Annotated in this window: 46 protein-coding genes (1 of these 46 running past the window's edge); 26 read left to right on the top strand and 20 right to left on the bottom strand. The window is 52.8% G+C overall.

What is annotated here, in order from left to right; translation table 11 throughout:
- The 6 genes from AB8809_RS15750 to AB8809_RS15725 all read left to right on the top strand — a co-directional run.
- Positions 1-979, top strand: the 3' portion of a protein-coding gene (locus AB8809_RS15750; RefSeq protein ID WP_181829485.1) for an AraC family transcriptional regulator ligand-binding domain-containing protein. 47 nt of this gene lie to the left of the window's left edge; the window shows 979 of its 1,026 coding nt (coding positions 48-1,026); its start codon lies beyond the left edge, outside the window; the stop codon is at positions 977-979.
- A gap of 121 nt (positions 980-1,100) precedes the next feature.
- On the top strand, positions 1,101-1,397 hold the full coding sequence (locus AB8809_RS15745; RefSeq protein WP_015839646.1) for a hypothetical protein: 297 nt from the start codon (positions 1,101-1,103) through the stop codon (positions 1,395-1,397).
- Positions 1,398-1,466: 69 nt separating this feature from the next.
- On the top strand, positions 1,467-1,781 hold the full coding sequence (locus AB8809_RS15740; RefSeq protein ID WP_349854888.1) for a hypothetical protein: 315 nt from the start codon (positions 1,467-1,469) through the stop codon (positions 1,779-1,781).
- Positions 1,782-1,927: 146 nt separating this feature from the next.
- A complete protein-coding gene (locus AB8809_RS15735) occupies positions 1,928-3,133 on the top strand; it encodes an efflux RND transporter periplasmic adaptor subunit (protein ID WP_349854887.1) in 1,206 nt (401 codons plus the stop codon).
- Complete coding sequence (locus AB8809_RS15730; protein WP_349854885.1) at positions 3,127-5,058, top strand: ABC transporter permease; 1,932 nt, start codon at positions 3,127-3,129, stop codon at positions 5,056-5,058. The genes AB8809_RS15735 and AB8809_RS15730 overlap by 7 nt, the downstream gene beginning before the upstream one ends.
- Complete coding sequence (locus AB8809_RS15725; RefSeq protein ID WP_349854883.1) at positions 5,055-6,425, top strand: efflux transporter outer membrane subunit; 1,371 nt, start codon at positions 5,055-5,057, stop codon at positions 6,423-6,425. Before AB8809_RS15730 ends, AB8809_RS15725 begins: the two co-directional genes overlap by 4 nt.
- Before the next feature lie 16 nt (positions 6,426-6,441).
- On the opposite strand, the gene AB8809_RS15720 is transcribed toward AB8809_RS15725, so the two are convergent.
- The gene (locus AB8809_RS15720) at positions 6,442-7,158 is read right to left on the bottom strand and encodes an amino acid racemase (RefSeq protein ID WP_349854881.1); all 717 of its coding nucleotides are present in this window, start codon (positions 7,156-7,158) and stop codon (positions 6,442-6,444) included.
- A gap of 239 nt (positions 7,159-7,397) precedes the next feature.
- Between AB8809_RS15720 and hypT the strand changes: the two genes are divergently transcribed.
- Entirely contained in the window at positions 7,398-8,297 is a 900-nt protein-coding gene (gene hypT, locus AB8809_RS15715; RefSeq protein ID WP_015839652.1) for a hypochlorite stress DNA-binding transcriptional regulator HypT, read from the top strand.
- Positions 8,298-8,374: 77 nt separating this feature from the next.
- Here the strand turns inward: hypT and AB8809_RS15710 are convergent, their stop codons facing one another.
- The 4 genes from AB8809_RS15710 to fdhF form a co-directional block, all read right to left on the bottom strand.
- Positions 8,375-9,685, bottom strand: a complete 1,311-nt coding sequence (locus AB8809_RS15710; protein WP_015839653.1) for a dicarboxylate/amino acid:cation symporter — start codon at positions 9,683-9,685, stop codon at positions 8,375-8,377.
- A 661-nt stretch (positions 9,686-10,346) separates the two neighbouring features.
- Positions 10,347-11,240 carry a GntR family transcriptional regulator gene (locus tag AB8809_RS15705; protein ID WP_349854878.1) on the bottom strand — a complete coding sequence of 298 codons (894 nt, stop codon included), beginning with the start codon at positions 11,238-11,240 and terminating at the stop codon, positions 10,347-10,349.
- A 108-nt stretch (positions 11,241-11,348) separates the two neighbouring features.
- Positions 11,349-12,662: a CitMHS family transporter gene (locus tag AB8809_RS15700; protein ID WP_180777191.1), complete on the bottom strand. Its 1,314-nt coding sequence runs from the start codon at positions 12,660-12,662 to the stop codon at positions 11,349-11,351.
- A gap of 705 nt (positions 12,663-13,367) precedes the next feature.
- Positions 13,368-15,518, bottom strand: a complete 2,151-nt coding sequence (gene fdhF / locus AB8809_RS15695) for a formate dehydrogenase subunit alpha (RefSeq protein WP_349854876.1) — start codon at positions 15,516-15,518, stop codon at positions 13,368-13,370.
- A gap of 534 nt (positions 15,519-16,052) precedes the next feature.
- Here fdhF and AB8809_RS15690 point away from each other — a divergent pair.
- The 8 genes from AB8809_RS15690 to AB8809_RS15655 all read left to right on the top strand — a co-directional run bounded on the left by AB8809_RS15690 (position 16,053) and on the right by AB8809_RS15655 (position 26,030).
- Positions 16,053-17,732 carry a methyl-accepting chemotaxis protein gene (locus tag AB8809_RS15690; protein WP_332408515.1) on the top strand — a complete coding sequence of 560 codons (1,680 nt, stop codon included), beginning with the start codon at positions 16,053-16,055 and terminating at the stop codon, positions 17,730-17,732.
- A 561-nt stretch (positions 17,733-18,293) separates the two neighbouring features.
- Complete coding sequence (locus AB8809_RS15685; RefSeq protein ID WP_349854873.1) at positions 18,294-20,198, top strand: FTR1 family protein; 1,905 nt, start codon at positions 18,294-18,296, stop codon at positions 20,196-20,198.
- A gap of 120 nt (positions 20,199-20,318) precedes the next feature.
- Positions 20,319-20,846, top strand: a complete 528-nt coding sequence (locus AB8809_RS15680) for an iron transporter (RefSeq protein WP_010285198.1) — start codon at positions 20,319-20,321, stop codon at positions 20,844-20,846.
- 157 nt (positions 20,847-21,003) lie between these two features.
- Positions 21,004-22,404 (top strand): Fe-S-containing protein, encoded by a 1,401-nt coding sequence (locus tag AB8809_RS15675; RefSeq protein ID WP_256553590.1) that lies wholly within the window; start codon positions 21,004-21,006, stop codon positions 22,402-22,404.
- Positions 22,405-22,406: 2 nt separating this feature from the next.
- The gene (locus AB8809_RS15670; protein WP_349854871.1) at positions 22,407-23,696 is read left to right on the top strand and encodes an ABC transporter permease; all 1,290 of its coding nucleotides are present in this window, start codon (positions 22,407-22,409) and stop codon (positions 23,694-23,696) included.
- Positions 23,686-24,825 (top strand): FtsX-like permease family protein, encoded by a 1,140-nt coding sequence (locus AB8809_RS15665; RefSeq protein ID WP_308415876.1) that lies wholly within the window; start codon positions 23,686-23,688, stop codon positions 24,823-24,825. Before AB8809_RS15670 ends, AB8809_RS15665 begins: the two co-directional genes overlap by 11 nt.
- Before the next feature lie 4 nt (positions 24,826-24,829).
- Complete coding sequence (locus AB8809_RS15660; protein ID WP_349854868.1) at positions 24,830-25,546, top strand: ABC transporter ATP-binding protein; 717 nt, start codon at positions 24,830-24,832, stop codon at positions 25,544-25,546.
- On the top strand, positions 25,533-26,030 hold the full coding sequence (locus AB8809_RS15655) for a TlpA disulfide reductase family protein (RefSeq protein ID WP_015839663.1): 498 nt from the start codon (positions 25,533-25,535) through the stop codon (positions 26,028-26,030). Before AB8809_RS15660 ends, AB8809_RS15655 begins: the two co-directional genes overlap by 14 nt.
- A gap of 35 nt (positions 26,031-26,065) precedes the next feature.
- Here AB8809_RS15655 and AB8809_RS15650 read toward each other — a convergent pair whose 3' ends face one another.
- The gene (locus tag AB8809_RS15650; RefSeq protein WP_180777183.1) at positions 26,066-27,043 is read right to left on the bottom strand and encodes a DMT family transporter; all 978 of its coding nucleotides are present in this window, start codon (positions 27,041-27,043) and stop codon (positions 26,066-26,068) included.
- Between the two features lie 99 nt (positions 27,044-27,142).
- Positions 27,143-27,976, bottom strand: coding sequence for an AraC family transcriptional regulator (locus tag AB8809_RS15645; RefSeq protein ID WP_349854865.1), 834 nt, complete (start codon positions 27,974-27,976; stop codon positions 27,143-27,145).
- Between the two features lie 360 nt (positions 27,977-28,336).
- On the opposite strand from AB8809_RS15645, the gene cbl reads away from it, so the two are divergent.
- The gene (gene cbl, locus AB8809_RS15640; protein WP_015839666.1) at positions 28,337-29,290 is read left to right on the top strand and encodes an HTH-type transcriptional regulator Cbl; all 954 of its coding nucleotides are present in this window, start codon (positions 28,337-28,339) and stop codon (positions 29,288-29,290) included.
- Here the strand turns inward: cbl and AB8809_RS15635 are convergent.
- Positions 29,278-29,418 carry a hypothetical protein gene (locus AB8809_RS15635; protein ID WP_155116469.1) on the bottom strand — a complete coding sequence of 47 codons (141 nt, stop codon included), beginning with the start codon at positions 29,416-29,418 and terminating at the stop codon, positions 29,278-29,280. The two genes, cbl and AB8809_RS15635, sit on opposite strands and share 13 nt — an antisense overlap.
- Before the next feature lie 366 nt (positions 29,419-29,784).
- Here AB8809_RS15635 and gltP point away from each other — a divergent pair, with 366 nt between their 5' ends.
- Positions 29,785-31,101, top strand: coding sequence for a glutamate/aspartate:proton symporter GltP (gltP, locus tag AB8809_RS15630; RefSeq protein ID WP_181847507.1), 1,317 nt, complete (start codon positions 29,785-29,787; stop codon positions 31,099-31,101).
- 75 nt (positions 31,102-31,176) lie between these two features.
- Here gltP and AB8809_RS15625 read toward each other — a convergent pair whose 3' ends face one another.
- From AB8809_RS15625 to AB8809_RS15610, 4 genes are all read right to left on the bottom strand, one after another.
- Positions 31,177-32,280 carry an iron-containing alcohol dehydrogenase family protein gene (locus tag AB8809_RS15625; RefSeq protein ID WP_349854863.1) on the bottom strand — a complete coding sequence of 368 codons (1,104 nt, stop codon included), beginning with the start codon at positions 32,278-32,280 and terminating at the stop codon, positions 31,177-31,179.
- Between the two features lie 117 nt (positions 32,281-32,397).
- Positions 32,398-33,264, bottom strand: coding sequence for an ABC transporter permease (locus AB8809_RS15620; protein WP_349854861.1), 867 nt, complete (start codon positions 33,262-33,264; stop codon positions 32,398-32,400).
- Positions 33,224-34,090, bottom strand: a complete 867-nt coding sequence (locus tag AB8809_RS15615) for an ABC transporter ATP-binding protein (protein ID WP_015839670.1) — start codon at positions 34,088-34,090, stop codon at positions 33,224-33,226. The genes AB8809_RS15620 and AB8809_RS15615 overlap by 41 nt, the downstream gene beginning before the upstream one ends.
- Positions 34,091-34,144: 54 nt before the next feature.
- Entirely contained in the window at positions 34,145-35,167 is a 1,023-nt protein-coding gene (locus AB8809_RS15610) for an ABC transporter substrate-binding protein (RefSeq protein ID WP_043881904.1), read from the bottom strand.
- A gap of 319 nt (positions 35,168-35,486) precedes the next feature.
- Between AB8809_RS15610 and AB8809_RS15605 the strand changes: the two genes are divergently transcribed.
- The 6 genes from AB8809_RS15605 to AB8809_RS15580 all read left to right on the top strand — a co-directional run bounded on the left by AB8809_RS15605 (position 35,487) and on the right by AB8809_RS15580 (position 40,916).
- Positions 35,487-36,509: a malate/lactate/ureidoglycolate dehydrogenase gene (locus tag AB8809_RS15605; RefSeq protein WP_349855481.1), complete on the top strand. Its 1,023-nt coding sequence runs from the start codon at positions 35,487-35,489 to the stop codon at positions 36,507-36,509.
- A 65-nt stretch (positions 36,510-36,574) separates the two neighbouring features.
- The gene (locus tag AB8809_RS15600) at positions 36,575-37,588 is read left to right on the top strand and encodes a glycine betaine ABC transporter substrate-binding protein (RefSeq protein ID WP_349854860.1); all 1,014 of its coding nucleotides are present in this window, start codon (positions 36,575-36,577) and stop codon (positions 37,586-37,588) included.
- Between the two features lie 6 nt (positions 37,589-37,594).
- Positions 37,595-38,368 (top strand): ABC transporter permease, encoded by a 774-nt coding sequence (locus AB8809_RS15595; protein WP_180777179.1) that lies wholly within the window; start codon positions 37,595-37,597, stop codon positions 38,366-38,368.
- A complete protein-coding gene (locus AB8809_RS15590) occupies positions 38,365-39,168 on the top strand; it encodes an ABC transporter ATP-binding protein (RefSeq protein ID WP_015839675.1) in 804 nt (267 codons plus the stop codon). Before AB8809_RS15595 ends, AB8809_RS15590 begins: the two co-directional genes overlap by 4 nt.
- A gap of 21 nt (positions 39,169-39,189) precedes the next feature.
- Positions 39,190-40,203 carry a D-cysteine desulfhydrase gene (locus AB8809_RS15585; protein ID WP_180777177.1) on the top strand — a complete coding sequence of 338 codons (1,014 nt, stop codon included), beginning with the start codon at positions 39,190-39,192 and terminating at the stop codon, positions 40,201-40,203.
- Positions 40,200-40,916 (top strand): amino acid racemase, encoded by a 717-nt coding sequence (locus AB8809_RS15580; RefSeq protein ID WP_349854857.1) that lies wholly within the window; start codon positions 40,200-40,202, stop codon positions 40,914-40,916. Before AB8809_RS15585 ends, AB8809_RS15580 begins: the two co-directional genes overlap by 4 nt.
- 118 nt (positions 40,917-41,034) lie before the next feature.
- On the opposite strand, the gene AB8809_RS15575 is transcribed toward AB8809_RS15580, so the two are convergent.
- The 8 genes from AB8809_RS15575 to AB8809_RS15540 form a co-directional block, all read right to left on the bottom strand.
- Entirely contained in the window at positions 41,035-42,375 is a 1,341-nt protein-coding gene (locus AB8809_RS15575) for an anaerobic C4-dicarboxylate transporter (RefSeq protein WP_015839678.1), read from the bottom strand.
- Between the two features lie 776 nt (positions 42,376-43,151).
- Positions 43,152-44,507, bottom strand: a complete 1,356-nt coding sequence (locus AB8809_RS15570) for a TolC family outer membrane protein (RefSeq protein ID WP_349854855.1) — start codon at positions 44,505-44,507, stop codon at positions 43,152-43,154.
- Between the two features lie 2 nt (positions 44,508-44,509).
- Positions 44,510-45,868 carry an HlyD family type I secretion periplasmic adaptor subunit gene (locus tag AB8809_RS15565; protein ID WP_181829504.1) on the bottom strand — a complete coding sequence of 453 codons (1,359 nt, stop codon included), beginning with the start codon at positions 45,866-45,868 and terminating at the stop codon, positions 44,510-44,512.
- 64 nt (positions 45,869-45,932) lie between these two features.
- Positions 45,933-47,792 (bottom strand): type I secretion system permease/ATPase, encoded by a 1,860-nt coding sequence (locus tag AB8809_RS15560; protein WP_349854853.1) that lies wholly within the window; start codon positions 47,790-47,792, stop codon positions 45,933-45,935.
- A 257-nt stretch (positions 47,793-48,049) separates the two neighbouring features.
- Positions 48,050-48,667, bottom strand: a complete 618-nt coding sequence (locus AB8809_RS15555) for a heme acquisition protein HasA (RefSeq protein WP_015839682.1) — start codon at positions 48,665-48,667, stop codon at positions 48,050-48,052.
- 117 nt (positions 48,668-48,784) lie between these two features.
- Positions 48,785-51,463, bottom strand: a complete 2,679-nt coding sequence (locus tag AB8809_RS15550; RefSeq protein ID WP_349854850.1) for a TonB-dependent hemoglobin/transferrin/lactoferrin family receptor — start codon at positions 51,461-51,463, stop codon at positions 48,785-48,787.
- A 260-nt stretch (positions 51,464-51,723) separates the two neighbouring features.
- Complete coding sequence (locus tag AB8809_RS15545) at positions 51,724-52,677, bottom strand: FecR family protein (protein WP_181847526.1); 954 nt, start codon at positions 52,675-52,677, stop codon at positions 51,724-51,726.
- Between the two features lie 99 nt (positions 52,678-52,776).
- The gene (locus tag AB8809_RS15540; RefSeq protein ID WP_015839685.1) at positions 52,777-53,286 is read right to left on the bottom strand and encodes an RNA polymerase sigma factor; all 510 of its coding nucleotides are present in this window, start codon (positions 53,284-53,286) and stop codon (positions 52,777-52,779) included.
- Between the two features lie 259 nt (positions 53,287-53,545).
- Between AB8809_RS15540 and AB8809_RS15535 the strand changes: the two genes are divergently transcribed.
- The 3 genes from AB8809_RS15535 (at position 53,546) to ygjG (ending at position 57,007) form a co-directional block, all read left to right on the top strand.
- Complete coding sequence (locus AB8809_RS15535; protein ID WP_180777169.1) at positions 53,546-53,716, top strand: hypothetical protein; 171 nt, start codon at positions 53,546-53,548, stop codon at positions 53,714-53,716.
- 120 nt (positions 53,717-53,836) lie between these two features.
- The gene (gene patD, locus AB8809_RS15530; protein WP_015839687.1) at positions 53,837-55,261 is read left to right on the top strand and encodes an aminobutyraldehyde dehydrogenase; all 1,425 of its coding nucleotides are present in this window, start codon (positions 53,837-53,839) and stop codon (positions 55,259-55,261) included.
- 339 nt (positions 55,262-55,600) lie between these two features.
- Positions 55,601-57,007, top strand: coding sequence for a putrescine aminotransferase (ygjG, locus tag AB8809_RS15525; protein WP_219606984.1), 1,407 nt, complete (start codon positions 55,601-55,603; stop codon positions 57,005-57,007).
- Positions 57,008-57,671 lie beyond the last annotated feature (664 nt).

Raw genomic sequence — 57,671 nt, 5'->3', positions numbered from 1 at the left:
ACGTAGCATTAGTGATGAACTTCTCAATCAAGGAATTGATCCTGAGCGAATTTTTGTCGGCCTCCCTATCACATTGCAAGATGTCAATGATCCCTATGTCCGGATTCCAGTGCTTCATGGGCAAACAATTATCCAGAGAGCCTTACAGCTTTGCCAGTATGATGGTTTTGGGCTACGGATTGGCGCTAATCATACTATCTCTACAATGGGACCACTCTATTTTGCTTTTATTACTAGCCCAACGCTCCATCATGTATTAGATACCGGATTAAAATACCAAGGGCTTATCCATGGGTTACTGCATTTCTCGTATAAGAAAGAAGAGTCGAGAAATTTTGTATTATTTGCCCACAGTACATTTCACCAGATCGATATTCTGACCTTTCTCATTGAGGAGGCTTTTTCATTCTTGCCAAGAATGATTCAAGAGATGTCTGCGAAAAATATGCGTTTGATAAAGATAGACTTTAGTTTTCCTCCGCCTTCTTATGTTGAGAAATACCGGAAGCAATTCAACTGCGATTTACATTTTAACCAGCCGCATAATGCATTATATTTTCAAGAGTCTATTTTACAATTACCTATTCCAACTCATGATCATGTCAATCATAAGTTGATGTTAGCGTTTCTTGATCAACTGCTTGAACGCTATTCTGTTCAGAAAGATATTGTTAATGAGGTATCCCTTATCCTACATCGAACGCTGGAAAAACCGCCAATGTTTGATGCAATAGCCAGACAGCTTGCAGTAAGTGAACGTACATTACGGCGTCGACTCGCGGAATGCGGTAAAACGTATCTCACGCTGTTGGACGAGATACGTAAAGAGCGTGCCCTGGCATTGCTGTACACCTCACGATTATCAATAGAAAAGATTGGCCTTGCGGTGGGGTTTGATGACATCCGTAGCTTTAGGCGTGCATTTACTCGCTGGACCGGCAAGACGCCCCGTCAACTTCGTGCGCAGCGGCATACCTGAAAATGGCCGGATTTGTCCTCAATTGACCGCTGTACGTCCTTTTTTATTTTAATGACTATTGTAACCTCATCATGCCATTCGTAATAAGAGACATTAGGATTATTCAGATGAGGTATGACACATGGACGTTATTATTCATAAAAAGTTACTGATGACTTGTTCTTTTATCGCCACTGTTTTCTTTCTCCCTGCATTATTTTCATCTGCCACATCAGCAGCAACATTAGGTGGAGTGAGTGTCATTACGAAAGTGATGTCTCATTCTGCCTGGCAAGACAGTTGGGGGGCCGCATGGGATGAATGTCGTTCCAGGCATCGTGGAACTAAAAGCGTGGAATTTAAAGGAGCAACGCAAGGTATTTCTCAAACGACGGGCGGCGTATTTTGGCTGGCTGCATGGGATTGCCGCGATAAATAATAAATTGCTATGCAGCTATAATTATCAACACTCTCTTTAATATTATGCAATATCAAAAGGACGTAAAATATGAAATTAGAAAAATTTCGCACCCTTGCTTTTTTTCTCTGTAGCGCTGCATTAACAGCAAGCTATGTTCCTCAGGCTAGTGCGGTAATATTTGGCATTGTTAATGTTTCCGATCCAGCAAAAATTATCTTTGATCGCTCAACGGGGCAGGCAAGTTATACGTATTCTATTCCTCCAACGGCGAGTTGGGGTAAGGCGTGGGACGCTTGTCGGAAAGCTTACCCTCAAACAAAAAGTGTTCATTATATAAAGGATACGGCGAAAATTAGTGGCGACCGGGTGTTGTCTAGTTGGGTTTGTGATAGTAATCCATAACAGCATCTATTCGATATATTCATCTATTTAAAATGACATGTTATTTGATCAGCTCTTTTTTATTATCATGGGGCTGGTCAAATATTTCTGTGAATTTTATTTTCACACGCCAGCGCTAGATATTTTCTGAGTATTGAGTGTTAAATATGGAATCAGAAATAGATAAACGACAGAGAAAACTATGGCTCGGCCTATTATTGGTATTAGGGGCGCTTGGTATTGTTATTGCGGTTTGGGGAGAAGGTCTATTTTTCAGCCAGACTGAATTTGCGAATCGCCATAGCGTTGAGGTTACCTACGCCGATATTGACGATGTGGTGACGGCAGCAGGGCAGGTAAGCCCGATGCAATATGTTGATGTTGGGGTTCAGGTTTCTGGACAGATTCAGCATATTGCTGTGGCGGTGGGATCGATCGTCAAAAAGGGGCAGCTCGTCGCGCAGATTGATCCGGAATTACAAATCGCGACGGTTGAGGCGAATCGTGCATTACTTGATAGCCAGCAGGCAGCTATTCGCCAGCAGGCGGCGCAGTTGACATTAGCGCAGCGCCAGAATGCCCGACAAAGAAAAATGTGGATGGAAGGGGCTGCCAGCGAACAGGATATGCAGATTAGCGAAGCCAACTTGCGGGTTGCACAAGCGCAGTTAGAAAGTCTTCAGGCACAGATACGCCAAACGGAGTCAACGTTAAAAGGAGATAAGGTCAAGCTAGGGTATACCCAGATTTATGCGCCAATCGCGGGTACGGTTGTGTCATTACAGGCTCGCCCCGGTCAAACGCTCAATGCAGTACAACAAACCCCCGTCATTATGCGGATTGCCGATCTGACAAAGATGACGGTATCCGTTCGTGTTTCTGAAGCGGATATTCCCCGTCTTCGTATCGGAATGCCTGTCTATTTCAGTGTTCTCGGTTATCCGAAAGCGCGTTGGACAGCCAGGTTACAGCAGATCATGCCTGCTCCCCAAGGGAGTCAGGACAACACGATGAATGGCGGAAACATAGGGGGGAACCCCATGATGGAAACGGTATTTTATACCGCCCTTTTTGATATTGATAACGTAGATGGCCGTTTGATGTCACACATGAGCGCTCAGGTTTACCTCGTTGTGAATGCGGTAAAGCAGGCTATTAGCGTCCCGATTTCCGCGTTGACGCTACGTCCCGATGGGCAATTTCAGGTTGAGGTGATCCCTCCAGAAGGCGGTCGTGCCAACGCGATTCCCCGTTTGGTTCAGGTGGGTATAAAAGGCCCTGTGCTGGCTCAAATCACCTCTGGGCTGAGTCTTGGTGAGCATGTTTTGTTGCCACCGCTGCCGCAAATTGTGGAAAGTCATCCCTTATGGTAAATCCTTCCCCTTTAATCACGTTATCCGGCGTTAGCAAGCAGTATGGTCACGAGGCTCAGGGCTACGTTAGCGTATTACAGGATATCAATCTGACTATCCATGCCGGTGAGTTTGTCGCTCTGGTTGGTCCCTCTGGATCGGGGAAGTCGACACTCATGCATATTCTGGGGGCTTTAGATCATGCGACTCAGGGCGTTTACCGCTTTGCCGGACAGGATGTTTCCCAGTTAAGTGCCGACCAATTATCACAACTTCGTCGTACGGTTTTTGGTTTTGTATTCCAACGTTACTTCCTTATTCCTGGGATCAGTGCGCAGGAAAATGTTGAACTTCCCACCGTCTATGCTGGCCTGGAAAAAAGGTTGCGCCATGACCATGCGCAGGCATTGTTAGGCCAGCTTTCGCTATCCGATCGTTTTGACTACAAACCGGAGCAACTTTCGGGGGGACAACAGCAACGTGTATCTATCGCCCGTGCCTTGATAAACGGCGGCGATGTGTTGTTCGCCGATGAGCCGACGGGCGCGCTTGATAGTGTTAACGGCGAGTCGGTACTGGTGTTATTGGAGACGCTGGCGGCCTCAGGAAGAACCGTTATTTTAGTCACACATAACCCAGATGTGGCGAATCGCGCCCGCCGTGTGATCGAATTGCGCGATGGACGCATTGTTTCTGATACCGTCCGTGCTGCCTCTGCCCCGGCAGAGACAATGAACACGCATTGGCTTGTTGCGGCGGGAGGGAAAACTGACCGCTATGCGTTACTGCGTCAGGCTTGGCGGACTCTGCTGTTTTCTCCATTGCGCAGTGCGCTGACATTGCTGGGGATTGCTATCGGTATTGCCTCTATTTTCGTGATGCTTGGGATTGGGGAAGGCGCTCGGCAAGAAATGTCAAAAACCTTATCGCGGCTGGGCAGCACGCTAATGACCGTCATTCCGCAGAGCATTGATGCTGATGTGGCGGCGGGGCGTATTACTGATGCGGATATTGAAGCGCTTAAGCAACTACCAGATATCGACGCGGTCATTCCCATGCTGACCGGACAGGCTACCGTGCGGCAAGGCGCGTTTAATTTAAAAAGTGCCGTTATTGCTACGACGGCCGAGGCGATGGTGGTCAATAACTGGGGGCTAGGCGCAGGGGCATTTATTATGCCTTTGCACGAATACGCGAATATGTCCGTCACTGTGCTGGGTGCAGAGGTCGCGCAGCGCAGTTTTCCTTCTGGAAACGCGGTAGGCAGCGACATTCTATTGAACAATATTCCGTTCACGGTGGTAGGGGTTCTTGCTCCTCAAGGCGGGGCTGATATGAACGGGAATCTTGATCAGGCTGTTATCGTGCCTTTTGGTACAGGAAGTTTGCGTGTCATCGGACGGCAGAATATCGACAGCGTGACAGTGAAGGCTCGTTCCTTACAAACAGTCAGACGCGTGGAAAGCGAGGTGAATGATCTACTGTCTGCACGTCATCAGCGCCCTGATTTCACCATCATCAACCGGGCGGCTATTTTGCGCTCTCAGGAAGCATCGATGGATATCATGACGGCCATGTTGGGTTCAATTGCCGCGATTTCATTGCTGGTGGGCGGAATTGGTGTGATGAACGTGATGTTAATGTCTGTTGCAGAGCGTACGCGGGAGATTGGTATTCGTCTGGCTGTCGGTGCCCGTCAGCAGGATATCCAGTTCCAGTTTCTGTGGGAGGCCGTCATTCTGGCATTGAGTGGTGGCGTGGTGGGGCTACTGGCGGGCTATTTGCTTGCTCACGTTGTTCACACTTTCGGCAAACCCGTCGCACTGGGTTTTTTCCCTGCTTTGCTCTCTTTTTGTAGTGCAATTGTCACCGGACTCCTGTTTGGGTATTTACCCGCACGTAAAGCGGCCCGACTCGATCCCGTTATGGCGCTGAACCAGGAATGAGGACACTAGCGAAATTCAGCTATGTATTGATGGGGATGCTATGTGCGGGCTGTACGTTATTACCCGTTCCTGATGATGCCGTTTCCGAATTACCGGATACCTGGTCAATAGACGCGGCTTCAGCGCTGAAGCCGCCAGATAAGGGGTGGTGGAAGGCTTTTGGCAGTCAGGAGTTGAACACGCTGTTGGAAGGGGCGCTGCTAGCCAATCGTAATCTTGATACTGTTCGCCAGAACATGGAACAAGCTCGTATCCAATGGCAGAGTAGCCAGATGGCGAAAACACCAGAGGTGAATAGCGCATTTTCTAAGAATCTTTCGGGCGTTTGGGGAGAGCATCAGCGGAACAAAAGCTATGGCGCTAACCTGTCGTTATCTTATTCTCCAGATGTTTGGGGAGCGAAACACGCTGCCTCTTATAGCAATGAAGCGTTGTGGCGAGCGGCATCTTATGATGTTTCCGCGACGGCATTAATGTTGCGTTCGTCAGTAATTACCCAATATTTAGCGCTGCTCGGCATCCGTCGTCAGATCGCGCTGGCCGAGAAAAATTTGGACATTAGCCGCAGATTACTGGCCCTTGTGGAGACTAAATATGCCGCTGGCGCTGTCGCGAGACTCGACCTTGCTCAACAACAATCCTTTGTTGCGGGAATGGAAGTGATGCTCCTGCAACTGCATCAGCAATCTCGGCAGGTCAGCAAAACGCTGGCGGCGTTACTCGATAAAACGCCGCAGGAATTAATACAGCCCAGCCAGCATATTGAAGATCTCCGCATGCCAGATATTGGCAGCGGTCTTCCTGCGGACCTCATGCACAAGCGCCCCGATCTGTTAAGTGCAGAAGCCAAATTGGCTGCTGCGGGTGCCAATATTGATGCGGCGAGAGCCGCAATGTTTCCCTCGATTTCCCTCTCGGCGACCTCCAGCGTGAGCGCGACGGGACTAAATCCGTTATTTCGGCTAGCGCCAGGGTGGGGCAGCGGTCTGGAGATTTCGTTACCGATTTGGGATCGATCCGCTCGAGTGGATAATCAGCGTCTTGCCTTAATTAACCGAAAAATTGCACTTAACGCCTACCGCGAAGCGCTGTTGACGGCTTTTGGTGACGTCGAAACGGCGCTCCACGCAATGTTGAATTTACAGCAGCAGCAGCGCTGGCAAGATGCACAACTGGCAGCGGCACAGGACTCGCTAAGACTCGCTGAGATCCGCTACAGAGCGGGTGCTGAGGATCTACAGCGTTTGCTAAACGCACAAAATGTGTTTTATAGCGCGGAGTTGGCATCCAGCACATTGTGGCAACAGAGGCTGCAAGCCGCCAACGATCTGGCTGTAGCACTTGGCGGCAGCGAGTTGCAGGAGTGATATGCTCCGTCGCACGTTAGGCGGCAATATTATTTCTCGGGCTGTGGGTAAAATACCACTCGACCGTTTTCTTTATTAACTCTTCCGTCGCATCGACATAATGCTGCGGTGACGTTTTGACTTCCTGCTCCAGAATCAGAGGAAGCTCGGTGCAACCCAGAATAATTTTCTCGACGCCAGCGTGTAACAGGCGATCTTTTACGGGGGACAGCATGCGATAGGCACCGGCAATATCACCGGATTTATACGAGTAGATACTTTCCATTACCTGGTGTTGGTCAGCATCATCCGGCGTGAAGCACTCAATATGATCGGTAATCAGGTTGTCCTGATAAATTCTCGCTTTGACCGTCGCTGTCGTCGCTAACAGACCGACGCGTGTGGTGTTGGCATGTTTAATCGCCTGACAGGTCACATCAATAATGCTGATCATTTCCGCACGGCACTGCTGTTTTAATTCATTAAACCAATAGTGCGCGGTATTACACGGGATAATGATGCACTCAGCGCCTGCATTTTCGAGAATTTTCATATACTGCAGCATTTTCTCCAGCGGCGATGCGCTGTGCTGAAGGATGCATTTTGTTCTGTCAGGGATATCAGGAATAGACACCGCAATCATGGGAATATGGTCTTGATCCCGATACGCTGGCGTGTTTTTGATCAGTTTTTGCATCGCATCGACGGTCGCACCCGGCCCCATACCACCAAGAATTCCCACGAGACTGTTCATGCTGTTTACCCTGTAGCATTATGAAATTAAAAGGATAATCGCATACTGCTTGGCAATGTGAATTGCTAAATTCCCATCTCCTATGTGGGATTTGCATAACTATTGTCATCCCTATGCTTTTATTGATTTTAACGGTGTATAGTGGGGAGCATCTTTATTGGCGATGTCGGCCGTTGGCAGATATAGAACGTTGGCATAGGGAACGAAAATATGACGCTGCGCGTTTTGAGTGAGGGGTGATGCTGAACAATATCGAAACCAAGTGGCTCTATGACTTTATCATGCTGGAAGAGCACCGGAGTTTTACGCTGGCGGCGGAGAAGCGGAATATCTCTCAATCCTCATTTAGCCGGCGTATTCAGGCGCTGGAAGCGGCGGTTGGGTTTGATATTTTCGACCGTAGCGCGTTGCCGCTGCAATTGACCGAACAGGGCCGCGTGTTCCACGCCTATATCCGTAATACGCTGGACGATCTGGAATATCAGCTCAACAAGCTGCACGGTGGAGATAATTACAAAAATAAGATCACCATCGCAGCGGCGCATTCGCTGTCGGTCTTCATCATGCCGGAGCTGTTAAAAGACGTGCCGGATCCGCAGGAAAAAATCTTCTATGTGGAATCGATCGATGTGGATGAAGCGGTACTGAATCTCAAAGAAGGGCGCAGCGACTTCATTTTCTCATTCTACAATGAGGATCTGATGGGGGAGCCCTTCATGCACGAGAAGATACTGGAATCCAGGCTTTATCCGGTTTGCGCGTGTGATAGTGCAGGGAAGCCGCTGTTTGATGTGAGCGCTTCATCGGTGCCGTTACTCAACTATACCGAGACCAGCTACATGGGGCGTCAGGTTAGCCGTTATTTATCCAGCGTTGATAGCGATAAGTTTACGGTCAACTTCGTCTCTTCGATGAGCGACTTGCTCAAACGCATGACGAAAAAAGGTTATGGCATTGCCTGGCTGCCGGACTATTCCATTCAGGAAGAGCTGAAAAATAAAGAGCTGACGATCCTGAGTATGGAAAATGCGGTGATCCGCATGGGCGTTTACCTGTATCGCCTTGATGCACGACTGAATGTGGCTTCTGAGAAGTTCTGGCGTTATATGAAAGGGCTGTCATCGAGCTCTGGACTATAAACGTCGCGATAGTGCGACGAGAGATAAAAAAATAGCGGCCCGCAGGCCGCTATGATCAGACATTCACTCATTTAGCATTAGCTATTTTGCGTGGCCTGCTGAGGTTCTTTATAGGCGACGACTTCGTCAGCCACCTCCGTTTCCTCATCATCATCGTGGATGTCTTTTTCCATACTGGCCACAACGGCGGTAGAGATACTGTTACCGATGACGTTCGTTGCGGTACGGCCCATATCCAGGAACTGGTCAATACCGATAATCAGCAGGATACCGGCTTCCGGCAGGCTGAACATCGGCAGCGTTGCGGCAACCACGACGATGGAAGCACGCGCGACGCCCGCCATCCCTTTACTGGTGATCATCAGCGTCAGCAGGATCAGGATTTGCTGGGTAATGCTCAGATCGATGTTATAAGCCTGTGCGATAAACAGAATCGCAAAGGATTGGTACATCATGGAACCGTCGAGGTTGAACGAGTAACCAAGAGGCAATACAAAGCTGGTGACTTTTTTCGGCACGCCGAATTTGGTCAGTGCTTCCATTGTTTTTGGATAAGCGGATTCACTGCTCGCGGTGGCGAAAGCCAGCATGGTAGGTTCACGAATCAGCTTCGCCAGCGTAACGATAGCTTTACCCAGGAACAGGTAGCCAACCAGGAACAGAACGCCCCACAGCACGGCCAAGCCGAGGTAGAACTCACCGATCAGTTTACCGAAGTCGTAAAGCAGCCCCAGACCTTGCGTGGTAATCGCGGAAGCGATTGCGGCAAAGACAGCAATAGGAGCCAGCGCCATTACGTAGTCAGTCACGCGGAACATCACTTTGGTCAGCTCTTCGATCATGGAAATGATCGTCGTTGCGTGCTTGTTTTTGCCTTTAACATAGGCAAGCGCGGAGCCGAAGAACAGAGAGAACACCAGAATTTGCAGGATCTCGTTGTTCGCCATCGCTTCTACGATACTTTTCGGGAAGATATGGCTGATGAAGCTCTTAAGCGTAAATCCGTCCGTATTCAGGCCAGTCGCAACATGCTGAACGGGGATTTCGAGATTCATGCCTGCGCCAGGTTGGAACAGGTTAGCGAAGAGCATACCGATAAGGAGAGAGATGAACGATGCGCTGACAAACCAGATCATCGCTTTCATACCGATACGACCAACGGCAGAAGAATTTCCTCCCATGCTTGCCAGGCCGGAAACCAGCGTAGCGAAGACCAGTGGCGCGATGATCATTTTAATCAGGCGCAGGAAGATATCGGTCACCATGTTGAAATAGGATGCGACTTCTTTTGCTCGACTGCCATCAAGATATTGGTGGCAAGCCCAGCCGATTAATATTCCCAGGACGATAGCCAAGACTATCTGTACAAGTAACTTCTGCCTTTGCATATAAACCTCATGTTGATGAATTGATTCAGACAACACAATATTATTGCCGCGTGATGGTTGGTGATTTCCCTGAATACACCAATTCCTCACCCGAACCTGTTATTGGGGTGTTGTGTCTGCCCGCCGATATTACAACGATTCTTGCTTTTTACATTTTTTTTCTGCGGATTGTTATGTAATTGTGATCTTTGTCATGCGAAAAATGCATATCCATGTCGCTTATAATGATAAATGGGGATGTGGTGCGCAGATCGTATACAACGAGCGGTTTTTATTAATTCATTATTAAACAGTGAGTTAAGTGATTTTTTCGTTGGTCGTAACGGGTAGGGTAAGGTGTTGAATTAGTGTTGCTAATGATATGTGGCTGCACATCAATAAAACATATGGTGAATTACTTAAAGATTAAGTAAAAATAAAAGAACAATTAACGAAAACTTTATATACAGGTTATTTTATGAATAAAATAATTTTTTAATTATTTAAATCGTGACTTTCTATTTGTTATCTGTGTTTCATTTTTGTGCTGTTGATGTAAAGTCTAATTATTGCTCTACATGTTTCCATTTGTAACTATTTAGGCGTTTAGGATGTTTAAAATGGTGTTTTTTATTTTTTAAACATATGTTACCGATGATTTTAGACCTCGCTGTTGGTTATTTCAGCGGAAAAGCTCAGTGCTGACTTTATCGTGGCAGGCTTTTTCCAGATGCTTCTTCATCCGCTCTGCCGCCGTTTCGCGTTCTCCTCGTTGCAGGCAATCAAGAATGTCCAAATGCTCGGCAATCTGTTCCAGCCGCTTGGGATTGAAGACCGGGCTGCCTTGTCGATATTCCACCAGACGCCGTAATTGATTGATTCTTTGCAAGCTATGGTGAGCGAAACGGTTGCCGCTACAGGCGAGCAGCGTTTCATGAAAGTGCGTATTGGCATCGAACATTTCATGGGGCGTGAGCGTCAGATAACCACCGTTCAGAATGTCTTCCTGCTGCTTACGGCAGGCGTCGAGCGTTTGCCGATCGATATGAAACTGCGGCGACAGCAGACTGACCGGTTCGACCAGCAGACGGAAGGTAAAACTCTCCTCATAGGCGGCGACGGAATCGATAATCGGCGTGGTTCGCCAGCCCTGTCCGGTGCGAAACTCCAGCCAACCTTCCTGCTGAATACGTGTCAGGACGTTACGCAGCACGCAACGGGACACCTGACATTCCCGCATCAGTTCCACTTCTGAAAACTGTTCCGGCAAGCGGCGGGCGAGGCGCATATCGACAATCTTCTGATAGAGCGGGTCTTCGCTGCTGGTGGCTAACTCGGTGACCAGATGACCTAATTCATGCGCATGACGGTCAAGATAAAACCCTCGGTTACGGTGATAATGCAGCATGCCTTTTTCCGTCAGATACAGCAGCGCAGCTTTCACCGGTGTGCGCGAGGCGTTCAGCACCTGCGCTAATGATGATTCGATCAGATGCGTACCAAGAGGTAACTGTTCGCGGCGAATATGGGCGACAATCTGCCTGACAATCCTTGTCTGTAGGGGAGTTAAAGCCATCGCTATCCTGCTATGTCGTTTAGGGTATTACGGGGATCGTTAGGTTGCTGGTCAGCAACGTTCACTCGTCTGCGGAGCATGCTCCGGTCAGACCGGAGCAATTCTGGTTTACTGGTGATAGAACGGAAATGCGCCGAAGACAATACCACCGACCAGCAGCGACAGGCTGACGAAAATCGCCCATTTGATGGCGAAGCGCTGGTGATCGCCGATGTCCACTTTTGCCAGACTGACCAGCAGGTAGAGCGACGGCACGAGCGGGCTGAGCAGATGGAACGGCTGGCCGACAATCGATGCACGGGCGATCTCCTCCGGGGTGATACCATAGTTGACCGCCGTCTGAGCGATAACCGGTAAGATTCCGAAATAGAAAGCGTCGTTGGACATCAAAAAAGTAAAGGGTAGGCTAATGAGTGCGGTGAACACCGCAAGATACGGGCCGAAACTTTCTGGTATCACCTGTAACAGACTTTTCGCCATGGCATCTACCATTCCCGTGCCGGATAAAATCCCGGTAAAAATCCCCGCGGCGAAAATGAGCGAGGTCACCGCTAACACGTTAGCCGCGTGTGAACCGATCCGCGCTTTTTGCTCCTCCAGCTTGGGATAGTTGAGCATAACGGCGATGGCGAAGCCGAGCATAAACAGCACCTGAATCGGCAGAAGGCCGATCACCAGAAACACCAGAAGCAGGGTGGTTAGAATAAAGTTAGGCCAGAACATCTTAGGACGACGATTGGCGTGGCTTTCTTCATCGCTACCGTTGCCGAGATTGATCGAGGCATTCTGGAATTCACTGATATCAATGATCCCCAACCGTTTACGCTCCTGTAGCCCCAAAAACACCGCCACACCGACCAGCGTCAGGCTGGCTAGAATAATCGCGGGAAGCATTGGAAGAAAAACGTCCAGCGCATCAACGCGCAATGCGGCGGCGGCGCGTGCCGTAGGGCCGCCCCAGGGAGAAAGGTTCATTACGCCGCTGGCGATGTTAACCAGACAAGTCAACCCCAGCACGCTCATACCCAACCGCTGATAGAGCGGCAGAAATGCGGCAATCGCGATCATGTAGGTTGTTGTACTGTCGCCGTCCAGCGCAACCATTAAGGTTAATACGGCGGTGCCAACCAACACCTTCAGCGGGTCGCCTTTAACTAGGCGGAGAATGAAGCGTACCAGTGGATCGAATAACCCGGCGTCGATCATGATGCCGAAGTAGAGAATAGAGAACGTCAGCATAACGCCCGTTGGCGCCAGCGTTTTGATGCCGTCCAGCATCATCGCTCCCAGACCCTGATAGAAACCTGCCGCCAGCGCAAACAGCGTAGGGACAAGAATCAGCGCGATAAGCGCAGACATTCGCTTGGTCATGATCAGGTACATAAAGCAGATGACCATAGAGAAACCGAGAATAGTGAGCACAGTGAATCTCCTGTTTTTATTATTTTCCGAATAACTTGCAGCCTTTCTCTGCGGCGGATTTTGGGTGCCAAAAGCCGTACGGTTTTTATAACCGCATATCAAAATGGAGAGTGTTAAGGTATTTCCCGATGTCAGCGACGTTCAGAGGAAATACAGATAAAAGGAGGAGGTTAGCTTCCGGGGTCGAGACGAATAATAAATGACAGATAATGAGGAAGAGATAAGGTAATCGGTAACATATACGACCTCTATGCGAGCAATAATAATATTCCTTTTATCCCCGCTGGCTGGAATCTAACCGATTGTTTGGCATGATGTTAAGCGACTTGCACGCTACGGCTAGCAGGGGGCTCTTTTTGTTAAAAACAAATTAAATCATTGTAAAATGAAACGCAAATTGCGCTAAATTAGAATAAAAAACAATGTGGCGGAGAGAAGGGATGCGATGACTAAAATAATTTTAAAAGATAAAAATCGGTGTAAAAATTTAATGGCTGCGTAGAAATTTATTATCGATTAACGGAAATTCACCCACTTTCGTTAATAAATATTTACAAGGCGATAAAGTGAAGAAAGATATTATCGGAGAGAAGAGTTAAACGTTGTCTAAACCAGCGGATATTTTCTGAATCACATATGTTTTTTTGGGCTCTGTGTATTTCCTAAGCCGCCACGGCTTGTGCCAGGCGGCTTAGGCAAGGGAGATTAGTTGACGTTTTCTGCGGTAGTACGCAGCCGATCTTTCAACTGGCTGTATTCCTGCTGTACGTAGTTCTCCGCCGCTTGCTGGTCGTCAATTGCCTCCAGCTTAACGGCGCAGTGTTTGTATTCCGGCGTCTTAGAGACCGGATCGAGGTGATCTAACGTCAGTTCATTACAGGCACCGATCCACCATTGGTAGGTCATATACACGGCACCTTTATTGATGCGCTCGCTGACGGCAACGCGAGAGATAACCTTGCCGCGTCGCGATGAGATCCAGGCCAACTGTTGATCGCGGATGCCTAAGCGTTCGGCGTCGTATGGGCTAACCTGCACATAGCCGGGTTCATCCGCCAGTGTTTGTAATGCCGTGCAGTTGCCTGTCATGGATCGGCAGGAATAGTGGCCGACTTCGCGCACGGTGCACAATACCAGCGGATAATCCTCGTCCACTAACTCCATCGGCGGTCGCCATTCGGCCGTCAACAGCAGGGCTTTCCCTCCGGGGCGATCGAAACGGTTGCCGGCATACAGCCACGGCGTTCCGGGGCTGTCTTCCGTCGGGCATGGCCAGGGCACATAGCCCAGTCCCGCCATTTTCTCGTAGGTCGCGCCGTAATACAGGGGGCAGAGTGCTCGCAGTTCATCCCAGATCTCCTGCGTGTTGCGATAGTGCATTGGATAGCCGAGCGCCGTTGCCATCAGGCTGATGATTTCCCAGTCGGGTTTCACATCGCCCTGTGGCTCGACAGCCTTATAAAAGCGCTGGAATCCCCGGTCGGCCGCGGTATAGACCCCTTCATGCTCGCCCCAGGAGGTTGCAGGTAAAATCACATCGGCAATCGCGGCGGTTTTGGTCATGAAGATGTCCTGCACGATCAGCAATTCCAGTTCGTTAAAGGCATCGCGCAGCATCGACAGGTCCGGCTCGGTTTGCAGCGGATCTTCACCCATTACATAATTGGCCCTGATTTTCCCTTCCTGTATTTTGTGTGGGAGATCGGTCAGCGAGTAACCTACTTTGTCAGAGAGTTCAGACATGCCCCAGGCATCAGCAAATTTAGCCAGCACCGCCTTATCCGTGACTTTTTGATAACCGGGGAACATATTGGGCAGCGCCCCCATATCGCAGGCGCCTTGTACATTGTTTTGCCCACGCACTGGCCCGACGCCGACGTTCGGACGTCCCAGATTGCCGGTCAGCAGCGCCAGACCGGACAGTCCTTTGACCACATCAACACCTTGCCCCCATTGGGTCACGCCCATTCCCCAGAGAATAGTGGCGGATGGCGCGGCGGCATACATGCGCATCGCGTCCCGAATCACTTTCGGCGACAGGCCAGTAATGTCGGCAACATATTCTGGCGTGTATTTCGCAACGGTCTGGCTGAATTCCTCGAAGCCTTCGGTATGACGAGCGACATAAGCCTTATCGTAGTGGCCTTCGTTAATCAGTACGTTGGCGAAAGCGTTGACCAGCGCCATGTTGGAGCCATTTTTCAGCGGCAGCCACAGATCGGCGATGCGGGCAGTTTCAATATGGCGCGGATCGCACACGATGATTTTTGCCCCGCGTGCTTTGGCTTTCAGGATCCGACGTGCCACGATGGGGTGTGAGTCCGCGGCGTTATAGCCAAAAATCAGGATGCAGTCGGTTTTTTCAATTTCGCAGATGGAATTGCTCATTGCGCCATTGCCCAGCGTAACCTGTAGCCCGGCGACCGAAGGGCCGTGGCAGAGTCGGGCGCAGCAGTCGACGTTATTATTTCCAGTGACCGCCCGGGCGAATTTCTGCATCACGTAGTTCGTTTCATTGCCGGGGCCGCGTGACGAGCCCGTGTGCATAATCGACTCGGCACCGTACTTCTCTTTAATAGCCTTTAGTCGGGAGCTGGCGAAGCCGATAGCCTCCTCCCAGGACACGGCTTCAAAGGGGGCGCCTTTCTGACGTCGGATCAGCGGCTGCTTTAAACGCGGCGTCAGAATTTTCGTGTCATTAAGAAAATCCCAGCCGTAATAGCCTTTCAGGCACAGCTCACCTTCGTTGGTGACGCCGTTTGCCCCTTCCGCACCAACCACTTTGCCGTTCTCTACCAGCAGGTTAATTTTGCAGCCCGACCCGCAATACGGGCAGACGGTAAGCACTTTCTGCATGATTATTCTCCAAAGCTGAGTTTTGGATCGTAATAACTGCATTCTTATTGCTGGCTGTTGATGCAGTCATCTAACCTTCGATAATCACCGATAAAGAAAATTAATTTACTGATCGTGGTCATGCTCAGTGCGATGACAAACCGGCCTAATGCGTTGAGTGCGGCGACCTTTTTCTATAGGACATTCGTCTGGAAAATAAGGTGACAGCGTATTCATCCTCTTTATCCGTTAATGCCTATACTGTTTTGGACGATATTAACTCTACATGCCACCGCTTTGGCTGTGGTCGTGATGGCTATCGGCTGTTTAAAACGATGGAGACGGGTATCTCAAGGAAGATAACGAGTTGTATTTTTTGGTTTTTAGCATAGTTTCCCATCTACTGGGTCATTAATCAGGGAATTCCAGAACGTCTGTTCGATCGCGTGGGATAAGGGCGCGGTACAACGGGCGGCACCGTCATGAGTAAAAAGTAAATACTTTTCCGACAGAGTGTGCGGGCGGGAAATATTTGTTAACGTCGCGGAGTGCATTATGGAATTTCTAAAAAATGTCAGCATAAAAATAATGGTGCTGGTCATAGTGGCTTCCCTGCTAGTAGCGTGGGGAGTGGCATCAGGATTTAGTCTTTACTCGCTTTATCAGGTCACCAATCTGCTTGATAAAAGTGAGACTCAGCGAAAAACGTATTCCCATCTGGTCTATGGAGCCGATCAATATTTTCGGGCCGTAACTCGTATGGAAAGAACGATGGATTATTTGCAGCGTAACGAGCCAGAAAACGCCAAACAGACGTTGGACATGGCACAGATTGCGCTAAAAAATACCAAAGATTCTCTGGAGAAATTCCAAACGGCAGAGCACGTTGGCGTCGAGCCCGCAACGGTTGATGCAGTAAGCAAGACGTGGAGTACGCTCATTGCTACTGCGATAGATCCGATGAACGCGGCGCTACAACGTAATGATTACGAAGGGTTTCGGCAGATATTTCGCTCCGTGTATCCGTCCATTAGCCTGGCATTTGGTGAAGACATCAAACGCTATTCGGACGGCATTACCGCCTCCTCATTGATTCCAAGCGTGAATGAACACAACACCCAAAACCGTAACGCGATGATTGCCGTGATGGTTATTGGTCTCATCGTGTTGATTTTCACGGAATACTATTTGAGGAACTATCTGGTTATTCCGATTTCAGTGCTTAAATCCCATCTGGCGCAACTCACGGCGGGCCGCTTAGGCTGTGAACTGGCGGAGTTCGGCAGGAACTGTGCGGGACGATTGATTCCCGACATCAAGCGGTTGCAGAAAAGTTTGCGCGATACGGTGACCGTGATCCGGCAGAGCACGACGGAAATCAATAACGGGACATCGAGCATTAAGGATGGCAACGATGATCTTTCCAGCCGCACGGAGCAGCAGGCCGCAGCATTGCAGCAAACGGCTGCCAGTATGGAAGAAATTAGCTCCACGGTACGGCAAACCACCGATCACGTACATCAAGCGCGTAAGCTGGCTAAGGATGCGGCGGATATGGCGCAAAAAGGCGGAACGATCAGCACCAACGTGATGGCGACGATGGATGACATTAGCGCCAGTTCCCGACAAATCTCCGATATTACCTCTGTGATTAACAGCATCGCTTTCCAGACCAATATTCTGGCGCTGAATGCGGCGGTGGAAGCCGCGCGTGCGGGGGAGCAAGGACGAGGTTTTGCCGTGGTGGCCGGTGAAGTACGTACACTGGCGCAGCGTAGTGCGCAGGCGGCGAAAGAGATTGAAGCGCTGATTGCGGAATCGGTTTCTCGGGTTGAAACCGGGGCAGGGCAGGTTCGGCAGTCCGGTGAAGCGATGACGGCAATTATTTCTTCCATTTCGCATTTTAACGATCTGATTGGTGAAATTGCCGCAGCAACGGATGAACAAACACGCGGTATTACGCAGATTAGCCAGGCAGTGCACGAAATGGACAGCGTCACGCAGCAGAATGCGTCGTTGGTGATGCAGTCGGCCGCCGCGGCCGCCCGCCTGGATGAACAAACCAGCGAACTGTCCGCTGTGGTGGATGTGTTCGATCTAGATTCAGATTGCGATCCGGCAACGTCTTTTTCCCGTCCAGCGGTCGCCGCACCCGTTCATCGCGTTGTCGGGCAGGGCACCACACCACTGCTGTCTGCACATGGCCGCAACGGTGAAGGATGGGAAAAATTTTGATCCGCTGCGGGTTACATGCGTGACAGAGCGTGGCCGCTCGGGCAGATGCTGAAGACGAGATAAGCCATGAGGCTGGCGATGAACCGGGCGGAAAGACGCCGTCGGGTTCTGTTGGTCTCTGGTTATCGCCCGAATGCCAGGTTTATTTGAATGCTATGGTTAATCGCCCGAACAGGGTGGTGAAAAGCGCGACTCGTGACGCATGTAATGCTTTGGATTACAGAGGGAAAATGGCATTTCTCTCTGTAAACTTGACTTTGTTAGTGTAAAGAAATGCCATTTTGAGATAGGAGTCTCTAGCGGGAAGGTGGTTTTTTACTGTTTTTGGCATATTTATTGCTCTATTTTTTATGGAGTGTTTTGCGGTTTTTGCGATCAAAAAAACCGTATTATTCTGGGATTATGAGAAGGTGGTGGTTTTTTTGGCATCAAGGCAGTGTTGAAATTATTTGTTACAAACTAAAGTCTTTATTGCTGATATTTTCGTGACGTAAATCAAGACAGATCGTGACTTCAAAGTGATAATAAGAATAAATATCATTTGTGCTTCATCACTCGCTTATGTCTATCTGGCAAAAAACGCTTCTGTTGTTGTGTTGGCTGTTTAGTTGTTCAGCGGCAGTTGCCGCGACCGATTACGCTTCATTTATTCAGGATATCGAAACCCGGCTGGATAAAACGGCGCAGCTCTATGAGCAGCAAAAGCCGGATGATGCCCGCACCGAAGTTCAGATGGCCTATTTCGAGGTATTTGAAAACCTCGAAGGTCCTATCCGCATCAACATTTCCGCACAAAAAAGCTATCAACTGGAAGCCACATTCGGTGAAATTCGCCGCATGATTGGCGAAGGAAAGCCGCAGGCCGAGGTACAGGCAAAGATTTCATGGCTGAAAGGCGAGCTGGATGCCGTGCTGCCCGTGCTGTCGGAAGGGCACAAGCTGGTTGCGCAGGAGCAGCACGGTGCCTATGACAACACCGACATCGCACCGTACTGGCAGCAGAGTTTTAAAATCATCGATGACCAGCTCGCGCAGGCCGTGACTGAATATCAGGCCGGTGATTACAAAAAGGCTAGCCAGAGCGTGCAGCAGGCGCACTATCAGGGGTTTAAAAACTCTGAAATGGAGATGTCGGTCAGGCAGAATCGCTCGGCGCAGCAGGCCGCTTCCATTAATCAACAATTCTCCGCACTGATTACGCTAGCTGGTCAGCCCGATCAACTGACGGACGTCGCCTATCGGGTGACTACGCTGTTACAGGACATCGAAGATGTCTTACCGGGATTGCCGACTACGCGCGACAGCCAGCAGGCGACGGCAACGCCTGCCGCGAACGCCGATACGAGAGCCGTACCGGATGCCAACTGGGCGAAAATTTCTGATGATATAAATCAGGCCATTGCTGCCGCGATTGCGCAGTACCGTCAGGGTCAGGTCAAACCCGCCATCATGGCGGTGCAGGATACCTATTTCGATCTGTTTGAAGCCACCGGCATGGAGAACAAAATTGGTTCTCGCGATGCGGCGTTCAAATCTACGCTGGAAGGCTATTTCACTCGTCTGGTAAGCCTGATGAATGCCAAACAGCCAGTTGAGCAGTTGCAAGGGCAGGCCGATGCGTTGCAGCAGGAACTGGCGAAGGCAGTCACCATGCTGGGCGACGGTGATGAAACGCACTGGAGTCTGTTGATCTACAGTTTGCTGATTATTGTGCGCGAAGGTCTGGAAGGCTTGCTGATTGTGGCGGCGATCGTGGCCTATCTGGTGAAGAACAATCAGCAGGACAAACTGCCGCTGATTCGCCAGTCGGTTTATGTCGCGCTGCTGTGTAGCGTGATTACCGCTGTCATCTTCCAGCTTGTGTTCACTAATTCCGGTGCCAGCCGTGAGTTGCTGGAAGGCATTACGATGCTGATCGCCGTGGTGATGCTGTTCTTCATGAGCTACTGGCTGTTGTCCAAAGTCGAAGCGCGACACTGGAAGGCCTATCTGGAAGGCAAGCTGTCCCATTCGCTGAGCAGCGGTTCCATGATCGGCCTGTGGCTGACCAGCTTTCTGGCGGTGTACCGCGAAGGGGCGGAAACCGTACTGTTCTATTACGCGCTGGTCGGCGATGCCAGCAATATGGCAGGTCACCTCTCTATTCTGGCCGGGTTTGCCATCGGCTGTGTGATTCTGTTTATCGCTTATCTCCTGATGCGTTACACCATCGTCAAACTGCCGCTGAAGCCGTTCTTTATGTTTACCGGCTGCTTTATGTACCTGATGGCGTTTGTGTTTGCGGGTAAGGGCGTGTTGGAACTGATCGAAGGAAAACTATTTGAGCCGACGCTGTTGACCGGCGTACCGGAGATCAGCTGGCTGGGCATTTATCCTTATGTGGAAACACTGATTCCACAGGGTGTACTGGTTGTCGCGGCGTTAATCGCCCTGTGGGTGATGCAACGTAGAGCGTCTGCCGTCTGATAAAGAAAGCATCCGACGGTAATGTAATACTGAAAGCAATAAGAGCAGAAAATAACCATAACAATCCCAATCGCTTAGCGAATTAAGTGAGTAGGGACGACTGAGATGAGGATGGGTTTGATGAATATGCAAAAAAGTCTGATCGCGGGTGCCGTTATTGCCGGTATTTTCACCGCGCCTGCCGCGCTGGCGTTTAAAGAATATCCAGCAGGTGAGCCGGTTTCCATGAACGAAATGGAAATTGCTGCTGTTTATCTGCAGCCTATCGATATGGAACCGCGTGGAATGGGCTTGCCTGCTGCGAAAGCGGATATCCATCTGGAGGCCGATATTCACGCAGCTGAAGGCAACAAAAACGGCTTCGGTGCCGGTGAGTGGATGCCGTTCCTGACTATCGCTTATACCCTGACCAACACCGATACCGGTGCCAAGCAGGAAGGTACCTTCATGCCGATGGTTGCCAGCGATGGCCCACACTACGGCGCGAACATCAAAATGATGGGCGTGGGCAACTACAAAGTGACTTATCACATCGATCCACCATCAAAAGCCGGTATGCACCGTCACACCGATGGTGAAACGGGCGTCGGTCGCTGGTGGAAACCGTTTGATGTCAGCTTTGACTTCAAATACGTCGGTTTAGAATAAGGTCTTCTGCCCGCGATATTCTATCGCGGTCATGTTCACGCCTCTGCGGGGATGTTATTGCAGCCCGCAGAGGCGGTGATTTTTCGGTTAGGGCACGGGTGCCACCAGACATCACACTCAACCGACGCACCTGTAACTTGAAAGGTGACGGGGATATATGAGTTATTTCTTTATCACGACCCTCCAATCCTTCCTGCCGATAGCGCTATTGCTGGGGCTGAACTGGAGCCATCGTTCTACGCCGACGATCGGGCCGCTGAGCTGGATCACACTGCTGGCGCTATTCGCCGGTACGTTTATTGGCGTGCATTTTCCTAACGGGCAGGCGTTTTTGCTGGGGTTTACGGCGCTTCAGGCGCTTGCCTTGATCCTGTTTCTGGTCTGTCAGTGTTTTTCCCACCTTCGTCTTGGCTATCTGTGGCAGGCGCTTCTGGTGGCAGGTTCGGCGGTGCATTGGGGCAACGATCCCAATTTGACCGCGCTGACGACCACCCATGTGGTGAATACCGATCTGCTGCTGAATTTCAGCGCCGTGGTGCTGGCATTTGGCTGGCTGGTGTTCTGTGCCGCACTGTGCGGCATGATTGTGCGCCGCATTCGTTTACTGCGTTGGCCGCTTCTTGCGCTGTTAGTCGCACTGCTACTGCTACCGATCAGCGGTAATTTACTGCTGCTGTTGATGAAATTACAGGTGCTGGGGCTCACCAAGCCGCGCCTGAGCTACGTGGCGCATGTTACCAACAGCGCGTATTTATTAAATTACCTCAGTGCATTGTTCATGGCGGCGTTGGCCGTGGGGCTGGTCTGGCCGCTGCTGCATGCGCGTCGTCAGATGCTGGCTGAACATGAAGCGATTGAAAAGCGTAAGGCGACGGCCGGTTATCGCACAGTACGCCGCACGCTGCTGGCGACGGTCACGGCGCTGTTGGTGGTGGTGTTGGCTCAGCTCTATTGGGACAAGGTTGCGTCACAGCCGCCTCGTCTGTCGGAAGCACAGCCGGTGACGCTGGCGGCGGATGGCAAAGTACATATTCCGATTGAACAAGTGCGTGATGGCAAGCTGCATCGCTTCGTGTGGATTGCTGATGACGGCAAGGCCGTGCGCTTTTTCATCATTAACCGCTATCCCGATCGCCTGCGTCTGGGCGTGGTGTTTGATGCCTGCCTGCTGTGCGGCGATCAGGGCTATGTGATGGAAGGCAATCAGGTCATTTGTGTTGCCTGCGGGGTGCATATTTTCATTCCTTCTATCGGCAAGGCGGGCGGCTGTAATCCGGTGCCGATTGAAGGGTGGAGCAACGACGATAATGAACTGGTGATTGGGCGCGCGTCACTGGCGGCCGGCACGAACTACTTCTCGACGGTGGTATCGATGGACGTCATCGATCCGGTTGATGGTTCAAAACTGACCAACGTGAATGCGGAGCATAAATATCGCTACGGCGGTAAAACGTACTTCTTCTCGTCGGAGGCCAACTATAACCGCTTCCGCGAAAGTCCCGCGAAATTTGCCACAGCCAAAGCAGCGGCAACTGGCGAGCAGGCTGAGGGGGAATAATCATGCTGTGGCGACTGTTACGTCAGTCCTGGCGCAGAAATATTCGGCGTAAATCGCTGGCGGTGCTGACCGTATTTTTGGCGGCGGGGTTGATCTCCGCGCTGCTGGCGGTATCCATCGACATCGGCGACAAAATGGCGCGCGAGCTGAAGTCCTACGGTGCGAATATTCTGATTGAGCCCGCGGGGCAAGCGGCGCTGCCTGCGTTGTTTGGCGAACGCAGTAATCCGCTGGAAGGGCAAGACTTCCTTGACGAAGCCGAGTTGCCGAATATCAAAGATATCTTCTGGCGCAATAACATTGTCGGGTTTGCGCCGCTGTTGAGCGGTGATGTTGAGATCAACGGACAGCCGGTTGCGGTGCTGGGCACCTTCTTTTCTCAGCCTGTCTCCGTGCCGGACGAAGAGGACTACCGCACGGGACAAATGACCGTTAGCCCTTACTGGCAGGTGGCCGGACAGTGGCCGCAGGAACCGGTGACGGTGGAAAATGTGGCGCAGACGCTGGTGGGAAAACAGCTGGCGGCGCAAACGGGCTGGAAAGTCGGGGATAAACTCGCGCTGCACGGCGCAAAAGGGGACGCAACGGTAGAGGTGAGCGGCATTCTGAGCAGCGGGGGTGATGAAGAAAGCCGTTTGGTCATGCCGCTGGCAACGGTGCAATCGCTGCTGGGGCTGGCCGGTAAAATTCAGGCGATTCGTGTGTCGGCGCTAACCGTGCCGGAAAACGAACTGTCGCGGCGGGCGCGGGAAAATCTGGAAGCGCTGAATGCCGAAGAGTATGACCTCTGGTACTGCACCGCATATGTCTCTTCGATTGCGCACCAGTTGGAAGAAGCCATTTCTGGCTCGGTGGTGCGTCCCATTTGGCAGGTTGCTGCCTCGGAAGGCGTGGTGATCGACAAGATCCAACTGCTTCTGGCGGTGGTGACCTTCGCGGCACTGGTCGCTTCTGCAATGGGAATTGCCTCGCTGATGACCAGCACGATTATGGAACGTGCCAAAGAGATTGGGCTGATGAAAGCGCTGGGTGCTCGCCAGTGGCAGATCATGCTGCTGTTTTATCTCGAAGCGGCACTGAGCGGGCTGGCCGGTGGGATCGCGGGCTGCGTCGCAGGCTGGGGATTGGCGAAAGCCATTGGCCTGATGCTGTTCGGCGTACCCCTGAGTTTCGCGTGGATCGTGATTCCCTGCGTACTGGTGATCTCGGTGTTAATTGCCATCATCGGAACGTGGTTCCCGGCGCGCCGGATTGCCGGGCTGTATCCGGTGGAGGTGCTGTATGGGCGCTAATAGCTGGATGAACAGTATGTTCTGGCGGCTGGTGTTCCGCGCGCTGCGGTTACGTATGCAACGCGTCAGCGTGGTGTTCGCGGCGCTGATGGTCGGGGCGGCGATTGTGACGGCGATGTCTGCCGTCTATTTCGATATCAACGCCAAGATGAGCCAGGAGCTGCGTACCTTCGGCGCGAATTTTTACATCGGTCCGGCGCGGGGCAATACGATCCCACAGAGTACGTTTCAGCCGATTATCGACAACGCGCCATCTGGCTTGATCAATGCATCCAGCCCTTATCTGTACGGTATGGCGCGTACGGAGCTGGAAAAAGTGGTGCTGATGGGCGTGTGGTTCGAGTCGTTGCGGCAACTGGCGCCGTACTGGCAGGTCACGGGTAACTGGATTGGCGTGAGCTTCGACGATCGTAATGCGATGATCGGGGTGAAGCTGGCGCAGCGGCTGAACGTTAACGTCGGCGACAGCATCACGCTGGTGGGCGACGGCGGGAAACAGCGGCTGCAGATCAAAGGCATCGTAGAATCCGGCGATGCGACGGACAACATGCTGATCGTCAATCTGGAGCTGGCGCAGAAGTGGCTGGATAAAGAAGGCGCGATCAGTAATGCGCTGCTGAGCGTCAGCAACGATCTGGGACAGGTCGATCGCTTCGCCGCCCAACTCCAGCAGCAGTATCCGCAACTGGAGATCCGCCCGATCCTGAAAGTATCGGCGTCGGAAGGCCAGGTGCTGAATAAAATCAAAGGGCTGATGGGACTGGTATCGGCGGTGATCCTCGTATTGTCTTCACTGTGTGTCAACACTACGCTGATGGCGATTGTCGGGGAACGCGCGCGCGAGTTTGCGCTACAGAAAGCGCTGGGCGCGAGCGGACGAGACATTATTCGGCAGATGCTGGCGGAAACCGGCATTATCGCGCTGGCGGCCGTGGTGTGTGGTTCGCTGCTGGGTTATCTGCTGGCACAGGTGCTGGGGATGGCCGTCTTCAACGCAACAATCTCGCTGCGTTTACCGGTATTCCCGCTCACGCTGGGGCTATCATTGCTGGTTGCTGCGGTAGCGGCGGTGGTTCCCACCCGGCGGGCGATTTATGTCGAACCGGCCAAAGTCTTGAAAGGAGAGTAGCTCGATGTCTGTAGAGGTGAATGTGCAGGAAAAGGCACAGGCAGCGGAGGCGGTGATTGAAACTCGCCAGCTCTATAAACGCTTTGGTCAGGTTACCGCGCTGGAGAACATCAATATCCGCATTGCGCGTGGCGAGTTTGTCGCCATCATGGGCGCGTCTGGCTCGGGTAAAACCACGCTGATGAATATTCTTACCTGTCTGGATACGGTGAGCGAAGGACAGGTATTGCTGGATGGTGTCGATGCGGCTGCGCTGGACGAGGAAGGACGGCGTCAATTTCGTGCTGATAAGATTGGGTTGGTCTTTCAGCAGTTCCACCTGATTCCGTTTTTGACCGCGCTGGAGAACGTAATGCTGGCGCAGCATTACCACAGCGTGGTCGATGAAGCGGTGGCACAGCGCGTGCTGGATCAGGTGGGGCTGGCGCATCGCGTGAATCACTTACCGAGCCAGCTTTCCGGTGGTGAACAGCAGCGTGTGTGTATCGCCCGTGCGTTGGTGAACGAGCCTCCTGTGATTTTCGCTGATGAACCAACGGGAAATCTGGACGAAGAGAACGAACAACGCGTGCTGGATCTGCTGAAAGATCTGCACCGGCAGGGGCGTACCATTGTGATGGTGACACACAACCCTGAGCTGGGGCGGTTTGCTGACCGCATTATCCGCCTGCAACACGGCAAGTATTTTGGTGAAGAGGTCAATCATCATGAAATGGCGTAACGGGATTACTGCGTTTTGCCTGCTGGGCGTCGTGGCGCTGAGCGGCTGTAAGGAAGAACAGGTGAGCGTTGGGGCGCAGGCACCGGCACTGGCGGCCTACGATTTAGCTGGCCAGCAGGTGGATCTGTCGCGCTGGCAGGGGAAAAGCGTGTACCTGAATTTCTGGTCATCGGGCTGCGGCGGCTGCATGGTTGAAATGGGCGCGCTGGAGAAGCTGAGTCAGGAGTATGGCGATAAAGTGGTGGTGGTCGCGGTGAACACCGATCCTGACGGCGTGGATATCACGTCAATGCTGGCGCACCATAACGTGACCTATCCGGTGGTGCGCGATCAGTTGGGCATTACCAAAGAGCGTTATCAGGTCAGCGGCACGCCGACCTCATTTATCATTGATGCCAACGGCAAGGTGACCGATCAGCATCAGGGCGCAAGAGATGAAGCGCAACTGACCGCGCTATTCCAGAAGCTGGCAAGCCGGACATAAAGGCCGGCTATTTTCACAGTGTGTCAGGCGTGCGTTTACTCTGTCCGTGAAACCGGCACCGGGACGGCTACCACCACAGGTTCCGGTTTCACCCGCATGGCGTAGATCACGCCGACAATCAGACAACTGATGCCGCAAAGCGTCAGCAGCGGTGGCCAGGATTGCCGGATGATGAAGGCGTAGGCCAGCCCCGCCAGCGTTTCAAACACAATCAATGGCCCTACCAGCACTGTCGGCAGGCGCTGGCTGGCTTCATTCCAGCACAGCGTACCGATCCATGAGCAAAACAGCCCAATCGCAATCATCAGCGGAATAAAAACTTCAGGTCGCGGGCCGAACGGCTGCGTAAAGGTACTGTCCGTTAGCGCCAGATGACCGCATACCAGCAGATAGCCCAGCAGTGCCAGCGGTAGCGTGACCAGCCCTTGCGCTGTAGCCCAGGTGGTCGGCGTATTGTCTTTGTGGTCGCGGAGCCAGCGGGCGTTACGCAGCGGATACCAGGTCCAGCAAATGACCGCGCAAAATGCCATCGCAATGCCGCTGGCATAGCGCCATAAATCGAATTCAACGGTCGTTCCTTTCAGTTCCGCAATGTTAACGCAGACCAGACCGGCCGCAATCAGCAGCAGCGAGGGCAGCAGCCGACGCCAGGCCACGCGGCCATCATGCTTGCTGTACAACACATTGGCGGTAACGGAAATCACCACGGGAAGGGTGCCGATAATCATCGTCGAGATCGGCGCGCCGGTACGCTGGATGGCGCTGGCGAGCAGAAAGTAGTACAGCAAGTTACCGATAACCGTGAGTTTCGTGGCTTCCAGCCAGTCGCGACGGGTTAACTGACGCAGACGACGACGATCGAGCCACGCCAGCGGTAAGGCAATCAGTCCAAAGGCCAGATAGCGTCCGGTGGACTGCAAGGCAGCAGAATAGTCCGGTACGATCAGCGGCCCAACGAAAATCAGCCCCCACATGAGGCCGGCGGCTAGCGCAAATAAAACACCGATTAACATGATAAACCCATTTTTTCACAATAATGCATCGCGCCAGTCTAGGGGGAGTCGGCGGTGAATTATTGTAGGATATTGCTGTTTATTATCCGAGGGAGGAGGTTAACGCCGAACCGGATAAACCTGCTTTTGGTAGCGAATGGGCGTGACGCCATAGCGCTGAGCGAAGGTGCGTGTCAGATGTGCCTGATCGGTTAGCCCGACGGCGATGGCGACATGAGCGGCCGCCATACCGCGCGTCAGCATCTGTTTCGCCTCATACAGCCGAATTGCCATCAGCATCTGGTGTGGCGTGACGTGATACTGAGCTTTGAACTGGCGCAGAAAATGATATGGGCTTAGGGACACCAGCGCCGCCAGATCTTTTAAGGTAACGGGATGAGCGAAGTTCTCCCGCAGGTAGGCTTTCACTACATCAAAGCGGTGCAGCGGTTCAATCATCTGGCGTTGCGCGATGTGCGCATGTGGTCGGAAAAGTTCAATCAACGACAGTAGCAGGCTTTCACTCGTTAATGGGTCGGTTGTCTGCCACATCGCGGCCAGCGTCATCGCCAACTGACGTGCCGTTGCGGGATCGTGGCGCACGACATCGGTAAACCACCAGCCTTTCTCACCGGAGACGTTCTCCAGCACATCGGGCGGGATGTAGATCATGCGATAGCGCCAGCCGTCTTCCGTCGCTGATTCCCCCGTATGCAGTTCATCAGGGTTCATCAACACGAGTGAATCGACAGGTGCAATATGCTTGGCGCCACGGTAGCGGAATTGCTCTGCGCCGTCGTCAATGGTGCCAATACCAAACGCCTCATGCGTGTGTGGTTCAAAGGCATAACGGCAGATGTGCGCGTGATAAAGCTCAATGCCGGGCAGCGTCGGCAAATGCCGGAACTGGGCATAGTCTCTCTCATCGGTAAATTGTTCCGGAACACCCTGCATGTTGTCACCTTGTCTCTCATTCTGATTTCCATCATAGCAGCGATAGCACGTCAGCTTGAAGTCGTGTGGCCTATTTAGCGTGAGCGGAAATGCTGAAAAAGCGGATAAAAACGCCGGGATAAATAGATCAGAAAGGCATAAATCATAGCGAAATGGTTGATTGACGGCGCGCGCGTGACAAAAGTAGCGTTGTCTAACTTTTTGATTTTAAAATTTATGTCTATTTCTTGTTAGGTAAGGCTGTGCGGCAGACATACCGTTAGTATAAAAAAATATAATCAACTCCATTTGCTTATTTGTTCTGGCTCTCATTACTTGCATCAATATTGCTATCTGTAATAAAGGACAAGGGAGTGAAAGGTGAACTTTCAGCAACTGAAGATTATTCGTGAATCAGCACGGTGCAATTACAACCTGACCGAGGTGGCGAATACGCTGTTTACCTCTCAATCCGGCGTGAGCCGCCATATCCGCGAGCTGGAAGAAGAGCTGGGGATTGAAATCTTCATTCGTCGTGGCAAACGCCTGTTAGGTATGACCGAACCGGGAAAAGAGCTGCTGGTGGTGGCGGAGCGCATTCTGAATGACGCCAGCAATATTCGGCGGCTAGCGAATGTTTTCACCAATAACGATACCGGCCAGTTGGTGATCGCGACCACGCATACGCAGGCGCGTTACAGCCTGCCGCCGGTGATTAAAGCCTTCCGTTCTCTGTACCCACAGGTGCGTCTGGTGCTGAATCAGGGCACGCCGGATGAGATCGTGGCGATGCTCCATTCCGGTGAAGCGGATATCGGTATTGCCAGTGAGCAGTTGATTAACGACCCCTCGCTGGCAGCGTTCTCCTACTATCGCTGGCACCATTCCGTCATTGTGCCGGAGGATCACCCGCTGACGCAGGAGCGGGTTATTACGCTAGAGATGCTCAATGCGGAGCCGCTGATTACCTATCGTCAGGGAATTACCGGTCGCTCGCGTTTGGATCGTGCGTTTCAGGCCGTGGGGATGTCACCGGATATTACGCTGAGCGCGCAGGATTCGGATGTGATTAAAACCTATGTTGAGCTGGGGCTCGGCGTCGGGATTGTGGCCGATATGTCGTACGATCCCGCGCGCGATACCGGGTTGGTGCGGTTAAATGCCGAGCATTTGTTTGAAGCGAATACCGTCTGGCTGGGATTAAAAAAGGGTCAGTTACAGCGTAACTATGCCTGGAAATTTATTCAGCTGTGTAATACAGAACTGTCGCTGGATGAGATTAAAGATAAGGTGTTCTCGGATAACGATGAAGCGGTGATTGATTACCAAATCTGAGTAACAGCATCGTTTCCTAACCCGATGCCCAGCCAGCGTTTTTTCTGGTTGGGCTGACATTTTCCTTTCGATTTCGCCGCGATTTCTTGTAGCGCGATGCCTGCCGTTTTCTGGGCTCGATTCAGCATAAATATGGTTTATCGTGCCGACAATCTGCTTGATCTGATCGTGCTGGAATAGTAGCATTCCTGCCATAACAATAACTTATGTCTGTATTTTTGTTAAGTGATACAAATACTTGTGCGTTTTTATTGAATAATTATGTTAACGGTTTTTGTATCATAATAGAAAAATTACCCTAAATCATTCGAGCGGCAGGATAAAACGTGTGCGTTTTGAACCGCGCGTGTGCAGCTTGCAAGATGCGGGATAATCCATCAGACATCCTTCTCAATAGTCAGTCACCTCCACGTTGATTTTTTCGGTTCGCATTGCGCCGGAGTCGCGCTAGCGCCATGTTTGTGATGGCGGGGAGTTTAAAACGGAAAATGACGATGAAAACACAAAAAATCAGCCTTGCCTGGCAAATCCTTATCGCGTTGGTTCTTGGTATTGCACTCGGTGCCGTGCTGCATGAACAACAAGAAAGCCGCCAGTGGCTCATCAGCAATATTCTTAGCCCTGCGGGCGACATCTTTATCCGCCTGATTAAAATGATTGTTGTCCCGATCGTGATCGCCACATTGATTGTCGGGATTGCGGGTGTAGGGGATGCCAAAAAGCTTGGGCGCATCGGCTTCAAAACCATTCTCTATTTTGAAATTATCACGACGGTGGCGATTATCCTGGGCATCACGCTGGCGAACATCTTCCAACCAGGCCACGGCATTGACATGTCGACGCTGACCGCCGTGGATATCTCGCAGTATCAAAAGACCACCGAGCAGGTGCAGAGCGGTTCGCACAGTCTGGTGGGGACGGTGCTGTCGCTGATCCCACCGAATATCTTCGCGGCGATGGCACACGGTGAAATGCTGCCGATTATTTTCTTCTCCGTGCTGTTTGGTTTGGGGCTCTCTTCGTTGCCGAAAGATCACCGTGACCCGCTGCTGAACGTCTTCCGCGGCGTGTCGGAAACGATGTTCAAGGTGACCCACATGATCATGCGCTATGCACCGGTTGGGGTATTTGCGCTGATTTCCGTTACGGTGGCCAACTTCGGTTTTGCGTCGCTGTGGCCGTTGGCCAAGCTGGTTATGCTGGTTTACGCCGCGATTTTCTTCTTCGCGCTGGTGGTGCTCGGCATCGTTGCTCGGCTGTGTAAGCTACGTATTACAATGCTGATCCGCATACTGAAAGATGAACTGATCCTCGCGTACTCTACAGCGAGTTCAGAAACCGTGCTGCCGCGTATCATCGAAAAAATGGAAGCCTATGGCGCGCCGAAGTCGATTACCAGCTTCGTCGTACCGACCGGCTACTCTTTTAACCTCGATGGCTCGACGCTATACCAGAGTATTGCGGCGATCTTCATCGCGCAGCTATACGGCATCGAACTGTCAATTGGGCAGGAAATCGTGCTGGTGTTGACGCTGATGTTGACGTCCAAAGGCATTGCCGGCGTACCGGGTGTGTCATTTGTTGTGCTGCTGGCTACGTTGGGTAGCGTCGGGATTCCGCTGGAAGGTCTGGCATTCATTGCGGGCGTTGACCGTATCCTCGACATGGCGCGTACCGCGCTGAATGTGGTAGGGAATGCGCTGGCGGTGCTGGTCATCGCTAAGTGGGAACACCAGTTTGATGAGAAAAAAGCACAGGCCTACGAGCGCGAAATAAAGGGAATCAGTACGCAGCCTGCCCAGCAGGGATAATGCCGGAAAGAACAAGAGAAACGGGTGCATCGGTTATTCGATGCACCCGTTTCCATTTTGAAGGGTGATTATCAACTAGGCCGCGTGGCTATTGATCACACCCGTTTCTAACGTTTGCGTGCGCCACAGCGCCTGTTGGATTCGTTCGACGTCTGTGGCGAAAGGCAGTCGTGAGGCAATTTTCGGTGCGATTTTCACGTGCTGCGCGATGTTTTCCACTAGCTGTGGGCGTTCGTTCAGACCGAGAGCGCTTAGCGTTATCGGGCTGCCGTAGCGACGCAGTTGGGTGAAGAGTTCTTCGCGGTCGGCATCGTTATCGTGTTCCAGAAAGGCCTGTGCGGCCAGACCAAAACCTACTTTCTCACCATGCAGCCAGTCGTGCAGCTCCGGCAGGCGCGTCATGCTGTTGTGAATGGCATGGGCAACGCCGATGCGTGGCACCTCATCTTTCATACTGTTCGCGACGCCCGCCAGCGCGATAACGGCATCGATCACACGGCGCAGCGTCGGCGTGACCAGACCTTGCTCGTTATCTGCGATGGCCTGTTCGCCATACGTATTAAATGTTTCCACAGCCAGCTTCGCCGCCTGTGCTTTAAGCGCTAATGCCAGCCCGTCATCGCCGTGGCGCAAATAAGGTTGGAATTCATACCACTTCGCCAGCGCATCCACGATACCGGCTTTGAGATAACGCGAAGGGCTGTGAGCGATGATCTCGCTGTCCACCAGTACCCACACCGGTAACCGCGTCAGCGGAAAGGGGCCGTTGTGCGCACCGCTGTCGCTATATATCACGCTGATCGGTGACCAGGCGGCGCAGGTAGCGGCAATGGTGGGGACGGCGACGACGGGCAACTGTCCCACAATGTCGCCGACGGCTTTGGCGACATCCAGCACACGCCCGCCGCCAATGCCTAAAATCAGTTCTGCGTTGAAGGCGCGCGCCTGTGCGGTCAGCGCCTCGATCGCGGGTTTGGTGCAATCACCCGGCAAAAACTCGACCTGATAGCGTAAGCCGTGCTCATTGAGGCTGCGTTCGACAGCATCCGCCGTCGTTTTCCATGCCTGTGGACTGGTAATAATCAGTATGGTGTTGGCGTAGGGAGCCGCATAGTCACCGACAGAACGAATGACGCCGTCACGATTCAGATAGGTTTGTGGCGCTTGTATTGCAATCATGTTCGCGATCTCTCATCTCTGTGGGAAAAGACAAATCAGTTGTAACAGCGATATCGAGCGCCGCAAAAGAACAATTCTGGTTATCAATGGCTAGATTTCGCATAACCAGAATGACGTTTAGCGCTGCATTCCCCAGCGTTTCACCGTGACCTTTTCGATGGTGGAAAACACCAGCCCTTCAACCAGCAGCCCGATGATGATGACGGACGCCAGCCCGGCGAAAACACGGTCAGTATAAAGTTCATTACGGTTCTGGAAGATGTACCAGCCCAAACCGCCATTGCCGCTGGATGCGCCGAAGACCAGTTCAGCGGCGATCAGGGTACGCCAGGCAAATGCCCAGCCGATCTTCAGACCGGAGAGAATCGACGGCAGCGCAGCAGGGATCAGGATGGCATTGATATAGCGAAAGCCTGTCAGGCCGTAGTTGCGACCCGCCATACGCAGTGTTTCCGAAACGCAGAGAAAGCCGGAATAGGTATTCAACGCCATCGGCCACATCACGGAGTGGACGAGAACGAAGACCAGACTCTTTTCTCCCAGTCCAAACCACAGCAGCGCTAGCGGCAGTAACGCAATCGCAGGGAGCGGGTTGAACATGGAGGTTAGGGTGCCTAAGAGATCGCGTCCGAAACGGGTGGATACCGCCAATGCGCTGAGGGCCAGTGCCAGCAGGCTGCCAATGACATAGCCTTTTAGCAATGTGCCGAGGGAAACCACCATCTTATGCGGCAGTTCGCCGCTGGCGAGATCGTCACGAAATGCCTGAAAGGTTTGCAGGAAACCCGGCAACATCAGATCGTTGTTTTGCCAGCGTGCGGCGAACTCCCACAGCAATAGCAGCCCTGCCAACAGCACCAGCTTGCGAATCCAGGTCTGATTCCACAGGCGCGTGGTCAGCGGCAGAGGCTGGGTCAGTGTGAAGTCTTTCAGCGGTGCCAGTTCACGCTGATACTCGGGCCGCACGGGGGGCTGTATGCTCATAAGATTTACCTTGCGTAGAGGTGACGGGTGAAGGCACGTCAGTATCAGTTGGAAAAAGAAGATGGTGAATACGCTGTGCGGTGGTTTGAAAAGCTTCACTGCCCTGGTCGCTTAGCGCGAACTGATGGCAGTTGATTTCCGCTCGCACACGACCCGGGTGGGGGGAGAGCAGCAAGACCCGGCTGCCGACGATCAGCGCTTCTTCAATCGAGTGAGTGACAAACAGCAGCGTGAAGCGCACCTCTTCCCACAGCGCCAGCAGTTCTTCCTGCATTTTGCGTCGGGTCAGCGCATCCAGCGCGGCGAATGGCTCATCCATGAGCAGCACTTTCGGCTGCATGGTCAGCGCCCGCGCGATGGCGACGCGTTGCTTCATTCCACCGGATAACGTATGCGGATAGGCATCGGCAAATTTCGCCAGCCCGACCTTATCGAGAAAATAACGCGCGCGTTCCTCGGCTTCGGCTCGTGTTGCCTGACGGCTGGCAACCAGCGGAAACAGCGTATTTTCCAGCACAGTTTTCCACGGCGGCAGCTGATCAAATTCCTGAAAGACCATGATGCGATCCGGGCCCGGACGTGTGACTGGTTGACCCTCAAGGCGGATTTCGCCGTCTACCGGAGACAAAAAACCGCCGATAGATTTGAGCAGGCTGGATTTACCACAGCCTGAAGGCCCTAAGAGTACAAAGCGCTCGGCGGGAAAGACGTCGAAACTCACATCATGGGTGGCGCGAACCAAACTGCGACGGGTTCGGTATTCCAGTCCGACGCCATCAACCTGCAACAGCGGCTGGGCGACGGTATCGTGGGAGTGGTGTGTCATATTGTTCTCCTGCGTAGCGACGATATGCTTGTCGAATGGGGTCATGCTGACCGCTTAGCTACCCGGTTGGTCGTGGATTTCAGCAAAGAAATAGTCCTTCCAGGAGGCGGCTTTGTTTTTCAGCACGCCAAGCTGTTGCAACTTTTCGGCATAAACGTAGGTGCGTTCTGGCGTGATAGTGAAATCGATTTCGGGATCGGCGACGATACGTTTGACCAGTTCAGGATCCAGCTTCGATTTTTCTACTCGAATATAGGTTTCTGCCGCCGCGACTTTATCTGCTTTGATAATCTGGGACGCTTCTTTCAGCGCCTCATAGAAGGCGCGGTAGGTTTTCGGATTTTCATCATGGAATTTCTGCGTGGTGTAGAGCACGTTGAACGTTGCCTGACCGCCCAGTACGTCATAAGAGCTTAGGATCTTGTGCACATTGGCATGTTCCAGCGCCTGATATTGGAACGGTGGGCTGGAAAAGTGTGCATTGATTTCGGAACCCCCTGCGATCAGCGCCGCGCTGGCATCGGGATGCGGTAGGCTGACAGAAATCTTATCGAAACGTTTGAAATCTTCCGCGCCATAGAGCTTCGCGGTTTCGATTTGCAGCGTGCGAGACTGAAAACCTACACCTGCCGCAGGCACGGCGATACGGTCTTTATCGCTCAGATCTCGGATAGATTTCACTGCTGGGTTATTACTGAGTAAATAGTTGGGCATCGAACCGAGCGAGGCGATTGCTTTCACATTCTGGCGGCCCTGTGTGCGATCCCATACGGTCAGCATTGGAGGAACCCCGGCGGAGGCCACATCCAGCGCGCCGGATAGCAGTGCTTCGTTAATCGCCGTCGCACCAGAAAGTGTGCGCCAGTCTACCTTGATATCCAGGCCCTGCTGCTTACCGTGCTTCTCTATCAGGTTCTGGTCGCGCACCACATCCAGAATCAGGTAGCCAATGCCAAACTGTTGCGCAATGCTGATGCTGCCTTCCGCACTGGCGCCAAAGGCCGTTAGCGTCAGGCCGATCAGGGCAGCAAGGCGTGTGAAACGTGTCGATTTTTTCGCGGGGAGTGAGTGATTCATCATTGTTGTCTCATTTTTAATAGTAATTGAATCGGCAATAAAGCAGCTCAGAGCCATCATTTATTCTTTCAATAAAGAATACGTAATAAGGGATGTGTGAAAGAAGGCATCCTATTTTCTTGGCGTGTCGCTGATAAAGTGTTTTTTGGAATAAGTTAGAAGAAAGGCGATTTTAATTGGTGATGAATAAGAGAAAACAAGTAAATAACCGCCTTAGCTAAATATTCGCTATAGATAGTCTTATTTGTCAGTTATGGATAAAAATCTGCGCGTTATAGTGGCGACAATGTTAATTATCATTCTTTATACCGAGAAAAATATGCCTGTCTTTACTCATCATTATTTACGCGATTATTTACGTGACCGCCTGACAGAGAATGATGTCGATGCATCAATTGCAGGAACGGTGGCGGATAATCTCGTTGAATCCAGCCTGAAAGGGCATGACTCGCACGGCGTCAGTATGTTGCCGCGCTATATCGACGCCATTCGGGAAGGTGGGCTTGCGCCTCACGCACTGGCGGAGAAAACGCTGGATTTCGGTCCGCTCATTTCGTTTGACGGGCAGCAGGGCTTCGGGCAGGTGGTCGCGAAGCAGGCACTGACGGAAGGCATTGCGCGTGCGCAAACGCACGGTCTGGCGGTGGTAAGTTTAGCCAACGCACACCATTTGGGGCGTATCGGCGCGTGGGCGGAACAGGCCGCAGAAGCCGGGTTGGTATCGCTGCATTTCGCCAACGTGTATACCAAACCAGTGGTGCTGCCGTGGCAGGGGCAGCAGGCGCGCTTCGGGACGAACCCGTTCTGTGCAGGGATTCCGGTTGAACAGGACGATCCGGTGATTCTGGATTTTGCTACCAGCGTGATTGCAGGTAATAAAGCGCGTATCGCCTGGAACGAGGGCAAGTCGGTCGCGCCCGGCTGTATCGTCGATAACGAAGGTAACCCGACGGTCGATCCTCGCTGGCTGATGGAACAACCCTTGGGCGCGCTGTTGCCGTTTGGCGAGCATAAAGGATCGGGGCTCTCGCTGGTTTGCTCTTTACTGGGTGCGGCGCTGACCGGTGGGAAAACCGAGCGCACGGCGAAAGGCGAGGGCAAGCAGATTATTAACAGTATGCTGTCGATTTTAATCGATCCGCAGAAATTAGGCGGTGCGGCCACCTATCAGCAGGAAATACCTGCGTTATTAGAATGGGTGCGCCAATCCCGCGATGATAATGAATTATTACTGCCGGGCGATAAAGAAAAACAAACCTATCGCCAGCGGCAGGAGAACGGTATTTTTGTCGATGATGTCAGTTGGGGACAACTCTCTTATTTAAATAAAAAAGTGGCCTGATGTATTAATTAATTATTTATTAACTTATTTAACTGATTTTTTATTTAACTCCATAGGGAAAAATAATGAAAAATAGATTGAGTGTTGTCGGCGTCAGTGGCTTGTTATTAATCACGACATCTGTACTGGCGGCGGAAAAGCATCCTGATGAGGTGCGCGTAGCCTACAGTGGCGGTTCGCAGGTATTAGTCTTAGCTAAAGCCGATGGTTCGTTGCAAAAAGCATTGGGTGCGCCAGTAAAGTGGGTGCAGTTTGCTTCTGGTGCTGATGCGCTGAATTATTTTGCCAGTAATGCAATAGATATCGCCAACTTTGGTTCCAGCCCGGCGACAGCCGGTATTGTCAGGAAACTGCCGGTGGAGATCGTCGGTGTATCTGGCGTGATCGCCACGTACGAGCGCCTGATTGCCAAGTCTGGTATCGCCACGCTGAAAGATATCGAAGGTAAGCGTGTCGCCTATCCGCCAAATTCCACAGCCCAGTACGCGCTGGAAGCGGCAATCGCGGTGAATAAACTCGACCGCAGCAACATTACCCTTATTCCGCTACGTCCGGCTGAGATGGTGGCGGCATGGAAGCGTGGCGACATTGATGCAGGCTACGTCTGGGCACCATTCGCGCAGGAGCTGGAAGCCTCCGCCGGGCATGCGATTTTTGCGACCAAAGATCTGCAAAAAGATGGCTATCTGATTTACAACAACTATGTGGTTAGAAAGGCTTTTGCCCAGCAGTACCCTGAAACGGTGGCGCGCTTCCTGCGCGTACACCAGTTGAAAGTGGATGAGTTCCGTCAGGATCCGGAAAAAGCGGCGGCGATTGTGGCAAAAGAAGTCGGTGCGCCTGTTACGACGGCAACCAATACGCTGTCAGGGCTGGAATACCCGACGCTGGAACAGCAGGCGACGGCACAGTGGCTGGGTGAAGGTAGCAACACCGATCGCAGCGGTATTGGTCAGGCAGTCGCAAAAACGGCGCATTTTCTGGAGAGTATCGGCGAAGTTCGCCAACGCGATATCCCTGCATCGTTCGCCGACTCCATTAATTCCTCTTATCTGAAGCAGGCTGCGAAAGGGAATTAACGGGTCGTGAAAAGAACGTCTTATGTATTATTGAGTATCGCGTCTGTGGCGGCGGTGCTCGCGTTGTGGCAAGTGGCGGGCGCGAAGCAGTGGGTCGATCCGCTGCTGCTACCACCACTGTCAGATATCATCCTGACCGCTGGGGAACTGGCGCAGGATGGCTATCGGCAGGTACCGCTATGGGAGCATATTGCCGTCAGCGTCGCTCGGGCGCTAAGCGCTTTCAGCGTCGCCATTATTCTGGGTGTCCCGCTTGGCCTGTTGATGGGGCTATCGCCTCCGATTGCTGCCGTTTTTAATCCTTTCGTTCAGTTTCTCCGGCCACTGCCTAAAATCGCACTGATCCCGCTGGCGGTAGTCTGGTTGGGAATCGGTGAGGCATCCAAATTTTTCCTGATCTTTATCGCGACGTTTCTCAGCGTCGTGGTGGGGGCTTGTGCCGCTGTTGAGCGCGTGGAACGTTCCCGTATCCGCGTCGCACAAACGCTCGGCGCCAGTCGCCGACAGATCTTTTTCCACGTCGTTTTGCCCGATACGCTGCCGGAGTTGTTCACCACGGTGCGACTGGCTATCGGTATCGGTTGGACGTCCCTGATTGCGGCAGAAATGGTTGCGGCCACGTCGGGCATTGGCTGGATGGTCATGAACGCCAGCGCTTATCTGCGTACCGATATCGTTATGTTGGGCATTTTATTATTAGGCGGCATTGGCTATGTGCTCGATCTGTTATTGGTTGGTGCACAGCGCGTCTTCGTGCCGTGGGCGGGGAAATCATCATGACAGAATCTTCTCAGCCCGTTGCGCCACACATTGTTGTGGAGCGCGTTAGTCTCACATTTCCGTCACAACGCGGCCCGCTAACGGTGCTGGATGACGTTTCTCTCCAGATCGCTAAAGGTGAATTTGTGGTGCTGCTGGGTCCTTCCGGCTGCGGCAAATCCACCATTCTCAATATGATCGCCGGTTTTGAAGCTGCCGATAAGGGGCGCGTACTGTGCGGCGATGAACCTGTTCGTCGTCCGGGCCCCTCGCGCGGCATGGTATTTCAGCAGGCCAACTTATTTCCCTGGCTCACCGTGCTGGAAAACGTGACGTTTGGACCACGGATGCAGGGCGCAAATAAAGCTCAGCTTCAGCGTGAAGCAGAAAATTATCTGGCACTGGTCGGGCTGGAAGGATTCCAACAGCACTACCCCTGGCAACTCTCTGGCGGAATGAAACAGCGGGTGGCGCTGGCTCGTGCCTGGCTGCCGAACCCTGAGGTGTTGCTGATGGACGAGCCGTTTGGTGCGCTGGATGCACAAACCCGTTTGATGATGCAGGAACTGCTGCTATCTGCCTGGCAAAAAACCGGCACGACGCTGTTATTTGTCACGCATGACGTGGATGAAGCGCTGTTCTTGGCTGACCGGGTATTGGTGATGTCCGCGCGTCCTGGCCGTATTGCAGAAGCAATCCCACTGCCGTTTGGCCGCGAAAGAGACATTGAAACTCTGGCACAGCACCCTGACTACGCCGCCTTGAAGCAGCGTATTTTACATCGCGTTCGTGAAGAAGCGCGTCGTCACCTTAATCTGTAATCCGAATTTCAGGAGAATATTATGCACCTTGCCCGATTCCCCCGTTTGTCACTGGGCCATTTTCCTACACCGTTGGAGGCATTGCCGAATCTGTCTGCCTATCTGGGCGGGCCGACGATTTATATCAAACGTGACGATGCGACAGGACTGGCAACGGGTGGGAATAAAACCCGCAAACTGGAATTCCTGTTAGCCGATGCGCAACAGCAGGGCGCGGATATCATTATCACGCAGGGCGCGACGCAGTCTAATCATGTACGGCAAACCATTGCGGCGGCGACAAAGCTGGGGCTGAAAACCAAAGTACTGCTGGAAAAGCGCGTGGAGGACTACGGCGAAGACTACCAGCGTTCCGGCAACGTGCTGCTGGATCATCTGCTTGGCGGTGAAATTATCGATCATCTGCCCGCTGGAACGGACATGCAGCAGGCGATGGAAACGCTGGCAGAATCGCTGCGCAAAGAAGGATTGAAACCTTATGTCATTCCCGGCGGCGGCTCCAGTCCGGTAGGCGCACTAGGCTATGTCGCCTGTGCGGAAGAGTTGCTGTTTCAGTCCAGCCAGCAGCGCCTGCGCATCGATCATATTGTGCATGCGACGGGGAGCACAGGTACGCAGGCGGGATTGGTTACCGGGCTGGCGGCGACGCATAGCCAAATTCCCTTGTTAGGCATCAGCGTCAGAGCGCCGAAAGCGAAGCAGGAAGAGAATGTTTACGCATTAGCGCAGCGCACCTGGCAACTGCTTGGCATTCCGGGTGAGCTGCCGCGCAGTGCTGTGCAGGTGAACAGTGATTACGTTGGCAAAGGGTACGGTATTCCAACCGAAGGAACGCTGGAGGCGCTCAGGCTGCTGGCGCAACTGGAAGGGATTCTGCTCGATCCGGTCTATTCCGGCAAAGGCATGGCGGGGCTGATCGATCTGATTCGTCAGGGACATTTTCGCGCCGATGAAAACATTGTCTTCATCCATACCGGTGGGTCAGCCGGACTGTTTGGTTACCGTCAACTGTTTGAACAGACGGCCGCACAATGAGTTCGCCGCTGATTGGTGTGCTGGGTGGCATGGGGCCGCTTGCGACGGTCGATCTGCTGCATAAAATCATTGAAGAAACACCAGCCAGCCGCGATCAGGATCATGTGCCAGTGGTTGCCTGGACTGTGCCGCAGATTCCAGACCGCCAGCAGGCACTGGCAGGAACGGGCGAATCACCGTTGCCGCTGCTTTTGCATGCCGTTCGGCAGCTTAACCACTTGTCGGTCAGCCATATCGTGGTGCCGTGCAATACGGCACACCACTGGTTTGATGCGCTGGCGGAGGAAAGCCATGCGCCGCTGATACACATTGCTGATGCCACGTTGCACGCTACCACACTGCCTGCGGAGGCAAAGAAAGCACCGCAAAAAATCGGGCTGATCGCGACTCACGGAACGCTTAACGCCGGGTGGTATCAGCAGCGTTTTGCCGCGCAGTTAGGGGCTGAAACCGTGGTGCCGGACGAGCAGGAAATGACGACACTCTTCGTGCCGGGATGCTATGCGGTAAAACGCGGAGAATTACAGCACGGTGGACGCTTGCTGGATCAGCTTGCCGCACGCCTGGTAGCACGAGGTGCGGAACGTTTAGTGCTGGCCTGCACGGAAGTGCCTCCTGCAGTGGAGACGGTATCATCACGCTGGCGAGATATCAGCATCGATCCGACACGAGCATTGGCACAGGCTTGCGTTCGTATTTGGCTGCAAAGATAAAAAAACGCACAGTGCGTTTTTCAACGTCGCTGGCGACAGCCCGTGAGGGGGCGTGCAGGAGGGCACGGCATAAAAAAGCCGCCCATTGCTGGACGGCTTTTAGGTATAAAGAACCGAATTACAGGAAGCCGTACATCGCGGCAAACACCCAGCCAAAGATACAGGAGGTGGTTACGCCAATGAGTCCCGGCAGAATAAAGCTGTGGTTGATAACGAAGCGGCCAATTTTGGTGGTGCCGGAGCGGTCAAACTGGATAGCCGCCAGATCGCTTGGGTAGGTTGGCAGAATGTAGTAACCATAGCAGGCTGGCGCAGAGGCCACGATATACGCCGGATCCACACCGATAGCAAGCGCAACGGGGACAATGGCCGCCAGCGCCGCTGCCTGCGAGTTCACGAACTTCGATACAATCAGCAGGATAATGGCGTAAGCCCAAGGGTAGACTTTCACCAAGGAACCGAGCGTACCTTTAATCTCTTCCAGATGCGCGCCGAACATGGTTTCCGCCATCCAGGCGATACCGTATACCGCGACGATGGCTATCATCCCAGAACGGAACACTTCATTCTTCGAGATGGATGACGGATTGGTTTTGGTCGCAATAATGATGATGGCACCAGACAGCAGCATAAACATCTGAATGACCAGCACCATCGACAGTGGTTTACCGGCAAAGACCGGACGCAGTTGTTCAACGGCACCCAAAATTGCTACCGCAGCGATGGTTGCCAGAAAAATCCACATGGCGATCCAGTTGCTGCGTGGCAATTTTCTATCCAACAGCGTAGCGGTATCGCCATACACGTACTGTTTGTTTTCTGGATCGGCGATGAACTTCTGGAAATCCTCATCCTTATCCAGATCTTTACCGCGGAACCAGCTGAAAATCCCAATCGCCAGAATGCCCAGCAGGGTAGAAGGGATGGTAATAGACAGCAGGTCGAGGAATCCCAGATGCTTACCCTGGAAGGTGAAGTTAGCCAGCATGGCAACCAGCGAGACAACCGCAACAGAAACCGGGCTGGCGATAATCCCCATTTGTGCGCCGATTGAACTGGCAGCCATTGGCCTTTCAGGGCGGATATTATTCTTGATGGCAACATCATAAATAATCGGCAGGATGGTATACACCACGTGACCTGTACCACACAGGATCGTCAGAACACAGGTGACGAAGGGGGCAATAATCGAAACGTATTTCGGATTACGCCGCAGCATTCGTTCCGCGATTTGCAGCATGACATCCAGCCCGCCCGATGCCTGAAGCGTTGCCGATGCGGCCACCACGGCAATAATGACCAGCATAACATCGACGGGAGGTTTACCCGGTTGCAGTTTAAAAATAAAGACCAGAATAACAAGTCCAATCCCGCCTAATAAACCCAGCGCGATTCCGCCTTTTCTTGCCCCGTAAAAAAGGCAGATCAGGACAATGACTAATTGAATGATGAAGTCCATAGTAGCCCCATTGCATTGCTTTTAAGATGAACTAATTAGTTAGAATTAAAATAAGTGAGTTTTTACTGCGGGTACTATATGGACGGGTTGTTATTTATTTTCTTGATCTAAATCTATTAATTTTTATCTTTGCCTGCTTTCCTGAAAATAAAAGATCTCGCTCGCAATAATGGATATTTATTGGTTTCTTTAGTTATTTAACTGTAACTTTAATTTATTAAAAATCACTTTATGCGCAAGTTGGCGAAGTTGTTAATGGATGGAAGGGCGTTTTTAAAAGTGATTAAATTATTGTTCTTATTTTGTTGTGTCTTGTTTTCTTTTATTTCTTATTTTCGTTAACGATTGCTGTAAGAAATCATACCTTGCTGTCACTTCAGCTACCTCTAATGAGGTATTTTTCCCTATTTTGTTGTTTTTAAATGATTAGTTTGAAAATGATGAAATGAATCCCTTTTTGATAATGAAGTCAACGTCAGGTCGTCGAGGATGGGAAGAGAAAATAACAAGGGCTGCTGCGTCACCGTTATTCACGCCAGAAATATAGCTGACGAATTTGCCGCTATTTTTACATCGAGTGCGGAGGGGAATATTTTTATAGTGTGATTGGTTATTAGCATAAAAATTTTTATGATTTTTTTAGAATATCTGAATACGACTTATTTTCCTTCCCGACAGAACGTGGCCGAATACTGGCCACGTCAGCTTCATTTCTTATCTCGTCTTCTGAACTCATGTTTTTAAATGTGTAAGAAATGTGAGAGGTGTACGCAACGTTAGGTATGTACGAAATAGGTCGCTAACTGACGCAACGTCTGCTCGTCCAGTGTACCGGCGTAGTAACGCAGCTGTAGCCAGGCCGTCAGCCAGGTATAGCGTGCTTCGGTCAGATCGCGCCGTGCACCGTAGAGCTGCTGTTCAGCATTCAGTACGTCAAGATTCACGCGCTCTCCACCTTGAACGCTCTTCTGTGTGGCGGTAACCAGTGCCAGCGCTGATTTTTCCGCCAGCTCATAGGCACGGATTTTCGCCTGACTGCTGGTGACCAGATTAAACTGGCGACGCAGTTCCGTCTGTATTGTCGCCGTCTGTTCGTCCTTTTCCCGCGCCGTTTGCTGATAGCGCTCCTGAGCCTGACGCGTTGCGGCAGAGACACCGCCACCGGCAAAAATCGGTACGCTGACGCGGATACCAATCGATCGCGTATCGTATTTCTGGTTGTAGCTGTTTTCGGTGTCTGATTGCGTATTGCGCGTGCTGGCGACCAGTGTGACCTGCGGCAGGTGACCCGCCCGGTTACGCTCAATGCTGTATTTCGCCACGGCCAGTGACTGGTTTAGCGCTAATAGCTGAGCGTTGTGGCGTACCGCCAATGATTGCCAGTGCTGATAGCCCGCAGGCTGAAGCGGTTGCGGCATGAAGCGTGGCGTTAGCGTCGCAAGCTGATCCACACCAACGGGCATCCCCAGCAGAGTCTCCAGTTCACGCAGGCTGATATCCAGATTATCCCGCGCTTCGATGAGCTGCGCTTCCGTCAGGTTGACCCGTGCTTCGGTTTCCAGTATATCCGTGCGGGTGCCTTCGCCTTGCTGAAAGAGGCGTTGATTCAGTTGGTATTGCTCGCGATAGGCGCGCTGCTGAGCCTGAACCAGCGCAATCTGTTCACGGCTAAACAGCACGTTGGTGTAGGCCTGAAACAGACGTACCAGCAACTGCTGGCTGGCATCGCGCAACTGTTCGTCGGCCAGCACGGCGCTGGCTTCACCCTGTTGATAACGCGACCATGCCGCGTAGTCGATAAGCGGCTGTTGCAGGGAAAAGCTGGAGACGCGGCTGGTGTAATCCCGTTCCGACTGTTGGCCACCCGTTGTAACGGTGGAGTCGTTACGCGACTGGCTGTAGTCATAGGTGACTTTCGGCAAGAGTCCGGCGCGCCCGATATTCTTTTCTTCGCTGTCGGCATTACGCGCATGCACGGCAGCCTGAAAAGCCGGGTCGTGGGTTAGTGCATGCTGCCAGGCTTCCATTAATCCCAGTGCCTGAGTCGGTGCGCTGTAGAACAGCGTGAGAACAAGGGGGATGGCATAACGGGAGCGGATTGCCGCGCGATAAACGGATGAAAGGCGCAGCATGATTACTCCTCGGTCAGCGCCAGATGCAGGCGATCGGACAGTGGTTTAAACAGGTAGTTGAGCAGGGAGCGCTCACCGGTGCGAATAAAGGCTTGCACCGGCATACCGGGACGAACGTCCAGTCCGGCGAGCTGCTGTTTACCCTGTTCATCGACGTGAATACGCAGTGCGTAATAGGGTTTTCCCGTCTGTTGTTCGACGAGTTGGTCGGCACCGATCAGTGCGACAACACCGGAAATGCGCGGGGTAGTGCTTTGGTTGAACGCAGAAAACAGCAGCTCGACCGGTAGCCCGTTGCTGACTCTGTCTACTAGCTCGATAGGCAACTGCGCGTCAATCAAGAGTGGTTGTCCATCGGGAACAATCTCCATCAGCATCTGTCCGCTATTGACTACGCCGCCTTCGGTATGCAGCGCTAGCCCGACGACGGTGCCGCTGGCGGGCGCGCGAATGTGCGTGTGCTGGAGTTCATATTCCGCTGTTTTTAGGCGCTGGGTGAGATCCTGAATGGAACGCTGGGTATCGGCGAGTTGGGCGCGTACCTCTTTCTGGTATTCGTTCTGACGCTGCTGAATTTTTTGCTCCAGCTCGACGACCTGCTGCTGGAGCTGTACCTGATTATTCCGTTCCTGCGCAATCGCGCCAGCCAGTTGGGCGGCCTGTCGCTCGACGTCCAGCAGGCGGTTACGGGCGATATAGCCTTCCTGCGCCAGCGGACGTAGCCCGCGTAGCTGTTCGCTGATAATCTGGAATTGTGTTTGGCTGCTGGCCAGCAGCGCCTGTGACCCCTGCGACTGCGCTTTTGCCCCGATGATGGCAGCCTGCATTGCCGTACGTTCCTGTTGCAGCGCGGCGCGACGGCTGATGAAAAGCTGCTGCTGGGCGATCTGAATTTGCTGTGTGACGGTGCTGTGCTGCTCTGTGGGGGCTGGGAAAGCAATCGTATTCAGATCGTCGCGTTCCGCCAGCAGACGCGCTTCGCCCGCGTGTGCTTCCTGAAGCTGGGTGACGAGATTGTCACGTTGTGCCTGAGCGGGTGTTTGATCCAGCGTGGCAAGAACTTGCCCAGCCTGCACGCGGTCGCCATCCCGCACGGTGAGTGAAGCGATACGTCCGCTACTGACAGGCTGCACGGCTTTACGATTGTCCGCGACAATGACCCGACCGGATACGGCGACGCCTTTATCCAGCGGTGCCATGCCAGCCCACAGCAGCAAGCCACCAAAGCCGATAAGCACCAGCCAGAGGCCATGCTTTAAATATCGTCCGGCATCGGTATGTAACGGCATTGCCGCAACGTTATCCTCTACTTGAGTACGTGGGGCTGTTGGCTGTGATGTGACTTCACGTAACGCGGACATGGTTATCCTCTTCTTTCCATGATGCTTTTCTGACGGCAGACGTTCGTTATCAATGCGCTAAGTCTCATTTATCCGGTGCGGCACGGCGTGGCGTTGGCGCGCTGTACACCATGCTCAGCCCGGCGGAACCGGGCTCTTTTGGAGTAAAGGCATTGGCGGCGTCGGCTGTTTTAGCTGGTACAGGTTTGGCGCTGGCGGGTTTCGTCATCGGTTTGGCCGTAGAAGCAGTGGCGGGCTTGGCACGCTGTAGCTCTTTAAGCACCTGCTCTGTTGCACCGAAATACTGAATCTGTCCGGCGCGCAGGACTAACAGCTTATTGGCGCAGGACAGCAGGGCGGGTTTATGTGTGATCAGTACCTGCGTGCTCTTGGCTTCCTGCTGGGCGGCAATCGCGGCCAATAAGGCTTTCTCGCCGTCGTCATCGAGGCTGGCATTGGGTTCATCCATCACAATCAGGCGCGGCTGGTTATAGATGGTTCTGGCAAGGGCGACACGCTGCTTCTGACCGCCGGATAGCCCGGCTCCGCCTTCACCCAGCTGCGTATCGTAGCCCTGCGGCAGCCGAAGAATCATCTCATGAACGCCTGCCGTGACGGCGGCGGCAACGATCTTTTCTGCATCCGGCTGGGTGAAACGAGCAATGTTTTCGGCAATCGTCCCGCTGAAAAGCTGCACATCCTGTGGCAGATAACCGACAAAGCGGCCTAAGTCGCTTTTGTCCCACTGGTGCATGTCTGCGCCGTCCAGCCTGACTTTGCCACCGAGAGCGGGCATGGTGGCAACCAGCAGGCGGGCGAGGGTGGATTTGCCCGAGCCAGAAGGGCCTAACACGCCGAGCACATCGCCGGGAGCCAGGTCAAACGTGATATTGGCGAGTATGGGAGTGCGGGTATTAGGTGCGTTAGCGCTGAGCTGCTCCACCTGAAGTTTGCCTTCCGGAGCGGGCAGCGCCATGCCAGCGGTGCGTGCCGGATGAGTATCGAGCAGGAGATTGATACGCTGCCAGGCGAGCCGCGCCTGCATCCACTGCTTCCAGACGCCAATGATCTGATCGATCGGACTGAGTACGCGGCTGACCAGAATGGATCCGGCAATCATCATACCGGGGGTGATATCGCCGTTGACGGCCAGCAGCGCACCTAAACCCAGCATCAGCGACTGGAGCGCCAGTCGGGTGCTCTTCGTCAGCGAGGTAATGTTGGCGCTTTTTTCGCTGGCAACGTTCTGATAATAGAGAAACGCTTGGTGCTGCGTCAGCCAGCGTTCGCGCATGGCGGGCAGCATCCCCATGGCTTCAATGGCATCGGCGTTGCGCAGATTGGCGTTGGCCTGCTGCGTCGCCTGAACGGTGTTTTGTGCGGCTAAGGCCAAAGGTTCGCGCGTGAGTTTTTGATTTAGCCAGGCCAGCACAATCAGTATGATTGCCCCCGCCAGCGCCATGACGCCCAGCCAGGGATGAAGTAAGAAAATCACCAGCAGATAAACCGGAAACCACGGCGCATCAAAGAAGGCAAATAGCGCATTCCCGGTGGCGAACTGGCGCAGGGCAGTCAGATCGTTTAAGGCTTGGCCGGCGCTCGCCGTGCCGTTCCTGAGATTGCTTTCAAACGCCGCATTGTAGATACGCTGATTCAGTCGCATATCCATCTGCGTACCGAGGCGAATCACCACGGCGCTGCGTATCCATTCCAGTAATCCCATCAATAAAAATAGCCCCAGCATAATGATCGTTAGCATCGCCAGCGTCATGGTGCTGCTGGAAGGCAATACGCGGTCATAAACCTGGAGCATATAAATCGCCGGTGCCAGCATCAGCAGATTGATAACAGCACTGAACAGGCCAATTCCCCAGAACCCCTGACGGTAGGCGGCCAGCGCGTCAATAATCTCCCGGCCTGATGAAGTCGGATGGGATGCGGGCATGGGATGTTCCTTCTTCAATAAAGTCGCCATCATTCTCACCGTGGTGTACCCACAGGGTGGAAGAGGGGAAAGCGGTTAGCCGTACCGCTATTGACGCGGCTTGCCAACGGTTATTACACTCAGTAGACCGCCGCGGTGCCGTGCCCGTCATACTTCACGCCGCATCCGTGCAGCGTGAATTATTTAGGGTATGACTCTCTCCGTACCGCGACGGTGTTCACTCAAACGGCTAAAAGCGTCATCTTTTAGCCGTTTTCTTATGCCGCCAGCAGATCGGCCGTTTCGGCGACGCCAACCACGTCAACCACGGTATCGGCAGAAAGCGCAGCATCGGAGGTCGCTGTTGCGAAGCTCAGGCTATCCAGGCTGGCGTTAATATCGATACCCGCGTTAGTCAGCGCATCCAGCAGCGGCTGAACCTGGCCGCTCATCAGGCCGTAAATCACGTCATGAACGACACCGCGATCGCTAACGGTCAGGTTGGCAACGTCTGTGGAGAGATCCAGTCCGCTGAAGGTGACTTCCGGCTCAGCAAGAGAGTACGTGGTGCCCGCGGTGGTGCCACCTTGCAGGACGTTCCCGAAGGACAGGCTGTCCAGGTCGCCGTACAGCGTGTGGGCTGGAGGCGTGAAGAGGCTGTAGGTCAGATCGCCGCCAGCAATGAGCGCGGAGAAATCGTTCTGCGTACTCGTGATCGCATATTGAGTACCGTCTATAAAGGTATCGCCGCCGTAAAAGCCCCCGGTATTATTGCCACCGACTTGTGTATTACCCGCGGTATGGTTAACGTCACCAAACGCTGCCGACCATTCAGTCAGGTAGCTGGCAATGCTGTAATTGGCATAGTAGGCATCGTAGGTAATTGCAAAACTCATAATAGATTCCTCATTAACTAACGATCTACAGGCACGGTCATCCGTGTCTGTCGTGAAAGAGGATGAGCCATCCCATCCCCTTTGTTTTCCTGCCTCCCGCGTGGGGAAACAGAGAAATTAGAATCGGTACTCCACGCCAGCCTGCACCGTTCTTCCCCGGCTTGGTGTGTAACCCAATGATTCGCCATAGCTCACGATGTAAGTACGGTTAGCGATATTTTCGACGGATCCGCGTACCGTCAGGCTGTCGGTCAGACGATAGCTGGCGTACAGATCGTAAACTTCATATTTGGGCCAGTCGGCTAAATAGGCGGAGTTAGCCGGTGCGGCAGCATCCTGATAGCCGGGAGCGAAGCGCATCGTGACGCCCATATCCAGCTTGCGATCGAAGACGCGTGTCCCCAGCGTGACGGAACCGCGGTCGCCCGGCAGATAGGCCGCGTTGCTGAATAACAGCGTTTTCTGGCAAGAGAAATCGCTAGCCGTGGTATCGACAGGCGTAGAGTAGTAGTTGCCTCTGGAACCGCCGACGGTCGTGACGCCGCCCATCCAGGCCACCGGCGCACAGAAATCGTTATTGCCGATCATGTGGGTGTAGGTGGCATCGACATATAAAAAGCCCGCGTCGTAATTCAACTGGTATTCCATGCCGCGGAAGCGACTCTTCGCCAGATTGTTCTGGAACACGGAATTGCTGAGGGAATAGCCGTTATAGCCCGGCTTATTGCGCGCGCCGTTCAGGCTGATGTAGTTGTTGATCCGGGTGTCGAAATAGGACACTTTGCTGACCAGCCTGTCGCCATCAACGAGCAGATTAGGCTGCTGAATATTGAATCCGACTTCCCAGGCGCGAGAGCGTTCCGGCTTAAGGTTGGGGTTTGGATAGAGGTAATAGTTGCCTGCGCTGTAGGTGCCGTTGGCAAAGGTTTCGCTGACTGACGGCGGACGCCAGGACAGGCCATAGCTGGTGAACAGCTGTAGCCATTCAACGCCGGGGCGGACGCCAGCAAACAGGGTGGGGGAAAGTTTGCCGTGTTCGTCATCGACATTCCAATCCTGCGTGGTGGTCACGAACGGCGGGCAGAGCGCGATCGACCGTGCGGTGCAGGGATTCGTGATGGTATAGGGAATTTCCCGATAGCTGATGCTGGTGGTGCCGCGTAACCGGTAGCGATCGTAACGCAGGCCGCCTTGCAGCGTTACCCATTCGTCGTAGGCATAATTCAGGTTCGCGAACAGGCTGGCCATCGCGCGGTTCCCTTCCGGGGTGGCGTTACTGGCCGTGCTATTGGTGCTGTCCGTCGTGATCTTGTCGTAATAGAAATCCAGTCCGTAGTCGGCTTTCAGATCGTGCGCGCCTTGCTGCCACAGCGTCGATGTATTCTGCGCTTGGGCGCCGTACGTGCGTAGCCGCGTGCTTTCATGATAGGCACTGGTATTAGAGAGCGCATAGTTATCGGTGTCGTTATTGGTATCGGCGTAATAAATCTTGGCCTTAAAATCCAGCCAGCGCTGATCGTCCGGCTTCAGGCTGTAATCCAGCGCGGTACTGCGTGCCATAATCTCGCTGTGTCCGCTGGCTTTCCAACCCAGTTCGGTATTGGAAAGATTGGATAACGTCCCTGCGTTTTCAGAAGAGGTTTGCGTTTGCATATAGCTGAGCTGGAAGCGCTGATTAGCTGGCAGATTCCAGCCGACTTTCGCCAGTCGCGAGCGCATGGTGTAGGCCGCGCTAGTCACTTTCTGATGCTTTAAGTTATTCGCCCACTCTTCGTAATTAGTTGAATTTCCGGGAATACGAATATTACCGAGGTTGCCATCATTCCCCGGCCAGTAGTCGCCCAGATGACGCTCGCTGGCACCGACCAGAATGTCGCCGCTTTCGTTACCCAGTGCGAGCACGCCGCTGCCGATAAAATGCGTGCCGTTGTCGCCTGTGCTGGCGTGTAGTTTTCCGCCCAGTTCTTTACCCGGCGCCAGAAAATCGTGGGCGCTAACGGTGTTAAACGTGGCGACACCGCCCAGCGTACCTGCACTGCCCATCACGTTTGTCGCGCCTTTTTCAATGGTTGCGCCGGAGAGCAGCTCCGAATCGATATACATCTGACCGTTACGCTGCCCGTAGCCAGTTTTTTGAAAATTCTGCCGCACGCCGTCGATGTTCATATTCACGCGGCCGAAATCCTGTATGCCGCGAATGTTCACCGACAGCGAAGGATCCTGTTGGCTGACGCTGGAGTAAACGCCAGCGGATTGTTCCAGCAGATCGGCGGCATGGCGGGAAGGGCGGTTATCCATCTGCTCGCGTGAAATAACGCTGATGGCACGCGGCTGTTCGTAGATCCAGTCACCGGGATTGGCGACGGTAAAGGCACGTACCGTCATCACATCGTCTATTTTGGCCGTATCGACGTTGGTTGAACGAGGGCGCAAGGTAATGACGCCGTTGCTACCGATCTGGAAATCGACTGAGTTAGTGCCGATCATCCTGCGCAGCCCCTGCTCTGGCGTGAAGCGACCCTGAAGGGAGGTGGCCTGCATATTTTCCAGTTTGACGTCGGCAAAAAAGACCTGTAACCCCGCCTGTTCAGCGAAACGCAGCAGCGCGCTGCTTAACGGTTGCGAGCTGATGGAGAAGGTGACGCTGTGGCGAGCCGCTTCCTGAACGTTGGCTGCCGGTGTTTCTGCTTGCGCATAGTGGAATGAAGCAGGCAGCGACAGTGCGATGCCGACGGCAAGAGAAAGTGGATTAAGTTGTAACAATCGGCTGTTTTGCTGTTGTGTTCTTTTAAACATTTTTCGCCTGGTCTGCCATTCGTTAAATCATCAATAAGCATTAATAAACAAAGGGATAGTTACCCCTTCTTTTCTTAATGAAAATGATAATAAAAATCATTACCTAAATATGAAGACGGCTGAGAAGACAGAACCCGTAAAAAAATATTTAAATTTTTTTCTATGGCACGTTGCGGTCTTGTGAACGTAAAGGACGTTTATGAGAGATCGCCACGCCTGAGCGGCGTGGCAGGGATGGGGGAAGACAGGGGAGAAAGAGATCAGTACAGAACGGTGACGCCGGGGAGTGAAACGGTTTTGGCACCCAGTTCGGTGGCGATGGTTTGCAATGCGCCATCCAGTTCGTTCAGTGAAAAAATGCCGCTGACCTGACGCTGGCGCAGCGCTGACGTAGGGATGACGATCGTGCCAGCGCGATACTGATTGATACGTGCGATGACGACGGCCAGCGGCTGTTGATCAAAGATCAGCAGGCCACGCCGCCAGTCGCCACGCTCGCGGCTATTCCAGCCGGGGAGTCGCGTCATTCCTTGTTCGGTATAGCGTGCCGCCTGCTGCTCATCAAGCTGCAATGATTGCCCGTTTGCCGTGACCTGAACACTGTGCTCCACCACGCCGACGGTCGTTGTCTGTGAGGCGTTTTGCACAATAAACTGCGTGCCCAGCGCCTGCGTGGTGCCTGAGGCCGCATCAACCAGAAAAGGGCGTTTTTCCTGAGTGGTTGTTGGGGCGACAGTGAACCAGGCTGAGCCTTGTAACAGCGTGACGCGCCGCTCTTGCGGCGTATAGGCGAGTGAAATGGCGCTGCCCGCATCCATATCGACCTCACTGCCGTCCGGCAACGTAACGTGTTTGACCTGATGTACTGCATGATAATCCGAGCGCAGCATGAGGATACCGTCGGAAATCCACGTCGTGCCGATACTGAAACCCAGTAGCAGTAAGGCCGCGATTTTCCACTGCGTCGCGCGATTGACGCGCTTGATGAGAAAGGTGGCTGGCGGTTGTGGTTGCAGCACTTGCCGTTGCTCGGCGCTGAGCGACCCGAGCCCATGCCAGAGCATCCCTGCCTGTTCCAACGCGTGGCGATGGCGCGGATCCTGTGCCAGCCAGTGCTGGAATGCCAGTTCCTGTTCATCGTCCAGCGGCGCTTCGGCCAAACGTATGGCCCATCGTGCTGCCTGCTGCTGGATCTCAGGGGGATAATCATTCATGTTGTAGGCCTGGAGTGTGTAGGGTCTCTAAATATGTAGACGTCTGACGGCAATAAACCCGTAAATAATTTGTGATTATTTCATGATGGGCGACGCGTTTCACGAGGTGCGGATCGTCATCATCGCGTGCAACGTCATGGCAAGATGTTTCTCAACGGTGCTGAGGGAAATCTCCAACTGCTGAGCAATTTGCGCCTGCGTCATGTGTTCAAACCGGTGCAGATGAAATATCAACTGCGTGCGTTCAGGTAGCGTCGACAGCACATTTGCCAGACGTTCCAGCTCCTGTTGGGCGATGGCCGTTTGATCGAGCTGAGGCGCGGCATCCGGCAGGTATTCCAGCGTCGCCTCCGTATCATCAACGGACGTCGCCATCTGCCAGCGCTGCTGGTGGCGAACATGGTCAAGCAGCAAATTATTTGCTGTCTTATAGAGATATGCCTTCTTGTCGTCTACATCATTCTGCTGTTCCAGCCGTTGCGCTAACCGTAAAAAACTCTCTTGCACCAGATCTGCTGCTGCCTGAGGGTCGCGCAGTTTGTGATTGAGATAGCGTTCTAACCGCTCTGCATAGTGGTTGAACAGCATTCTGAGTTCAGACTCTGACATGCCAACGTCCCGTCAGGTGACCTTCCCGCCGACTCTGCGGCAACAGAACCCCTTTCCCTTGCCACGGCGCTATCCATAGCAATGCTCAGCACTGTCCGTCGACGGGGTAAGGCCCTGAATAATAAATTTAATGTAATTGATAATTATTATCACATATGCGGATGCGAAAAGCAGAGTTAAATCTTCTTCAGATTGGCGGATTTTTGCCATCGACTACACTTATCTTTGCTGGTTTATTCTTTCATCGGGAGGAGCAGAAATGACCACGAAGGACTCAGCGCAGGATCCTAAAGAGGTGACGGTCAGCGAAGGGCTGGCAAAGGTGCATGAGGCGTCAGACCAACTAACGGAAGAAGAGATCGAGGCGCTGGCGGAGGAAGCCAGACAGGCCGCTACGCAGACGAAGAAAGCATCGGGCAACGCGCCTTAGCATAAGGCTGCCGGTTGCAGAGCGGATTGATAAGTCAGTGCAACGTGGCAGGTTTTTTGCACAGACATTTTGCAGATAATGGTGAAAAACACGACGGTTTTCTCTCTGTAAGGAAAATGTATGCACGACAAATTACTCATAGAAGGCAAGCTGGTTGCGGGTAAAGGCGAGGCGTTGGCGGTATTCAACCCTGCCACGGGAGAGCAAATTGCCGCCATTGCGCAGGCCGATCTGCACCAGGTTGATGCAGCCGTTCTGGCTGCCGAGTCCGCTTTTGCACACTGGGGACAGACCACGCCGAAAACGCGTGCGACGCTACTGCTACAGATTGCCGATGCTATTGAAGAAAACGCTGAAGCGTTTGCCAGGCTTGAATCGCTGAACTGCGGTAAGCCCTACCATGCGGCACTGAATGATGAAGTGCCTGCGGTTGCTGATGTGTTTCGCTTTTTTGCCGGCGCGGCGCGCTGTCTGAGCGGTTCGGCGGCCGGAGAATATCTCGAAGGGCACACCTCGATGATCCGGCGCGACCCGGTTGGCGTAGTGGCGTCCATTGCACCGTGGAATTATCCGCTGATGATGGCGTCGTGGAAGCTGGCACCGGCGCTGGCGGCGGGGAACTGTGTGGTGCTGAAACCGGCGGAGCAAACGCCGCTAACCACGTTTTATCTGGCGCATTTGCTGGCGGAGATTCTGCCGGCAGGCGTGGTGAATATTGTGTTCGGACGCGGTGCTGACATCGGTGATGCGCTGACGGGGCATGAGAAAGTGAACATGGTGTCGCTGACCGGTTCGATTGCGACCGGTGCGCATATTCTGTCGCATACTGCCTCAAGCGTAAAACGGACGCATATGGAGCTGGGTGGCAAAGCGCCGGTGATTGTTTTCGACGATGCCGATATCGATCAGGTCGTTGATGGGATTCGCAGCTTCGGCTTCTATAATGCGGGGCAAGACTGTACTGCCGCCTGTCGGCTGTATGTGCAGCGTGCCGTCTACGATAAGGTCGTGGAAGCATTAGGTAACGCGGTGGCGACGCTGAAAATGGGCGATCCGCACGATGAAACCACCGAACTGGGGCCGCTGATTACTGAGCAGCAACTGGAACGCGTGGTGGGGTTCGTCGAACGCGCTAAAGCGCTGCCGCATATTACGGTGGTGACCGGTGGCGAGCGAGTGAAAGGGCAGGGATTCTACTTCCAGCCCACGGTGCTGGCGGGCGCGAAGCAGGAAGATGAGATCGTCCAGAAAGAAGTATTTGGTCCCGTTATTTCCATTACGCCGTTCGACGATGAAGCGCAGGTGATTGGCTGGGCCAACGCTTCGCATTACGGGCTGGCCTCGTCGGTCTGGACGCGCGATATCGGGCGGGCGCACCGTCTTGCCGCATGTCTTCAATACGGCTGTACCTGGGTGAATACCCACTTCATGCTGGTGAGCGAAATGCCGCACGGCGGGCAGAAACTGTCAGGCTACGGCAAAGATATGTCGATGTACGGTCTGGAGGATTACACCATCGTGCGCCATATCATGATCCGGCACTGAGGATCGCCGGTTTGCCGCACGGGGCTTTATCTTGAACGGAGAGCCCTGAACGGGAAGCCGATAATGGCATAGCGCGTTTGTCCTGATCTGGCGCGCCCCAAAAGAGGGCGCGTTGGGCAAAAGCGGGGCATCACACGAGGCTTTATTTTTCTTCATCCTGGTATTCACCGAGCCAATTGGTTATTAATTTTTCATATTAATATTTGGTTCAAATTATCTGCTGGATTTTTGGTTTAGATCGCGTTTTTGTATTTTATTCTGGTTTGGGGCGGGCGACTGGCGTGTTATGTGCATTAATTAAATTGGCATCGCGTGATGTCCGTTTTCAAGGAGCGCATTTTGTCCAGATCAAACGCCCACCTTAACCCGCTAGAGTGTACTCAGCAGGCACTGCATTGGATTCATAGTGACACGCTATCCCACGATGACATGGCGGCACTGAATCGAGAAGTTTTGAGTTGTTTTCGTGAATACGTCAACCCGGGTTTTCTGGAATACCGAAAATCTGTCACTACCGGCGGCGATTACGGCGCAGTTGAATGGCGCGCCAGTGGCCCGAATACGCTGATTGATACCCAAGGGAATGAATATCTGGACTGCCTCGGCGGTTACGGTATTTTCAACGTCGGGCATCGTAACCCTAATGTGATTGCCGCCGTTGAGCGCCAGCTCGCCAGACAACCGCTGCACAGTCAGGAGCTGCTCGACCCGCTGCGGGGGCTGTTGGCAAAAACGCTGGCGGCGCTAACGCCGGGCAATCTGAAATACAGCTTCTTCTGCAATAGCGGAACGGAATCAGTTGAAGCGGCGCTGAAACTGGCGAAGGCTTACCAGTCGCCGCGCGGCAAATATACCTTTATCGCTGCGACCGGCGCGTTCCACGGTAAATCGCTGGGGGCGCTTTCAGCCACTGCCAAGCCTGCGTTTCGTCGTCCTTTTATGCCGCTGTTACCCGGCTTCCATCATGTGCCTTTTGGCGATATCAGCGCCATGCGTAAGCAGGTTCAGCAATGCCAGAAGACCGGCGATGATGTTGCTGCCATTATCCTTGAGCCCATTCAGGGGGAAGGCGGCGTGATTGTGCCACCGGAAAATTACTTGCCTGCGGTCAGAGCATTATGCGATGAGGTTGGGGCATTGCTGATTCTGGATGAGGTACAAACCGGCATGGGACGCACAGGTAAAATGTTCGCCTGTGAGCATTATGGCGTGCAGCCTGACATTCTGTGTCTGGCGAAGGCGCTGGGTGGCGGAGTGATGCCGATTGGGGCGACGGTGGCGACGGAAGAAGTCTTCTCCGTGCTGTTTGAAAACCCGTTTCTGCACACCACCACGTTCGGCGGCAATCCGCTGGCCTGTGCGGCGGCGTTGGCAACCGTCAATGAGTTGCTGACGAAGAACCTGCCTGAACAGGCGGCGATACAAGGGGCGTTTTTGCTACAGGGCTTACAGCAACTGGCGGCCGAGTATCCTCAATTGATTATTGAAGCACGAGGAATGGGGCTGTTGCAGGCTATCGAGTTCAGGAAAAACGAAATCGGGTATGCTTTCGCGAAGGAACTGTTTCAACGTAATGTTCTGGTGGCGGGTACTCTGAATAATGCCAAGTCGGTCAGGATTGAGCCACCGCTTACTATCACGCGCGAGCAGTGTATCCGCGTGCTGAAGGAAGCGAAGGAAGTGCTAAAGAAGCTCAATGGCACGATGCCTGACGAAAATAAAATGAAGGAATATGCGGTAGAGTGAAAAACGAGACGGAAACACGCAGCACCTTATTAGGTTCAGCCCGAAAGCCAGTCAGCCCTTACTGACTGGCTTTTTTTATGTTGATAGGTATTAAACGCTCTGCTTTTATCTTTACCCTCTAATTAATTCAGCAACGTTACGCTATACCGTTCGCCTCACCGCGTCATGATCTGGACGCTATCGTAGTTTATCTAAACTATTAGTCTTCTAATTTATAAATTCGATTTAATGAATAAAGATCAGAGCTTTTTTTCTGATAGAAAAAAACGATCGAATACAAGGAATTGAACGGTCTAATGATCGTTATTTCCGATCGATATTGCATTTATGATAGTGTAAGCTTATAGACCGTAGCGAGGCTTTATCTCGATACTGTGTTTATGAATGCGTTTGCATCAATTGAGGCATAACACCGGCTAAAACAGGGGGAGTGAGGGCAAAAACTTAGCTTTCTTAACCATGGCTCGATTTTAGTTATACGCACAAATAATGTGAAGTGCGAAATGATGTAAGATTTTTTTCGAGTTACTTTATCAAGTAAACAATTGCTGTAAGTAAGTATTTTTACATATATGAAAAATATTATGGCTAAATGAATTTCTTATGCCAGTGTTCTGCTATACGCATCTAAAAATAAGAAGTTTATAGGAGCCAGGGAACCGGT

It is taken from the genome of Pectobacterium aroidearum, assembly GCF_041228105.1.
GTDB classification, from domain to species: domain Bacteria; phylum Pseudomonadota; class Gammaproteobacteria; order Enterobacterales; family Enterobacteriaceae; genus Pectobacterium; species Pectobacterium aroidearum.
The sequence above is the reverse complement of the archived record's forward strand: the minus strand, read 5'-3'. Positions and strand labels throughout refer to the sequence as shown.

Excerpts from the sequence above, each read along its gene's own strand:
- AB8809_RS15560 (WP_349854853.1), bottom strand. The coding sequence starts at position 47,792 with ATGCCCGCATCCCATCCGACTTCATCAGGCCGGGAGATTATTGACGCG.
- fdhF (WP_349854876.1), bottom strand. The coding sequence starts at position 15,518 with ATGCAGAAAGTGCTTACCGTCTGCCCGTATTGCGGGTCGGGCTGCAAA.
- AB8809_RS15565 (WP_181829504.1), bottom strand. The coding sequence starts at position 45,868 with ATGTCCGCGTTACGTGAAGTCACATCACAGCCAACAGCCCCACGTACT.
- AB8809_RS15610 (WP_043881904.1), bottom strand. The coding sequence starts at position 35,167 with ATGAATCACTCACTCCCCGCGAAAAAATCGACACGTTTCACACGCCTT.
- AB8809_RS15660 (WP_349854868.1), top strand. The coding sequence starts at position 24,830 with ATGTCTGTAGAGGTGAATGTGCAGGAAAAGGCACAGGCAGCGGAGGCG.
- AB8809_RS15675 (WP_256553590.1), top strand. The coding sequence starts at position 21,004 with ATGAGTTATTTCTTTATCACGACCCTCCAATCCTTCCTGCCGATAGCG.
- AB8809_RS15670 (WP_349854871.1), top strand. The coding sequence starts at position 22,407 with ATGCTGTGGCGACTGTTACGTCAGTCCTGGCGCAGAAATATTCGGCGT.
- AB8809_RS15575 (WP_015839678.1), bottom strand. The coding sequence starts at position 42,375 with ATGGACTTCATCATTCAATTAGTCATTGTCCTGATCTGCCTTTTTTAC.
- AB8809_RS15745 (WP_015839646.1), top strand. The coding sequence starts at position 1,101 with ATGGACGTTATTATTCATAAAAAGTTACTGATGACTTGTTCTTTTATC.
- AB8809_RS15690 (WP_332408515.1), top strand. The coding sequence starts at position 16,053 with ATGGAATTTCTAAAAAATGTCAGCATAAAAATAATGGTGCTGGTCATA.
- AB8809_RS15665 (WP_308415876.1), top strand. The coding sequence starts at position 23,686 with ATGGGCGCTAATAGCTGGATGAACAGTATGTTCTGGCGGCTGGTGTTC.
- AB8809_RS15540 (WP_015839685.1), bottom strand. The coding sequence starts at position 53,286 with ATGTCAGAGTCTGAACTCAGAATGCTGTTCAACCACTATGCAGAGCGG.
- AB8809_RS15600 (WP_349854860.1), top strand. The coding sequence starts at position 36,575 with ATGAAAAATAGATTGAGTGTTGTCGGCGTCAGTGGCTTGTTATTAATC.
- hypT (WP_015839652.1), top strand. The coding sequence starts at position 7,398 with ATGCTGAACAATATCGAAACCAAGTGGCTCTATGACTTTATCATGCTG.
- AB8809_RS15655 (WP_015839663.1), top strand. The coding sequence starts at position 25,533 with ATGAAATGGCGTAACGGGATTACTGCGTTTTGCCTGCTGGGCGTCGTG.
- AB8809_RS15730 (WP_349854885.1), top strand. The coding sequence starts at position 3,127 with ATGGTAAATCCTTCCCCTTTAATCACGTTATCCGGCGTTAGCAAGCAG.
- AB8809_RS15605 (WP_349855481.1), top strand. The coding sequence starts at position 35,487 with ATGCCTGTCTTTACTCATCATTATTTACGCGATTATTTACGTGACCGC.
- AB8809_RS15635 (WP_155116469.1), bottom strand. The coding sequence starts at position 29,418 with ATGCTGAATCGAGCCCAGAAAACGGCAGGCATCGCGCTACAAGAAATC.
- AB8809_RS15650 (WP_180777183.1), bottom strand. The coding sequence starts at position 27,043 with ATGTTAATCGGTGTTTTATTTGCGCTAGCCGCCGGCCTCATGTGGGGG.
- AB8809_RS15720 (WP_349854881.1), bottom strand. The coding sequence starts at position 7,158 with ATGAACAGTCTCGTGGGAATTCTTGGTGGTATGGGGCCGGGTGCGACC.
- AB8809_RS15550 (WP_349854850.1), bottom strand. The coding sequence starts at position 51,463 with ATGTTTAAAAGAACACAACAGCAAAACAGCCGATTGTTACAACTTAAT.
- AB8809_RS15590 (WP_015839675.1), top strand. The coding sequence starts at position 38,365 with ATGACAGAATCTTCTCAGCCCGTTGCGCCACACATTGTTGTGGAGCGC.
- AB8809_RS15735 (WP_349854887.1), top strand. The coding sequence starts at position 1,928 with ATGGAATCAGAAATAGATAAACGACAGAGAAAACTATGGCTCGGCCTA.
- AB8809_RS15685 (WP_349854873.1), top strand. The coding sequence starts at position 18,294 with ATGTCTATCTGGCAAAAAACGCTTCTGTTGTTGTGTTGGCTGTTTAGT.
- AB8809_RS15585 (WP_180777177.1), top strand. The coding sequence starts at position 39,190 with ATGCACCTTGCCCGATTCCCCCGTTTGTCACTGGGCCATTTTCCTACA.
- gltP (WP_181847507.1), top strand. The coding sequence starts at position 29,785 with ATGAAAACACAAAAAATCAGCCTTGCCTGGCAAATCCTTATCGCGTTG.
- AB8809_RS15625 (WP_349854863.1), bottom strand. The coding sequence starts at position 32,280 with ATGATTGCAATACAAGCGCCACAAACCTATCTGAATCGTGACGGCGTC.
- AB8809_RS15615 (WP_015839670.1), bottom strand. The coding sequence starts at position 34,090 with ATGACACACCACTCCCACGATACCGTCGCCCAGCCGCTGTTGCAGGTT.
- AB8809_RS15555 (WP_015839682.1), bottom strand. The coding sequence starts at position 48,667 with ATGAGTTTTGCAATTACCTACGATGCCTACTATGCCAATTACAGCATT.
- AB8809_RS15620 (WP_349854861.1), bottom strand. The coding sequence starts at position 33,264 with ATGAGCATACAGCCCCCCGTGCGGCCCGAGTATCAGCGTGAACTGGCA.
- AB8809_RS15740 (WP_349854888.1), top strand. The coding sequence starts at position 1,467 with ATGAAATTAGAAAAATTTCGCACCCTTGCTTTTTTTCTCTGTAGCGCT.
- AB8809_RS15545 (WP_181847526.1), bottom strand. The coding sequence starts at position 52,677 with ATGAATGATTATCCCCCTGAGATCCAGCAGCAGGCAGCACGATGGGCC.
- AB8809_RS15710 (WP_015839653.1), bottom strand. The coding sequence starts at position 9,685 with ATGCAAAGGCAGAAGTTACTTGTACAGATAGTCTTGGCTATCGTCCTG.
- AB8809_RS15645 (WP_349854865.1), bottom strand. The coding sequence starts at position 27,976 with ATGCAGGGTGTTCCGGAACAATTTACCGATGAGAGAGACTATGCCCAG.
- AB8809_RS15580 (WP_349854857.1), top strand. The coding sequence starts at position 40,200 with ATGAGTTCGCCGCTGATTGGTGTGCTGGGTGGCATGGGGCCGCTTGCG.
- AB8809_RS15725 (WP_349854883.1), top strand. The coding sequence starts at position 5,055 with ATGAGGACACTAGCGAAATTCAGCTATGTATTGATGGGGATGCTATGT.
- AB8809_RS15570 (WP_349854855.1), bottom strand. The coding sequence starts at position 44,507 with ATGCTGCGCCTTTCATCCGTTTATCGCGCGGCAATCCGCTCCCGTTAT.
- AB8809_RS15705 (WP_349854878.1), bottom strand. The coding sequence starts at position 11,240 with ATGGCTTTAACTCCCCTACAGACAAGGATTGTCAGGCAGATTGTCGCC.
- patD (WP_015839687.1), top strand. The coding sequence starts at position 53,837 with ATGCACGACAAATTACTCATAGAAGGCAAGCTGGTTGCGGGTAAAGGC.
- AB8809_RS15535 (WP_180777169.1), top strand. The coding sequence starts at position 53,546 with ATGACCACGAAGGACTCAGCGCAGGATCCTAAAGAGGTGACGGTCAGC.
- AB8809_RS15680 (WP_010285198.1), top strand. The coding sequence starts at position 20,319 with ATGAATATGCAAAAAAGTCTGATCGCGGGTGCCGTTATTGCCGGTATT.